A 56,380-nucleotide genomic window follows, 5' to 3' on the forward strand; every position below is an offset into this window, starting at 1 on the left:
CCGCGCCCCCCGGCGCCGCGGCGCGCAGCGCCTGCGTGTACGGGTGCGCCGGCCGCTCGAGCACGCGCGCCGCGTCCCCGCGCTCCACCACCGCGCCCGCGTACATGACCGCGATCTCGTCCGCGAAGCGCGCCGCGAGCGCGAGGTCGTGCGTGACGATCATGATCGCCATCCCGCGCCGGCGCTGGATGTCGCGGAGGAGGGCGAGGATCTGGCGCTGGATGGTGACGTCCAGCGCGCTGGTGGGCTCGTCCGCAAGCAGGAGTTGCGGGTTCTGCGCCAGCGCGATGGCGATCACGATTCGCTGCTTCATGCCGCCGGAGAACTGGTGCGGATACATGTCCAGGCGCCGCTCGGGATCGGCGATGCCGACGTCGGCCAGCAGATCCACGCAGCGGCTGCGGACCGAGGCGGCGTCGAGGTCGGTCCCCACGCGGACGGCCTCGGCCAGCTGGGCGCCGACGGTCAGCACCGGGTTGAGGGCGCCGGCGGGGTCCTGGAACACGACCCCGATCCTGCGCCGGCGCAGGTCCTGGAGCGCGGCGGGCGAGAGCCCAACCGCGGGTTCGCCGGCGACCGAGATGGTCCCGGCCGTGACCGCCACCTGCTCGGGGTTGGCGAGGGTGGCGATGGCGCGGAGCAGCGTCGTCTTGCCCGACCCCGACTCGCCCACCACCGCCAGGGTGCGGCCGGGCTGGATGTCCAGGTCCACGCCGCGGACCACCTCCAGCGGCCCCGCGCCGGTGCGGAAGGCCAGATGCAGGCCGCGCACCGACACGGCCGCGGAAAGGTCGGCCTGCTTGGGGTCCAGCCCGGCGCCCGCCTGGTCGCGGCCGCGCAGAAGGGCCAGCCAGGAGCGGCTTCGGGCGACACGCCGGCTGGCGGGGTCGTACACGCTGCGCAGCGCGTCACCGAGCAGGTTGAAGGCCAGGGCCGACCCCGCGAGGAACAGGCCGGGGAACGTCGCCATGTAGGGATGGCTGCGGATATAGGAGCGGCTCTCGCCCAGCATGGTTCCCCATTCCGGGAAGGGCGGCTGCGTGCCGAGCCCCAGGAAGCCCAGTCCCGAGGCGGACAGGAGCGTGGAGGCGAAGAGCAGGGTGGAGAGCGTCAGCAACGTGCCGGAGATGTTGGGCAGCACGTGGCGCAGGATGATGCGCCCGGGCCTGGCGCCGAGCGCGGCCATGCCTTCCACATAGGGCTCGGCCAGGATGCTCAGCGTCACGGCGCGGGCCGTGCGGGCGAAGATCGGGACCGAGACCACGCCGACCGCGATGACGACGTTCTGGGTGTTGGCCCCCAGGATGGCCACGATGGCCAGCGCGAACACAATGTCCGGGAAGCTGAGCATCACGTCGACCGCGCGCATGACGAGCGTGTCCACCCAGCCGCGCCGCCACGCGGCGAGGACTCCGAGCGGCACGCCGATCACGAAGGCGAAGGCGACCCCGCCAACCCCCACCCCAAGCGTGGCGCGGGCCCCGACCAGGATGCGGCTGAACACGTCGCGGCCGAGCTGGTCCGTGCCGAACCAGTGGGCGGCCGATGGCGGCTTCAGGGTGAGCGCGAAGTTCTGCCGGAAGGGGTCCAGCGGCGCGAGCATGGGCCCGAAAACGGCGAGCAGGAGGTAGGCCGTCACCAGCGTCAGGCCGACCACGCCCTTGGGCTGCGACAGCAGCAGCCGCAATGTCGCCCAGCGCCGGCGCGGGGCCGGGCTTCCGGCGCGATCCGGAACCCCGGTCGCCCCGATGTTGTCCGCCGCGGCCGTCATGCCGTCCTCCCGTGGTCGCGGGTGCGCGGGTCGAGCCACTGGGTGATGAGGTCGGTCGCGAGGTTGATGAGCACGAAGAAGATCGCGAACATCAGGATCGTGTACTGGACGACCGGGTAGTCGGCCCGGGTGACGGCGTCGACCAGGAGGCGCCCCACGCCGGGGATGCCGAACACCGTCTCGGTCACCACGGAGCCGCCGAGCATGCCGCCGAACTGGACGCCGGCGACGCTCACCGCCGCGACCAGCGAGTTGCGCAGGGCGTGTCCGATGATGACGCGGGTTTCGCTGAGCCCCTTGGCCCGGGCCGTGTCTAGGTAATCCTTGCTCAACGCCTCCAGCAGGTTGGCCGTGATCAGCCGACTGAACATGGCCGTGGGCCGCGTGGCGACCACCAGGATCGGGAGCACGAAGTGCATCGGGGTCGCCGCTCCCGCGGCGGGAAGCCAGCCGAGATGGACGGCGAAGAGCCAGATGCACAGCAGGCCCAGCCAGTAGATCGGCATGGAGATCCCGGCCAGGGTGAGGACGGTGATCGCCGCCTCCGCGAGGCCGCCCTGCCGCATGGCGCAGACCACGCCCGAGATCGTGCCCACGACGAGGCCGAGCGCGAGGCCGCCCACCGCCACGACCAGCGTGTTGGGAAGCCGCTCGGCCAACTCCACCGCCACCGGCCGGTGGGTCCGGAAGGAGGTGGCGACGGACGGGTCCCACAGGCCCTTGATGAACAGGCCATAGCGGGTCATCACGGGCTGGTTCAGGCCCAGGAACTCGCGGATGCTCGCGACTTCCTCATTGGTGGCTCCCGGCCCCGCCAGCATCTGGGCGGGGTCGCCGGGGATCATGTCCATGAAGAAGAAGACGAGCAGCGAGACGATGAACAGGGTCGGAATGGCCTGGGCCAGGCGTCGGGGGATAGACATGGCCGGTCACCGGAGTTTGGGGGCTACTTCAGGGTGACCTTGTCGAACACCAGCGTCTCGTTGGGCTGGACTTCCAGGCCCTGAACCTTGTTGGCCACGCCGAGGGCCTGGGTCTGGTACCAGAGGAACACGAACGGGGCGTCGTCCCAGATGATCTTCTGGATCTCGCCGTAGATCTCCTTCTGCTTCGCCAGATCGGTCGTGCTCCGGCCCTCCGCCAGAAGTTCGTCCACCTTGGGATTGCTGTAGCCGGTGCGGTTGGCCCCGACGCCGGTCTTGAACAGGCGATAGAGCGTGTAGTCCATGCCGGCCGTGGCGCGACCGACCATGCCCATGTTGTCCGTGCGGGCTGCGGGATCGAGCCCGACCACCTTGCTCCACGTCCCGCGGTCCACGACGTTGGCGGTCGCCTTGACGCCGATCGCCTCGAACGAGCCGGCGAGCGCCTGGCAGACCTGGGCGTCCTTGATGTAGCGGCCCATGGGGCAGGTCATCGTGAGGGTGAGGGAGCCAGGCTTGTAGCCGGCCTCGGCCAGGAGTTTCTTGGCGCCCTCGGGGTCGAAGGGGATGGGCGCAAAGGTCCGGCGCAGTTCGTCCTGGGTGCCGGGGCCGACCATGCCAACGGAGGGTGTGCCGAGTCCGCCCAGGATGCCCTTGGTCATTCCCTCGCGATCCAGCGCCATGTTGAGCGCCTTGCGGACGCGCACGTCCTGCAACGGGCCGCGCAGCACCAGTTCCATGTTGATCGAGAACATGCTGGGCGGGTTGATGACCTTGGCGTCCTTGAGCGCGTTGATGGCGTCCATGGACTCGGGCGGGACGCGCTCGACGACGTCGGCCTCTCCGGTCTCCAGCAGCGCCATGCGGGCGCCGTCCTCCGGCACGACCGTGTACTCGATGGCCTTCAGGGTCGCGGGGAAATCGCCCGCGTAGTTCGGGTTGGGCACGAGGCGGAAGCTCTCGCCGCCGACGAATTTCTCGACCATGTACGGGCCGCTGCCGACCGGCTTGCGGCCGTATTCGGCGCCCATGGAGGCGACCGCCTTCACGTTGACGATGCTGGCGGCCGTGTTGGCGAGCAGCATGAGGACGTGGCCGTTGGGCTCGGACAGGTGGAACTCCACCGTGTCGTCGCCCACGGCCTTGGCCTGCCCGAGCGAGGCGTAGAGCCCGCGGTAGATGGAGCCGACCTTCTCGTCGAGCAGGCGGTTGAAGCTCGCGGCCACGGCGGCGGCGTCCAGCGGGTCGCCATTGCTGAACTTGCGGCCGGTCTTGATCTTTACGGTGAAGACCTTGCCGTCCGGCGACCAGGCGTAATCGGTCGCGAGGTTCTTCTGGATGTTGTTCTTGGCGTCCAGGCGGAAGAGCCCGTCCATCACGGCGAGGTCGACTCCGTTGGCGACCGGGAGGTCGTTGAAAGCCGGATCGAAAGTCGCGGGATCGGCGCCGACGGCCACCCTCAGCACGCCCTTTGGCTCGGCCAGGGCGGTGGACGCCATCATCGCGGCGGCGATGACGGTGGCGCAACGAACAAGACGCAGCTTCTCCATAGCCGTGGTTCCCCAATGCTAGTCGGTCGTTGATGTCCGCGGGGGATCAGCACTGCGCGAACCCCGGAACGGCTCCGGCGGCGCGGTTTCAGCCTGATGGGGCGCTGGCGCTCCGCTGATCGATCAGGGGCGGAGGACAGCGACTAAAGTAGGAGATACGAAACCCGGCATTGCCTCAAATCACTAATCTTCCCATAGTCATCACCCGTGGTTATGGCGTTCGGGCATGAACTACCGACAGGTGGAAATTTTCAAAGCCATCATGGACAGCGGCTCCATAACCGGCGCCGCTGACATTCTCCGGATCTCCCAGCCGGCCGTGACCAAAGCCCTCAGGCTCCTCGAACTCGACCTCGGGCTGCAGCTGTTCGTGCGCACGACGAAGGGCATCGCGGCGACCGACGAGGCCCGCGCCCTCTACGCCGAGGTCGAGCGCACCTATTTCGGCATGCAGAACCTCAAGCGCTTCGCCGGCGGCCTGCGGGACAGCAAGCAGGGCAGGGTGGTGGTGACCGCGATCCCGACGCTGAGCGTCGACTGGCTGCCGACCATGGCGGCGCGCTTCGCCAAGGCGCACCCGGGCGTCACGCTGTCGCTTTACTCGGACAATTCGGCCGACGCCGTCCGCCTCGTGGGGTCCGGGGAGATCGACATCGGCATCGCCCAGATCCGCAGCGAGGAAACCAACCTGTCCCGCCGCAAGCTGTTCGACCTGGAAGGCCTGATCGCCCTGCCGGCCGGGCACCGTCTAGGGGAGAAGGACAGCATCACGGCGGACGATCTGGCGGGCGAGCCCATCATCGCTCTGGGTCCGGCGGACGAATTCCGTCGCAGGCTCGTGGCCGCCATGGAGGCGGCGGGCGCGCCGCTCCGGTCGGTGATCGACGTCAGCCTCGGACTGACCGTCTGCGCCATGGTGGAGAGAGGCCTCGGCGTGGGGGTGGTCGATTCCGAGACGGCCCGGGTGAAGCGGACGGCCGACCTGGTGTTCCGGCCCTTCGAGCCGAAGATCCTCGTGCCGATCTACATGTTCCGGCAGCGCCAAAGGCAGGCCAGCAGCATCGCCGAAGCCTTCAGCGCCAGCCTGCAGCCTCCGCCCCCGTTCCGGATCGACGCGTGAACGCAACTCGACCCTCCCGGTTCGCGTAAGCAAATCGCAACCGCTCGTAGCTAGGATCGGATTTCGTCCGCATCTTCACCTGGGATCCGATGAACCTTTCCGCCTTCCTGCCGGCCTCCGGGCAAGACGCCCGCGAGAGCTCGCCGCCGCGTCCTGCCGCGGCGGGGGTGGGCGCGGGCAAGGTCGTGGTCAACACGCGGGCCGCGGTCTTCGAGACGGGCGGCCAGCAGCGCATGACCCTGGAACTCATGCAGCGCCTGCCGCAGCTCGACCGGCTGTCGCCGGCGCGGCCGCTGCGGGGCGCCAAGGGCCACCTCTGGGAACAGGCCGTGCTGCCGTTCCGCGCCGGAGGGCGCCTGCTGTGGTCGCCGTCGGCGACCGGACCGGTGGCCTATGCGCGCCAGATCGTGACCCTGCACGACATCGCCTTCTTCGACATCCCGGAGTTCTTCGCGCCCTCTTTCGTGCGCGCCTACCAGGCGCTGATCCCGCTGCTGCTGCGCCGCGCGACGCACGTGGTCACGGTTTCCGAGTTCTCCCGCGGCCGCATCATCGACCGCCTGGGCCTGCCCGAGGACAAGGTGAGCCTGATCTACAACGGCGTCTCGCCCCGTTTCGGGCCGCGGCCTCCGGCGGAGGTCGATGCCGTGCGCGCCCGCTTCGGGATCGCCGGGCGCTACCTCCTGATGCAGGCCACGTCGGACCCCCGCAAGAACCTGTCCCGGACTCTCGAGGCCTGGAGCGCGGTGGCGCAGCGGACGCCTGGCGACCTGGAGCTCGTCGTGTTCGGGCTCACCGGCCGCGCCCACGTGTTCGGCCGCCAGCAGGACCTCGCCGCCATGCCGCGCGTGCGTCACCTTGGCTTCGTGCCGGACGACGACATGGCCGCGCTGATGAGCGGGGCGGAGGCCTTCCTGTTTCCCTCGCTCTACGAGGGTTTCGGCCTGCCGATCATCGAGGCCATGCGCTGCGGCACGGCGGTCCTGACAAGCGAGGCCAGCTCCACTGGCGAGGTGGCCGGCGGCGCGGCGCTGCTGGTCGATCCCGCGTCGGCCGAATCCATCGGCCGCGGAATCGTCGCGCTCACCGAGGGGCAGGACCTTCGGGCCAGCCTCGTCGCCAGGGGCCACGAGCGAGCCGCCTGCTTCGACTGGGACGAAGCCGCGCGGGCCTATTCCAGGCTTTTCGACCGCTTCGCCTGAAATCGGCTCCGGCGGGCGCGATCAAGCGCTGACGGCAGCCGGCGAGCGCGAGGCGGCCCGCTCCCGGCTCGCCACGATCGCGAGGCCCCACAGGATCCCCATCAGCATCCAGAAATGCCGCCAGTGGTCGGTGTCGATCTGGAAGCCCTGCAGGATCTGCGGGAACAGGCAGGACCAGACCGCGATGGCGTCGCTCTGGACCCGCGTCCGCTGGAACACCAGCCGCCAGCCGATGGCGCAGGTGACCAGGATGATCGCCAGGTAGGAGATCCCGCCCAGCCAGCCGTAGGAGCTGAAGGCGAAGATGAAGACGTTGTGCGGGTTCTCGCCGAAGCGCTTGTCGAACTGCAGCGGGCCGAAGCCGTTCGGCAGGTCGAGCAGCATCGGGATCGAGCGCCGCTGGTTGCCGAAGCGGCCCGTCTCGCCTTGGTCGTAGCTCTGCAGGAGGACGCTGCGCTCCTCCACCATCTTGCCGATGGTCGGCACGGAGAGCGCCCCCAGGCCCGCGGCGACGACGCCGGCCAATCCGACCGCCGCCACGATGGCGATGCGCCGCCGCTGCGCCCAGCTCCGGGAGGTCAGCAGGTTCAGGCCCACCACCAGGATCAGGCTCAGCGCGTAGACGCCCCAGGCACCGCGGGAGAAGGAGATCAGCACCGCGAAGCTCAGCAGCCCGAGCGTGAGCAGGCTCACCCAGAGGCGCCGGGCGCGCCCGCACACCACCGCGTGGAACAGGAAGGTGGCCGCAACCGTCAGGAACGGCCCGAACACGTTCGGATCCTTGAACGGCCCGGACGCGCGGCTCCCGCCGAACTGGGTGAACACCGCGGAGAGCCCGGCCACGTTGAAGTAGCCCAGGACGCCCGCGACCGCCGCGAGCACGGCCGCCACGATTTGCGCCCGCTGGATCACGCGCAGGCGCGCCTCCGTGTGGTCCAGCATCAGCATGACGAAGAACATCGTCACGAACAGCAGGTAGAACGAGATCGCCACGAAGGTGATCGCCTTCGGGTCGTGCGTGAACTCGACGAGCGAGATCGCGCCGCCCAGGTTGAAGGCGGTCATCAGGCCCAGATAGGGCAGGGATTCGCGCGGCAGCTTCAGCCCCGTCGCCAGGAAGGCGAGGGCGGCCAGCACGAAGACGATCTCGAAGGGCGACGGCTCGATGAAGACGATGCAGCCCGAGAACACGAGCAGCCAGAGGATGCCGTTCTGCAGCGCCCGGACGGGGATCCCCCGCGCGGTCTGCGGGCGGACCAGGTCCGACCCGCCGGCGGCGGTCGCGGCCCCCAGGCTCAATACGCGTTCTCCGTCTTGGCGAGCGCGAAGGGCGTCGCCAGCAGGATGTAGAGGTCGAAGAACACGGACCAGTTCTCGATGTAGTAGAGGTCGTGCTCGACGCGCTTCTGGATCTTCTCGAAGGTGTCGGTCTCGCCGCGCCAGCCCTTGATCTGGGCCCAGCCGGTGATGCCGGGCTTCACCCGGTGCCGGGCGAAGTAGCCGTCGATGATGGCGTCGTAGCGCTGGTTCTCGGCGCTGGCGTTCACCGCGTGGGGGCGGGGGCCGACCAGCGACAGGTCGCCCTTGAGCACCACGTTGATGAGCTGGGGCAGCTCGTCCAGCGAGGTCTTGCGGATGAAGCGGCCGACGCGGGTCACCCGCGGGTCGCCCTTTGTCACCAGCCTGGACGCGGTGGCGTCCGACTGCTCGACATACATCGAGCGGAACTTGAAGACCTCGATCAGCTCGTTGTTGAACCCGTACCGGCGCTGGCGGAAGAACACCGGCCCCGGCGAATCGAGCTTCACCGCCAACGCGGTGAGCAGCATCACGGGCGCGAGCGCCAGGAGCAGCAGGCCACCGACGATCCGGTCGAACAGCCACTTGAACACCACGTCCCAGTCGGCGATGGGCCGGTCGGTGACGGCCAGCACCGGGACGGAGCCGATATACGAGTACGAGCGCGGCCGCAGGCGCAGCTTGCTCTGATGGGCCGAGAGGCGGATGTCCACCGGCAGCACCCACAGCTTGCGCAGCATGCTCAGGATGCGGTCTTCCGCCGTGATCGGGAGGGTGAAGATGACGAGATCGAGCTTCGCGCGGCGCACGAAGTCGACGAGGTCGTCCGTGGAGCCGAGCTTGGGATAGCCGGCCACGCTCTCGGGCGAGCGCTGCTCGTCCCGGTCGTCGAACACGCCCAGCACGCGCACCTCGGAATCGGCCTGCGCGTCGAGGGTGCGCAGCAGGCTCTCGGCGGCGGGGCCGCCGCCCACGATGGCCGTGCGGCGGTCGAGCAACCCGTCGCGCAGCATGCGCTTGACGACCAGGCGCACGCCGAGCCGCGACAGCAGGAGCGCGAGGAGGCCGTAGAGATACCAGGCTCCGAACCAGAAGCGGGAGATCTGGTCCCCCAGCTTGAACGCGAAGGCGAGCGCCAGGCCCACGAGGCATACCCCGGACCAGGCCGCCAGCACGCTCATGACGCGCGAGACTGCGCCCCGCAGGCTGGCGAGGTCATAGGCGTGGAGGTATTGCAGGGCCACCACCAGGCCCAGGGCGGAGCCGATCACCAGGGCGGCGTAGGGCGCGTCCGGCGCCAGGCCCGTCCGCAGGTACGCGGAGCGGAGCAGCAGGCCGCCGCCCACGAGAAGGATGAACTCGGTCAGTCCCACCAGTCCGGACAGGATGGTGGCGGACATGGCGGACCGGCGGGGATGGGACGCGATCGACTCGGCGACCGCGCTCATGGGCCGGCGGGGGCCCGGTCGCGGCGCCGCGGCGAGCCCGGCGTCGTGCCGCAAGAGATCGTCGATCCCGAGTTTCGCCATGTCCCTGCCAGGGCCGTCCGGCCCGCGCTCCTGCCCAAAATGCAGGCTGGACCATACGCAGGATCGCTGACGGAACCGTTAAACCCGGGCCAGCGCCTTGCGGTACGCGGCCTCGACGCCCGTCGCCATGGCCTCGATGGAGAAAGACTGCTCCACATGCCGCGCCAGGGCGGCGGCTTCGGCCATCCGCTCGTCATCGGACTTGAGCAGCATGGCCTCGATGGCCGCGGCGAGCGCGCCGGGGTCGTCCGGCGCGATCAGGCGGTCGCGATGCGGCCCCAGGATCTCCGGAACGCCGCCGACCCGCGTCGCCACCAAGGGCCGGTGGGCGGCCGCAGCCTCGATGACCACATAGGGCAGGGACTCGGCGCGGGACGGAACGGCCATGAGGCGACCCAGCCGGAAGGCCTGCCGAGCCGGCATGGGCGGGCGGAAGGAGACGGCCCGCAATTCGAGCCGCTGGACCTGGGCCCGGTAGGAGGCCTCGTCCGGTCCGGCGCCGACGAGAAGGGCCGAGGGCTCCCAGGGCAGCCTCGCCCGCAGCAGGGAGAGCGCGTCGAGCAGGGTGTCCACGCCCTTGAGGCGCCTGAACTCTCCCAGGAAAAGCACGTCGGCCGCGTCCGGGTCCTCGCCGACGGGCTCGAATTCGAATTCGGCAAGGCCGTTGCGCACCACGGTCGCGGCGTGCGGAGCGTCGCCGAGCATGGCCTCGAAGCGCTCCGCGACGAACTCGCTTTCGAAGGTGAATACGGAGGTACGCTGGGCCAGGGCGCGTTCGATCAACGTGTAGGCCCTGCCGGCCAGGCTGTCGGGTCCATAATGCGCGCTGCCGCCGTGCGGCGTGTAGATGCGGCCGACGCGCCGCCATCCGGCCGGGGCGAGGCGGCCATAGAAGCCGCCCTTGGCGCCATGGCCGTGCACGATGTCCGGCCGGGCGCGGAGGACGATGCGGCCCACCCGGGCGAGGGCGACCGCGTCGCCTGGCCCCGGTTCTCGAGGCATCGCGACGCGATGCAGTCCCAGGGCGAGCAGCGGCGAAAGCCGCCCGAGCGCCTCGTCCGCCCGGGGCGAGCCGCCGCTGTCGCAGATGATCCCCACGGCGTGCCCCGTCCGGGCCTGCGCCTCGGACAGGTCGAGCACATGCCGGAACAGCCCGCCCATCGGGGCGCGGAACACATGGACGATCCGGAGCGGAGCCTGGGCCATCCGGGCGCTTAGAACCACCGCTCGCGCACCATGATGGTGTCGCCGGGGCGGACCGGGAATGTCACGGGCACCGTGCCGGTGACCAGCCGTCCGCCGATCTGGCGGGTGATGTCGGCCTGGGTGCGCAGGGCCCGGGGCGAGAACCCGCCGGCGATGGCCACTGCGGTTTGCACCGTCATGGCGTTCACGAAGGGGTACTGGCCGGCCGTGGTGACCTCGCCGAGGATGAAGAAGGGGCGGTACTGCTCGACTTCCACCGACACGCGGGGTTCCCGCAGGAAGCCGTTGCGAAGTTTCGCTTCGATGGCGCGTTCGAGCTGGGGGGTGGTGAGCCCGCCCGCCTGCACCGGCCCGATCAAGGGCAGCGAGACCCGTCCGGAGCCGTCCACGGCGTAGCTGTTGGACAGGTTGTCCTGGCCGAACACGATGATGCGCAGGCGATCGCCGCTCGCCAGGGTGTAGGGCGCGTCCAGACCCTCGGCGAAACCTGCCGGAGGCGCGGCCTGCGGGGCGCAGCCGGCGAGAGCGGCGGCTCCGAGAAGGACGAGGAACTGGCGACGCGACATCGGGGACTCGCTGGGCAGGGCGGTCGACGGGCGATGTTGTGCGTCCCTATGGTTAATAAAGCCTAAGGATTGGCGGTCGCGCGCTTAACCACATCGAAACTCAACGGTGACCATGATTTATCAATCGTTCAGTCGACGCGTGAGGTGGAGTGATGGCGTACGCCGGGCCCGGACAAGCCGCAGGCGGCGACCTGGACGCCGGACAGATCTGGCGGGCGCTGAAGCGTCGCAGCGCCTGGATCGTCCTGCCGGTGATGATCGCCTGTGGCGGCTCCGCCTTTTTCGTCACCACGGCGACGCCGCGCTATACGGCCGACGCCCGGGTGCTTCTCCAGCCGGGCGACAACTACTACACGCGGCCGGGCTCCACCCCGGAGCGTGACTCCCAGATCCAGATCGACGAGCGCGAGGCCGCCAGCCAGGTGCTGGTGATCTCCTCGCGCGACCTCGCCAAGCGCGCCGTCGATCGCCTGGGTCTCCAGGGCAATCCCGAGTTCGACAGGAGCGCCTCGCTGTTCGGCGCGGCGACCAACCTTCTGGCTTCCCTGGGGCTGGTGCGCGCGAACGACTCCGAGCGGCTGATCGACCGCTTCGTGGAGCGCGTCACTGCTTTCCCGGTGGGCCAGTCTCGCGTGATCGCCATCGAATTCACGTCGCAAGATCCGGACCTTGCCGCCCGCGGCGCCAACACGGTCGCGGACATCTACTTGGAGATGCAGGAAGAGGCCAAGCAGCGCATCGCGCGCTCCGCGAGCAGCTGGCTCAACGGCGCCATCGAGCCCCTGCGCCAGAAGGTGGCCGACGCCGAGGCCAAGGTGGAGGCGTTCCGCGCCCAGGCCGGCATCATCATCGCCACCAACAACGCCACCCTCCAGCAGCAGCAGCTGGCCGAGCTGAGCACGCAGCTCAATCAGGTGCGGGCCGCCCAGGCTGACGCCCAGGCCAAGGCCAAGCTCCTGCGCGAAGCGCTGGCCAGCGGGCGCACGCTCGATATCTCCGAGGTGGCCAACAACGAGCTCGTGCGCAAGCTCGTGGCGGATCGCACCACGGCCAAGGCGCAGCTCGCGCTCGAGTCGCGTTCGCTGCTGCCCGGACATCCGCGAATCAAGGAGCTGCAGGCGCAGCTCGCCGACATCGACGCCCAGATCACGGCGGCCGCCAGCAAGGCGGTGCGCACGCTGGAGAACGACGCCCGCATCGCAGCCGGGCGGGTCGACGCGCTGGCCGCCGCCCTGGAGGCGACCAAGCAGCAGAGCATCGCCGCCGGCGAGAAGGAAGTGGAGCTGCGGGCCCTGGAGCGCGAGGCCAAGTCCCAGCGCGAGCAGCTCGAGGCCATGATGACCCGCTACCGCGAGGCCAGCGCGCGGGAGTCGAAGGAGGCGACCCCGCCGGACGCGCGCATCGTGCAGCGCGCCGATCCGCCGGTCTTCCCGTCCTTCCCCAAGAAGCTGCCCACCATCATCATCGCCACGCTGGCGACCTTCCTGGTCACCACGGTGGGCGTGGTGACGGCCGAGTTGCTGTCCGGGCGCGCCTTCACGGCCCCGGCCGCGCCTGCTCCCGCAGCCGAGCCGCTTGGCCGCGCCGTGGCCCGCGCCGACGAGGACCTGGGCTGGCAGCCGAAGCCACGCCGGAACCGGGAAGCCAAGTGGGAGCCGGATCCGGAGCCCGTCCCCCCCTCGGCTGCCCCTGTCGAGTCGGCCTTCGCCCGGGCTGTGGCGGCCGCCGAAGCCGCAGACCGCGACGACCTGGTTGCGCCGAAGGCGGCGCTGGCCGGAGAGGCCTCGGCCTCTGCGGTCGCCTGCCAGCAGGTGCAGGTCAGCGACCTGGCCCGCGAGGTCGAACTTGCGGCCCACGCGGCCTCGCCGTTCCGGTGCGTCTTCGTCCCAACGGCGGGCGCCTCGGCGCGCGACGCCGCGCTGACCGTCGGACGCAGCCTCTCGCGCACGCGGCGCGTTGTCCTGGTGGACGGCGACGCCACGTCCCAGGCGCGGGCCGGCGCAGGTTTCGCCGAGCTGGTCGCCGGGCAGGCGTCCTTCGTCCAGGTGATCCACCGTGACCCCGCGTCCCGGCTCCACCTGGTTTCCGCCGGCGCCTTGGACGCTTCAGCGCTTGTGGATCAGGCGCAGGGCCTGGAGCTGGCGCTGGGGGCCCTGGGACAGACCTATGACGGCGTTCTGGTCGCCGGGCCCTATCCCCGTGACGGCGCCCCCAGTCGCGATGCGCTCGAGGCGATGCTGGGCAACGCCGAACTGGCCGTGATCGTCGCCGGGCCGGGTGGCGCGCCGGCCGAAGTCGACGAACTCGCTCGCCAGTTCAGCCATTCCGGCCTGCGGACCGCCTGGCTTTCCTGGTGGCAGGAGAAGGGCGTGGCGGCCTGAGGCCGCCCGCCGCCTTCATGGCGGTCAGAAGCTGCTCACGAGCCGGAACGCTCTCCGCACGGTGCGCAGGACGCGGTCGTCGCGCTTCACCAGCTGCTTCACGCGCCCGGCGCCGCGCAGCGCGAAGGCGACCGCGTGCCCGAGCGGGGTGACCGGCGTGATCACGTCCACCCGCCGCTCCTGCTCCGGGCATACGTGCCGCTTGTAGCCCTCGTCCCCCATGCCGAGGTCGAATTCCGCCAGACCGCGGCTCAGGGCCGCCTGCGCCAGCTCCATCGTCAGCAACTCGCCGGGGCTCGATCGCATCAGGGCCGGGTCGGGCTCGAACGAGATGAAGGTTCCGCTGAGCCGGCGCCCGTCGCTGCAGCCGCCGAAAGTGGCCGCGATCCGGTCCCCGCAGCGAAGAGCGTAGAGCTCCAGGGCCGGGCGGCCCTGCCCGAGGCCCGACAGGGCGGCACGCCGGAGGAAATCCTGGGTCGCCGGGCACGCGAACGGGTTGCCCATGCCCCGCTCGGCGAAGCGGGCGGCGCGCTGGCGGAAAAAGGCCTCGAGGATCTCTTTCGCCTCAGCCGCGGTTTGCGCCCTGTGCAGCGCGGTGGGGCCGATCTCCTGGAGCCAGCGCTTCTTTTTCGCCAGCTTCTTGCGACTGTCCTTGCCGAGAAGGCGTCGCGCGAGCGCGTCCGGGCTTTCTCCGGCCTGGAGCGTCAGCGCGAAGGCTTGCTCCGCCTCACGGGCCCCGCCCAGGCAGGCGAGCGGATTGGCGAAACCTGCCCAGGCGACGGGCTGGGACCGCAGGTCGAAAGCGTCGACGCCAGGCAGGCTCTCTCCCATCGCGAACAGGAGGGCTGCGGCCCGTGTCGAGTCGAGGCGCGGGGCGAAGTCGGCCGCGTACACGCCCATGTTGGCGTTGCAGTGCTTCCCACCAGCGAAACGCGCCACCCTGGCGGGGCCGCTCGAATCGATCACCAGCGGAAACAGGGCTGCCGGACTGTCGCCAGGTCCATGAATCGTGACGATGGCCGGCTGCAGTCGACGCGCCTGGCCCACGGTCTCGTACCAGGCCGCGAGCCAGTCGTAACGCTGGTACGGGGTGCAAAGGCCTGTGGCCTCGAGCGCGCGCCACTCCGCCTCCGCGCGTCGCGGAAGGCTGTGGACCGCGATGCGGGTCCAGTCTGGGGACATGGCCAGGGCGGCGGACATGAGGCTCCTGCGTCGGCTGCTGGCGGACATTCGCCGCAGCCATGCGGGATGGTCAACGAAAGCTTTAAGCCAAGCTTAACGCGGGACCGGTAAAGATTTTGACCAGCAGCGAACGCTAAGTCGCTCGTAACCGGATAATCTACTTGGGGTTGAAGCATCAGGTTTTCGCTCACGCGCTCACGGTGCTGGGGCGATTGGGCGTCGCGCGGCGGACAGGACCCCGCCTGCGCGGTCTGGGCGCCATCCTCATGCTTCACCATGTCCGCCCCTGGATGGAGCGGGCCTACGCGCCCAACCGGCTCCTGGAGGTGACGCCCGCATTCCTGGACCAGGCGCTGGCGCACGCCGCCGAACTCGGATTCCGCTTCGTCACGCTGGACGAGGCGGTCGACCGGGTCGAGCGGGGCGGGGAGGGCGCGCCGGTGCTGGCGATCACCTTCGACGACGGCTATCGGGACAACTTGGAGTATGCGCTGCCGGTGCTGCGCCGCCACGGCGCACCCGCGACGGTGTTCGTCACGCCGGGATTCGCCGAGCGGCAGGTCGGCCTGTGGTGGTGCGACCTGGAGGGCGCGATCGGCCGGGCCGACCGCGTGCGGCTGTCGATCGGTGAAGAGCGCTTCGATCTGCCGGCAGGCGCAGCGGTTGAGAAGAGCGCCGCATTCGAAACCCTGTACTGGCGTCTGCGGGGGCTTCCCGAAGGGGAGATGCTCGCCGTCATCGGCCGGCTCGCGGCCGAGCAGGGGATCGACAGCCTGGCCACGACCGAACGGCTGTGCCTGGACTGGGACGGCCTGCGCCGCCTGGCCGCCGATCCGCTAATCGCGGTGGGCGCGCACACGATGACGCATCCGATGCTCGCCAAGCACGACGCCGCGGTCGCGCGAGCCGAGATCGCAGAGTCCAGGGCCGCCATCGAGCGCGAGCTCGGCCAGGCTGTGCGGCATCTGGCCTACCCGGTGGGGGATCCGACCTCGGCAGGGCCGCGCGAATTCGCCATGGCCCGCGAGCTTGGCTTCCGCAGCGCGGTGACGACCCGTCCGGGCATGCTCTTTCCGGAGCATGCCGGCGCCCTGACGGCGCTGCCGCGCCTGTCCGTGAACGGCCTGTTCCAGAACGTCGGGCAGTTCGAGGCCCTGCTGAGCGGCGTCCCCTTCTGGCTCTGGAATCGCGGCCGACGCCTCAACGTGGCCTGACGTCGGCGCCTGGGGGCGGCTTCACACGTCCTCGGGATCGGGGCGCTCCATCCACTTGATCAGCGGCATCAGCGGCAGCACCCAGGCAAGGCCGCCGACCACGTAGAACAGCGCCTGGGCGAGCTTGCCGGCGTCCCGGATCGTGCCCTGGGCCAGCGCCATGACGGCGAGGGCGTAGACGATGACGAAGACGATCATCGCCACCGCGCCGATGAACTTGCGCTGACGTCGCCGCATGCGGGTCCTGTCCGGTTGGTCGCCCTGCGGCGACGGCGGCCATTGTGGCCTGGAGCGGCGCGGACTATGTGTCGGCCCCATCGAGCGATCAAGTCCGCCGGCCCGGCGTTTTTCGCCGCGGCCAAGGCCGCCCCTCTGGGATGGGACCATGACCTATTCGGCAGTCGACCAGGATTTCGAGGCCGCGCGCGCCGCCGCGCCCGCCGCCCGGAACGTGCGCGCGATGCGGGCCGTCAGGATCTGGCTGTTCACCGTGGCGGCGCTGGTCTTCGCCATGGTCGTGGTCGGCGGCGCGACTCGCCTGACGGGCTCGGGCCTGTCCATCACCGAGTGGAAGCCCGTCACCGGCGCCCTCCCGCCCCTGACCGAGCAGGCCTGGAACGTCGAGTTCGACAAGTACAAGCAGATCCCCCAGTACGAGCTCGTCAACAAAGGCATGACGCTCGGCGAGTTCAAGGAGATCTACTGGTGGGAGTGGTCCCACCGGCAGCTGGGCCGCTCCATCGGCCTCGTGTTCGGCCTGGGCTTCGTCGCCTTCCTCCTTTCCGGAGCCCTGCGCGGGCGCCTCGCCCTGACCGTTGCGGGGCTCGGCGTCCTCGGCGGCCTCCAGGGCGCCATCGGCTGGATCATGGTGGCGTCGGGGCTGAAGCCCGGCATGACGGCGGTGGCCCCCGTCAAGCTGATGCTGCATCTCACGACCGCCAGCCTCATCTTCGCCGGCCTCGTGGCCGTCGCCTCCGGCCTCGGGCGCCGCGAGCGCGAGGCCACCACGCCCGGCGTGCGCCGCTTCGCGAGCGCCATGCTGGCGCTGGTCCTCGTCCAGATCGCGCTGGGCGGCCTCGTCGCCGGCGCCAAGGCGGGCCTGACCTTCAACACCTGGCCGCTCATGGACGGCCACTTCGTCCCGCCGCTCTCGGCGCTCTTCCTGCAGGCGCCGTGGTTCGAGAACCTCGTCGACAACCCCATGACGGTGCAGTTCAACCACCGCGTGGTCGCCTACGCGGTCGTGGCGCTCGCGCTCGCACAGGCGTGGGCCGCGCGGCGGAGCCAGCCGGGCTCCCCCGTGTGCCGGCGCGCCAGCGCCATCGCCGGCCTCGGGCTGGCGCAGGCCGGGCTGGGCGTCCTGACGCTGCTGGAGATGGTGCCCCTGCCGCTGGGCCTCGCCCACCAGGCCTTCGCCATGCTGGTGCTCGGCATGTCGGCGGTGCACTGGCGCCTGACGCGCGCCTGATCGGCTCAGCGATACACCAGCACCGGGATCTTGGAGTGCGTGAGCACCTTGGTGGTCACGCTGCCGAGCACGACGGCCGCGATCCCGGAGCGCCCGTGCGACGCCATGGCGATGAGGTCGCAGCCATGCTGCCGGGCCGCGTCGATGATCGCCTTGTAGGGATCGTCGTCCTGGATGTGCGTGGCCTCCACCGCGACGCCGAACGGCTGGAGCGCGCCCAGCGCCTCCTCCAGGATGCGGCTCGCGCGGCCATAGAGCTCCTGGCTCTGTTCCGCCATGGCGGTGGCCGCGAAGGGCTCGACGGACAGCGCGGCCACCCGCGGCGTGACGGTCAGGACCGTGACGCCGGCGCCGAGCTGCCTGGCCAGGGTCCCGGCCTGCTCCAGGGCGCGCGCCGACAGCTCCGAGCCGTCGATCGGGACGAGGATTTTCTTGTACATGGGTCGATCCTGACGTGAAAACGCGCCCGGGAAGCCCGAGCGCGTCCTGTCTGGTCGATCTCGAAATCGGCCGCCATGACCCGGATCAAGGCGGCCGAGCTTGCGCTCAGCTCGCGGCGAGCGCCTCGTCCAGGTCGGCGATGATGTCCTCGACGTCCTCCAGGCCGATCGAGAGGCGCACGACTTCCGGACCCGCGCCCGCCTGGGTCTGCTGCTCCGCCGTGAGCTGGCGGTGCGTGGTGGAGGCCGGGTGGATCACCAGCGAGCGCGTGTCGCCGATATTGGCCAGGTGCGAGAACATCTTGAGGTTCGACACGAGCGCCACGCCGGCGTCATAGCCGCCCTTGAGGCCGAAGGTGAACACCGCGCCGGCTCCCTTGGGCGAGTAGCGCTTGGCGAGCCCGTTGTACTTGTCGCCCTCCAGGCCCGGATAGCTGACCCACGCCACCTTGGGATGCCGCTGCAGGTGCTGCGCCACCTTGAGCGCGTTGTCGCAGTGGCGCTGCATGCGCAGCGGCAGGGTCTCGATGCCGGTCAGGATCATGAAGGCGTTGAACGGCGACAGGGCCGGGCCCAGGTCGCGCAGGCCGAGCACGCGGCAGGCGATGGCGAAGCCGAAATTGCCGAAGGTCTCGCCCAGCACCATGCCGTTGTATTCGGGGCGCGGCTTCGACAGCATCGGGTAGCGGCCCGACTTGATCCAGTCGAACCTGCCGCCGTCCACGATCACGCCCGCGACCGAATTGCCGTGGCCGCCCAGGAACTTGGTCGCCGAGTGCACCACGATGTCGGCGCCGTGCTCGAAGGGCCGGATCAGGTAGGGGGTGGCCATGGTGTTGTCGACGATCAGCGGCACGCCCGCCCTGTGGGCGATGTCCGCGATGGCCTGGATGTCGACGATCACGCCGCCCGGGTTGGCGATGGACTCGATGAAGATCGCCTTGGTCTTCTCGGAGACGGCCGCCTCGAAGGTGGAGAGGTCATCCGGGTCGGCCCACTTCACCCGCCAGTCGAAGTTCTTGTACGAGTGATTGAACTGGTTGATCGAGCCGCCATAGAGCTTCTTGGAGGCGATGAACTCGTCTCCCGGCTGCAGCAGGGTGTGCATCACCAGGAACTCGGCCGCGTGGCCGGAGGCGACGCCCAGAGCCGCCGTGCCGCCCTCGAGCGCAGCGACGCGCTCCTCAAGCACCGCGCAGGTCGGGTTGCCAAGGCGCGAGTAGATGTTGCCGAAGGCCTGCAGGCCGAACAGCGAGGCCGCGTGGTCGACGTCGTCGAACACGAAGGACGTCGTCTGGTAGATCGGCGTCGCGCGCGCGCCAGTCGCCGGATCCGGGGCGGCGCCGGCATGAATCGCGAGAGTGCTGAAGCCGGGTGCTTTCGGCTCGGTCATGGCTGTGTCCTCGCTGTCGCGCGCGGGTCGAGCGCCCGCGTCATTCTTGGGAGAAAAAGTGGCGTTCGTTTTAAAGAACGCGATTTCGGGCGTCAACGCCGGCGGCCTCCCCAACCGTCATCGCGAGGAGCGCAGCTACGAACGAAACCCGCTAGCGCCGTGTGCCGAACGGATTCACGCCCGGCGGCCCGAGGGTGCGCTTCTGGAAGCCCTTCGCCGCCATGGTGGCGCGCTTGGACGAGATGATGCGGGAGTTGATGCCCTGCCAGCCGATCTCGCCGGACAGGCGGCCGTACTCGATCTTGGGGCAGCGGTTCATGATCACGGTGACGCCCTTGGCCTCGGCCCGGGCGGCGGCCTCGTCGTTGCGCACCGAAAGCTGCATCCAGATCACCTTGGGCAGCGGGTCCAGCGCCAGCGCCTCGTCCGTGATCGGCCCTGCGGCTTCCGAGTTGCGGAAGATCTCGACCATGTCGATCGGGAAGGGGATGTCCTTCAGGCTGCCGTAGACCGTCTGGCCCAACTGCTGCTGGCCCGCGAGTCCCGGGTTCACCGGGACGACCGTGTAGCCGCGCTCCAGCAGGTACTTGGTCACGATCCAGCTCGGCCGCGCCGAGTTGGCCGAATAGCCCACCAGCGCGATGGTCTTCACGTTGTGCAGGATGCCGCGGATGAGGTCGTCGGGGTAGGCGTCGTGGGTCATGCGGCTGTGGTACACCAAGCCGCGCCTGCGCGCCATGGCGGGCCCAGTCGCCGGGATGCGAATGCGGCTCTTCGAAACCTTGCGCGCCAGAACCAGTGATGCGCGTGCAATTTCGCTCCTGCGTCCTTGCGAGGAGCACAGCGACGAAGCAATCCACACGCCGGGGCAAGGCTCTGGATCTCGTTCCTTCGCTCGCTTTGGCGGAAACACACACCGTCATGGCCGGGCTCGTCCCGGCCATCCACGAATCCCAGCCGCGTGGATCCCCGGGACGAGCCCGGGGATGACGGAGTTGGGTTCCGTCATGGCGTGTTGAGCAATCCAGTGTGGCTGGGGTTGATCGCTGGGGCGCAATGACGACGAGCGCAAGCCCGCGGCCCCTGGATTGCTTCGTCGCTGCGCTCCTCGCAAGGACGATGAGGGACGGGGTCCAGCCCTTTCTCAGCGGGCAGGGCGCAGGGCGACCATGAGGTCCGTCGTGAAGCCCGGGACCGTGAACCGGCACACCCTGTCCCGGCTCTCCGCCACGAAGCGCGCTCGCCCGCCGCCCGCGGCCGTATCCCAGAGCGTGACCTCTCGCGCGCCGTCCGCCAGGCCGGGGACGGAAACCGCCACGTCCAGGGGCGCGGCGTTTGCGTCCACCATCCCGTCCGGCGTCACCGCATCGCCGCGCAGGAGATAGAGCAGCGCCTGGCGCTCGTCGCCGCACGCCATGGCGTGGACCTCGCCGGCGGCCTGCACGCCCACGTCCAGGCTCTCCCGCCGGAAGCTCAGCCAGTCGACCTCCGGCAGGAACGCCGCCAGCTTCGCCTGCTCGCGCCGCATGCCGGGCGTCAGGCGGTGCGGCCTCCGGTTGGGCCAGCGCATGCCGCCGCCGGCGCCGCCGGCCGCCAGGTGCGCCCACTGAATGTGCCGGAAATATTCGTCGTCGAAGGCTTCGGGCAGGGTGATCTTCTTGTCCTTGAAGGTGTGGATCGGCCCATGCTCGCTGTCGCAATAGGGGCGCCCGTCCGTGATCTCGGCGAGATGGGCCCGCACGTGCCGGGCCATGTCCAGCGCCGGGGCGATCGTGTCCCGCGGGTCGTCGATGGTGCCCATCTGGTAGACATGCACGGTCGCGAAATCGAGGTCCGGGTGGCGGAAGATCGGCTCCGTCAGCGGCATGTGGGCCCGCCATTCCAGCTCGGGCCCGAAGATGGAGACCGTCTGCGGGTGCGAACGGCCGTAGAGGCTGAGCTCGAGCCGGCGCACATGCCCCGACAGGTCGGCGATGAACTCCGGGAAGCATTCGGCCGTCTCGCCCGCCTGGGCCGGGTGGATCTCGTTCCACAGGTCCCAGGCGAACAGGGTCCCGGAGCCGCCCCAGCGCCGCACGGCGAATTCGAGCCGCGCCTTGATGGCGTTGCGGGTCTCCCGGCAAAGCAGGATCTCCGACGGGTGAGCGAGGGGGCCGCCGTTCGCCCGGTTGTAGGGGTGGTGGCGCCAGTGCAGCCACGTCCAGAACGTGTCGAAGGGCGTCAGCAGCAGCCTCAGCCCATGCTTCTGGCAAAGCGCGAACAGGTCGTCCCACAGCTGGACCATGGCGCGAGGGAAGCGCCCGGCGGGCCGCTCGAAGTAGCGGTGCCGAACCTGGGCGTATTCCAGCATGAGCCGCAGCGTGGTGACGCCGTTGGCCGCGAGGTCGGCCAGGTAGGCGTCGGCTGAGGCGAGGTCCCGCCGGCGGAAAAGCCCGGACAACTCGCGCCAGGAGATGGCCTCGTTGGCCCCGATGGGGTGCCAGGCCTCGCCATCCTCCGTCTGGAAATAGGGCGCGCCATGGGCTGCCTGAATCCAGGGAAGACCCTGGCGGACGGGGGCGGCGAGGGGCGATTGAAGGGCGAAGTCGTCCTTGAACATGCGCGGGCGAATATCTCAGCCGGGGCCCAGGGCGCCCCATCGCCCAACGCGCAAAGTCCCGGAGCGATCCAGAGTACCTGCCTCACTCCCAGCGCGGCTGGCGCTTTTCCAGAAAGGCTCCGATTCCTTCCTCGGCGTCGCGGGCCAGCATGTTCTCGGTCATGACGCGGGACGCGTGCGCGTAGGCGTCGGTCAGCCCCATCTCGAGCTGCTCGTAGAAGGCGCGCTTCCCGATGGCGAGCACGGGCGCGGCCTTGGAGGCGATGGTGGCCGCGAAGCGCTTCGCGCCGTCGAGGGCGTGGCCAGCCGGCACGACCCGGTTCACGAGGCCCATACGGAGCGCGTCGGCGGCCGGGATCGTCTCGCCGGTGAGCAACATCTCCATGGCGTGCTTGCGCGCCAAGTTGCGCGACAGCGCCACCATCGGGGTGGAGCAGAACAGGCCGATATGGACTCCCGGCGTGCAGAAACGCGCCTCCTCGCCTGCGACCGCGAGGTCGCAGGAGGCCACCAGCTGGCACCCCGCCGCGGTCGCCAGGCTTTCCACCGCCGCGATGACGGGCTGGGGCAGCCGCACGATCTGCTGCATCATGGCCGAGCAGCGGCCGAGCAGGTCCTCGAAATAGGCCCGCCCGCGGTCGGGGTCGGACCGGCGCGCCGTGATCTCCTTGAGGTCGTGGCCGGACGAGAAGCACGGCCCCGGCGCCCCGGTGACGATCACCGCCTTGACGGTCCGGTCGTCGGCGATGGCGTCGAGCTCGCGCGCGAGCGCGTCGATCAGCGCCTCCGACAGCGCGTTGCGCGCCTGCGGCCGGTTGAGGGTGAGGGTGGCGACCCCGCCCGCGTCGGAGCGCAGCAGGACCGCGCCCTCGGGCGCGCGCTGCGCGGTTTGGCTCACCTGCATCTGGTCGTCTCCACCCGTTGCGCGCCGTGCGCGTCGTTTCATAAGAAGAATAGGACGAAGCGGCCGGCCGAGGAACGCCGGCGAGCATGGGGCTGGGACGCATGCCGAGTGGGGACAAGCGCGCCGCAATGACGGTGGCGGAGCTGGACGACTTCCTGGAGCGCGAGTTCCCGCAGATGTACGTCCATGGCCGCATCTGGCACGTGCTGGAGCTGCCGCCGCATGGCGCGAAGCTGCGGATGGACTACCACCCCAGCCAGTTGCGCCCGGGCGGCACCATCTCGGGCCCGTCCATGATGGCGCTGGCGGACTTCGCCCTTTACGCGGCCGTGCTGGGCGCCATCGGCCCGGTCGGGCTCGCCGTCACCACGAATCTCTCCATCAACTTCCTGCGCAAGCCGGAGCCCCGCGCGCTCCTGGCCGATTGCCGCCTGCTGAAGCTCGGCAAGCGACTCGCCGTGGGAGAGGTCTGCATTTCATCCGAGGGCTCGGACGAGCCTGTCGCGCACGTGACCGGGACCTACTCGATCCCGCCGCGCTGAAAGGCGTGGGGTAAAATAATACCGCGACAGCTAACCAGCTGAATTTTCGATGGTTTCGCGCGAAAGCTGCGCAAAGCATGCGTTGACGAACCCCGGCGCCTCGCGTATACGCACCGTCATCGCACGGGCGGCCCTGGTCGCCCGCGTTTTCATTCCTGCGCCAGCGCGTCGCGTCGGCGCTCCACGATCGGAACGTCTCTCATGAAGACCTATTCGGCCAAGCCCGCCGAGGTCGAGAAGAAGTGGGTGCTGATCGACGCGAAGGGTCTCGTGGTGGGCCGTCTCGCGTCTCTCGTGGCCATGCGGCTGCGTGGCAAGCACAAGGCGAGCTACACGCCCCACGTCGACTGCGGCGACAACATCATCGTCATCAACGCCGACAAGGTGGTCCTGACCGGCCGCAAGCGCGACCAGAAGGTCTATTACCACCACACCGGCTACCCGGGCGGCATCAAGGAGCGGACTGCGAAGTTCATCCTGGAAGGCCGTTTCCCCGAGCGCATCGTCGAGAAGGCCGTGGAGCGCATGCTTCCCCGTGGCCCGCTCGGCCGCAAGCAGCTCGGCAACCTGCGCGTCTACAAGGGCGCTGAGCATCCCCATGTCGCCCAGGAGCCCGTGACGCTCGACGTCGCCGCCCTGAACCGCAAGAATGCGAGGAACGCCTGATCATGGCCGAGACCCTCCAGTCCCTGCAGGACCTCAAGGGCGCGGTCGAGACCGCTTCCCCCGAGTCTCCCAAGCACGTCCAGAAGCTCGACGCCCAGGGCCGCGCCTACGCGACCGGCAAGCGCAAGGACGCCGTCGCCCGCGTGTGGATCAAGCCGGGCGCCGGCAAGGTCACCGTGAACGGTCGTGACATCGGCGTGTACTTCGCCCGTCCGGTGCTGCGCATGATCCTGCAGCAGCCGCTGCTCGTCGCCAACCGCGTCGACCAGTACGACATCATGGTGTCCGTCAGCGGCGGCGGCCTCTCCGGCCAGGCCGGCGCGGTGCGCCATGGCCTGTCGAAGGCCCTGACCTACTACGAGCCCGAGCTGCGCGGGATTCTCAAGAAGGTCGGCTTCCTGACCCGCGACCCCCGCGTGGTCGAGCGCAAGAAGTACGGCCGCAAGAAGGCTCGCCGGAGCTTCCAGTTCTCGAAGCGCTGATCGGCGCTTGCACCAAAGTGTTCGCGTTTCGCGCGAACGGAGAGGGCGGCTTCGGCCGCCCTTTTTTGTGCTCGGGCTCCCGGAAGCTCCTGCGTGGCCCGTGGCGCCGGCGGGCCGAGACGATCTATGATCCCGCGGGAGGATCGTCCAGCATGCAACGCCCCTACGCCACGCTCGCCGGCTACAACGCCTGGGCCAACCGCCGGCTCTATGACGCCGTCGCCAGGCTGCCGGATGCAGACTACCGCGCCGACCGGGGCGCGTTCTTCAAGTCGCTGCACGGCACGCTGAATCACCTGCTGGTCGCGGACCGCATCTGGATGCGGCGTTTCACCGGCGAAGGCGAAAGCTACAAGCAGCTGAACCTGATCCTGTTCGACAGCCTCGCCGACCTGCGGGCGGCGCGAGAGGCCGAGGACGCGCGAATCCTGCGCTACGCGCAAGGCCTCACCGACGAGGCGCTGTCAGGCGCGATCCGCTATTCCCGGGTCAGCAGCCCGGAGGTGTTCGAGCAGCCGCTGGCGCCCGCGCTGGACCACTTCTTCAACCACCAGGCCCACCACCGCGGCCAGGCCCACGCCATCCTGACAGGGCTCGGCGCGGAGGCGCCTGAACTCGACCTGCTCTTCTACCACCGCGAGAGCGGCGAGGGCGCGGCGCGGAAGGTGGAGGACGCGACCTCCTGAACCAGGTCAGGCCAATCGGCGGCCGTGACCAGGATGGCGCGGGCAGGGCGCTCGCGCGCGTACAGGGCGGCGCTCGCCACCAGCGCCATCCCGACGACGAGGGCGGCGACCACAAAGGCCATCACAACGGCGGACCACTGCTTGTGCTGCATGCTGCAACCCGAATCAGCTCACGATTCCAGTGAGTTGACGTCATGGACGCGCGCGATCGGGGCAGGATCGTGGCGGAGCGTGGGCTGAATTGCGCAAGGACGGGCCGATCAGCCCAGAAACGGGCTGATCAGGGCCGGTTGGGGGCGGGCACCCTCGAGATGGACGCGGTTTCCCACCCGTTTGGCGTGTCCGGCGGCCACCAGCGCCAACCCGAGCGGGTAGAGCCGGTGCTCCACCCCCAGCACCCGCGCCCCGAGCGAATCCGGCGTGTCGTCGTCCAGCACCGGCACGGCGCCCTGGGCGATGATCGGGCCGGCGTCGAGCTCTGGCACGACGTAGTGCACCGTGCAGCCATGCAGCCGCACGCCCTCCTGCAGGGCGCGCTCGTGGGTGTGCAGCCCCCGGAAAGACGGCAGCAGGGAGGGGTGGATGTTGATCAGCCGGTCTTCCCAGCGGGCGATGAACCCGGGCGTGAGGATTCGCATGAAGCCGGCGAGGCAGACGAGCTCGATGCCGCGCGCCTCCAGTTCGGCCTGCATGGCGTCCTCGAAGGCTTCGCGGCCGGGATGCGCCTTGTGGTCCACCACGCAGGTCGGGATGCCCGCCGCGGCCGCTCGGTCGAGCGCCCCGGCGCCCGGGCGATTGGACAGAACCAGCGCAATTTCAGCCGGATAGGACGGGTCCTTCGCAGCCTCGATGAGGGCCACCATGTTGGAGCCGCGCCCGGACACGAGCACGGCGGTGCGCCGGCGGCTCACGGGGCTTCGATCTCGAGGTCGAGCTTGCCCTTGTACACCACGGCCGCGCCGTCCTTGCGCGGAGCGAGCTTGCCGAGCTGCACGGGCTTCTCGCCTACGGCCCGGAAGGCGGCGAGCGCGGGCTCGAGCTGGTCCGGCGCCACGACCACCACCATGCCGATCCCGCAGTTGAAGGTGCGCAGCATCTCGGACGGGCTCACGTCGCCGACGGCGGCGAGCCACTTGAACACCGGCAGCACCGGAATGGCGTCCATGTCGACCACGGCGGACAGGGTGTCGGGCAGCACGCGCGGGATGTTGTCCGTGAAGCCGCCTCCCGTGATGTGGGCCAGCGCCTTCACGCCCGAGGTGGCCTGCAGCACGGCCAGCACCGGCTTCACGTAGAGCCGGGTCGGCTCCAGCAGGGCCACGCCGATCGGGCACTCGGGCTCGAACGGGGCGGGGGCCTCCCAAGGCAGGCCGCTGAGGTCCACGATGCGGCGCACCAGTGAGAAGCCGTTGGAGTGCAGGCCGGAGGAGCGCAGGCCGAGCAGGATGTCGCCCTCGGCGATGTCGCCGCGCGGCAGCAGCGCGCCGCGCTCCGCCGCGCCCACCGCGAAGCCGGCGAGGTCGTAGTCGTTCTCGTTGTAGAGGCCCGGCATCTCGGCCGTCTCGCCGCCGATCAGCGCGCAACCAGCCTCCATGCAGGCCCGGGCGACTCCGGCGATCACCTCTGCGCCCACATGCGGCGCGAGCTTGCCGGTGGCGAAATAGTCCAGGAAGAACAGCGGCTCGGCGCCCTGGACGATGAGGTCGTTGACGCTCATCGCCACGAGGTCCACGCCGATCGTGTCGTGCTTGTTGGTCTCTATCGCGATCTTGACCTTCGTGCCGACGCCGTCGTTGGCCGCGACCAGCACGGGATCCTTGAACCCGGCCGCCTTGAGGTCGAACAGGCCGCCGAAGCCGCCGATCACCGCGTCCGCGCCGGGCCGGGCCGTGGCGCGCACCAGCGGCTTGATCGCCTCCACCATCGCGTTGCCGGCGTCCACGTCGACGCCCGCCTGCGCGTAGGTGAGGCCCTTCTTCTCGTTGGTCGGCATGTCAGGTCCTCTGTCTGGCGCGGGGTTACCGCGCTGCGCTGCGGGATGCAAGCGGCGCGGGTTTGGCGTAGGCTAAGGCGCATCGGCGCCGCACGGCGCTGGACGAGAAGGGGCGGGCTCGCATGGCGGTTGTACCTCGAGCGGAACAGGCGGGCGCAGCGTCGCCGCCTTCCGCTGTCGAGCCGGCCAGGCTCGCCGCCCTGGCACCGCCCCGTGAGAGCGACCTTTGAACTACCTTCCCAACCTTCCGAACCTGATCACCATCGGACGGTTCCTGCTCGTGCCCTTCGTGGTGGCGATGATCGGACAATCGAGCTGGGGCCTGGCCTTCGCAGGCTTCGTGATCGCCGGCGTGTCGGACGGACTCGACGGCTGGATCGCGCGGCGTTTCGACATGCGCTCCGAACTCGGCGCCTACATGGACCCGCTCGCCGACAAGGCGCTGCTCATCTGCATCTACGTGTCGCTGGCGGTCGTCGGGCAATTGCCGGCCTGGCTCGCCATCGTGGTCGTGTCGCGCGACGTGATGATCATGGGCGCGGTGGTGCTTTCCTGGCTGCTCAGCAAGCCGATCGCCATCAACCCGTCCTACATCTCGAAGGCGAACACGCTTGCGCAGATCGCCTTCGCGGCGCTCATCCTGTGGTCCCTCACCTACGGGGTGGACGACTCCCTCTGGCTGCGCGCGGGCATGCTCTTGGTGGCCAGCTTGACGATCATCTCGGCCGGCGCCTATCTCGCGAGATGGCTGAAACACATGGCGTCGTGACCGAGATCCAGGTGCGCCGGGAGCCCGTCGTCCCCGAGGCGGCCTATGACCAGCCGCTCCCCTGGCAGAAGCCGCTCGTGTTCTGGCTGGGCGCGCTGGCGCTGTTCGGCCTCGGGCTCTACGTGTTCAGCGGCATCCTGCTGCCCTTCGTGGCCGGGCTGGCGCTCGCCTATTTCCTCGACCCCGTGGCCGACCGCCTGGAGAGGATCGGATTCAGCCGGCTCTGGGCGACCGTCGTCATCCTGGGCGTCTTCATTCTGGTCTTCGTGCTGGCGCTGCTGCTCCTGGCCCCGCTGCTGGCGAGCAGCCTGGCCGACTTCGCCGCCAAGGTGCCGGGCTACGCCCAGCGCCTGCAGCAGCTCCTGGTCGAGCGCGGGACGCCGTACCTCCAGCGGCTGGGGCCCAACTTCCAGCCGCCCGATCTCCAGGGCTCACTCGGCGACTTCATCGGGAAGGGGGTCGCATGGCTGGGTGACGTGCTGCGGTCGCTCTGGAGCGGCAGCCAGACGCTGATCGGCATCGTCTCCCTGGTTGTGGTGACCCCGGTGGTCGCCTTCTATCTCCTGGTCGACTGGGACCGCATGATCGCCCAGGTCGACACCTGGACCCCGCCACGCTACCGCCCGACGGTTCGCGAGCTCGCCCGCGACATCAACGAGGCGATCGGCGGCTTCATCCGCGGCCAGTCGCTGGTCTGCCTGCTGCTGGGGGCCTGGTACGCCATTGGCCTGCTGCTGTGCGGCCTGAACTTCGGCTTCCTGATCGGCATGCTGGCCGGGCTGATCTCGTTCATCCCCTATGTGGGCTCGCTCACCGGCCTCGTGCTGGCGACCTCCGTCGCCATCGTCCAGTTCTGGCCGGATTGGGTGATGGTGGGGGCCGTGCTGGCCGTGTTCTTCTCGGGCCAGTTCCTGGAAGGGAACATCCTGTCGCCCAAGCTCGTCGGCGAGGCCATCGGCCTTCATCCAGTCTGGCTCATGTTCGCCCTGTTCGCCTTCGGCGCGCTGTTCGGATTTGTCGGACTTCTCCTCGCTGTCCCCATGGCGGCCACGGTCGGGGTGCTGGCCCGCTTCGCCTTGAAGCGCTATCTGGCGAGCCCGATCTACACCGGGCGGCCCCACGCGCCGCCGCTGTTGCCCCCGGACGCCTGACCCGTGCCCGACAAGCCCAAGCAACTCGCCCTCGACCTGCCGGTCGAGGCGCGCCAGGACGCCGAGGATTTCCTCGTCAGCGCCTCCAACGAGGCCGCCTTCGACACCCTCGAACGCTGGCCGGAATGGCCCGATCCCGTCCTGCTGCTGATCGGCCCGCCAGGGTCCGGCAAGTCGCATCTCGCGGCCATCTGGGCCTCGCGCAGCCACGCCTGGACCGTCCCGCGCGCGCGCCTGCGGCTCGCGGACGTGCCGCACCTCGCCTCGGCGGGCGCGCTGGTGATCGAGGATTGCGACCAGGCCACGGGCCACGAGGAGGCGCTGTTCCACCTGCTCAACATGGCCCGGGAGCGACGCTGCTTCCTGCTGCTCACGGCCCGGACGCCGCCGGGCGACTGGGGCCTGCGCACGGCGGACATCGTCTCGCGCCTGAGGCTCGCGCCGGCGGTCGAGATTGGCGAACCCGACGACGCCCTGGTGCGCGCCGTGCTGGTGAAAATGTTCATCGAGCGGCAGATCGTGGTCGACACGGCGGTGATCGAGTTCATCGCCATGCGCATCGAGCGCTCCATCGCGGCCGCCCAGGCCGTGGTCGAGGCGCTCGACCGCGAGGGCCTCGCCCGCGGCCGGCGCATCACGCGCCCGCTCGCCGCCGAGATTTTGCGCGGGCTGGAGGAGCGATCCGGCTCCTGAACGACCTGGGTCAAGGTTGCCTGTCGTCGAATTGTCGTAGAGCCTTGGGACAAGCAGCACGGATCGCGAACAGGGGAGACGGCGCGTGGACCTGAAGGACGAACAAACCATCGCTCGCGCCAAGGCGCCGGCGGAGGCCAAGCCGTCCGAAGTGAAGGTGCGTCCGCCGGCCAAACCCAAGGCCGCGCCGAAGGCGGCCAAAGCTCCTCCCGAGCCCATCGACCCGCAGGCGCTCATGGTCTCGCCGGAGCGCTTCATCAACCGTGAGCTCTCCTGGCTGCACTTCAATCGGCGCGTGCTGGAGGAGGCCTCCAACACCAATCACCCGCTGCTGGAGCAACTGCGGTTCCTGTCGATCTCGGCCAACAACCTGGACGAGTTCTTCATGGTCCGCGTCGCCGGCCTGCGTGGGCAGCTCAAGTCCGGGATCGTGCAGCTCTCGCAGGACGGCCTGACCCCGGCGGAGCAGCTGGCCCGCATCGGCGAGGCCGTGACGGCGCTGGCCAGCGACCAGCAGCGCCGCTGGCGCGAGCTGCGGGACGCGCTGTTCGACGTCGGCATCGTCCTCGTGGACGGGCCGGAGGTCACCCGCAACGAGCGCGCCTGGCTGGAGGACTTCTTCCTCCATCACGTCTTCCCCGTGCTGACGCCGCTCGCGGTCGATCCCGCGCATCCGTTCCCGTTCATCCCGAACCTGGGCTTCTCGCTGGCGCTGGAGCTGTTCCGCACCACCGACGGGCGTCTTCTGAACGCGCTTATCCGCGTGCCGAACAAGGTGGACCGCTTCATCCGCCTGCCGGACCTCGCCGAGACCGGGGCGGTGCGCTTCATCGCCCTGGAGCAGGCGATCTCCCTGTTCATCGGCCGGCTCTTCCCCGGCTACACGGTGCGGGGCCTCGGCGGTTTCCGCGTCATCCGCGACAGCGACATCGAGGTGGAGGAGGAGGCCGAGGACCTCGTCCGGGTGTTCGAGACGGCGCTGAAGCAGCGCCGGCGCGGGTCCGTGATCCGCCTGGAGGTCGAGGCCTCCATGCCGGAGAACCTCCGCCACTTCGTGGCCGAGGAGTTCGGGGTCCAGAGCGAGGAGCTGTTCCTCACCGAGGGCATGCTGGCGCTCAACGACCTTTCGCAGCTGGTGGCGCTCGACCGCCCGGACCTGAAGTTCACGCCCTACAACCCGCGCTTCCCCGAGCGCATCCGCGACCATGGCGGCGACTGCTACGCCGCCATCCGCCAGAAGGACCTCATCGTCCACCATCCCTACGAGTCCTTCGACGTGGTGGTGCAGTTCCTTGCCCAGGCGGCGCGCGACCCGAACGTGGTCGCCATCAAGCAGACGCTCTACCGCACCTCCTCGGACAGCCCCATCATCAAGGCCCTGGCCGAGGCCGCGGAAGCCGGCAAGAGCGTGACTGCGCTCGTCGAGCTGAAGGCCCGCTTCGACGAAGAGGCCAACATCCGCTGGGCCCGCGACCTGGAGCGCGCCGGCGTGCAGGTGGTGTTCGGCTTCATCGAGCTGAAGACCCACGCCAAGCTCAGCATGGTGGTGCGCCGCGAGGCGGGGCAGCTGGTGACCTACTGCCACGTCGGCACGGGCAACTACCACCCGATCACGGCGCGCGTGTACACCGACCTCAGCTTCTTCACCGCCGACCCGGTGATCGCCCGCGACGTGGCGCGCATCTTCAACTTCATCACCGGCTACGCCGAGCCTGCGGAGCTCGAGCGCATGGCGGTGTCGCCGCTGACCCTGAAAAAGAAGCTTCTCGCCCACATTGAGGACGAGATCGCGCATGCGAGGGCAGGGCGCCCGGCCGCGATCTGGGGAAAGTGCAACGCCCTCGTGGACGCCCAGATCATCGACGCGCTCTACGAGGCCAGCCAGGCCGGCGTGCAGGTGGACCTCATCGTGCGCGGCATCTGCTGCCTGCGCCCGGGGGTGCCGGGGCTCTCCGAGAACATCCGGGTGAAGTCCATCGTCGGGCGGTTCCTGGAGCACTCGCGTATCTACGCCTTCGGCGGCGGCCATGGCTTGCCGCACCCCAAGGCGCACCTGTACATCTCCTCCGCCGACCTGATGCAGCGCAACCTCGACCGGCGGGTCGAGGCCATGTGTCCCATCCTCAACCCGACCGTGCATCAGCAGGTGCTCGACCAGATCATGCTCGCCAACTTCCTCGACAACGAGCAGAGCTGGGCCGTCCTGCCGGACGGCTCGAGCCGGCGCATCCACCCGGCGGACGGGGAGACCCCGTTCAACGCCCACCGCTACTTCATGACGAACCCCAGCCTGTCAGGCCGCGGGAAGTCCCTGAAGAGCTCCAGCCCCAAGAGCCTGGCGGCGCAGCGCATGCGCCTCGAATCCGTGCTCGCCAGCGCCTCAGACGTTTGATTTCAAAGGTTTCCAGATGCCGGAAAACGCGCAAGGGCGCCTGAAGGTCGGCGCGCCCGTCGCCATCATCGACATCGGCTCCAACTCGGTGCGCCTCGTCGCCTACGAGGGGCAGACGCGCTCGCCCACGCCCATCTTCAACGAGAAGGTGCTCTGCGGCCTCGGCCGCAACGTCCTGACCACGGGCAAGCTCGCCCAGGACGCCATGGACAAGGCGCTCGCGGCGCTCGCCCGCTTCCGCGTGCTGTGCGACACCATGCGGATTTCCGAAGTGCGGGTGCTCGCCACCGCGGCGGCCCGCGACGCCGGCAACGGGGCCGAGTTCCTGGCCCGCTGCGAGCAGGTCACCGGCCAGCCGGTGGAGCTGATCTCGGGCAAGCGCGAGGCGAAGCTCTCCGCCATGGGAGTCGTCTCCGGGATCTGGAAGCCGGACGGCGTGGTCGGCGACCTCGGCGGCGGCTCGCTGGAGCTCATCGAGGTCAAGGGCCACAAGCTCGGCTCCGGGGTCACGCTTCCGCTCGGCGGCCTCGCCCTGCAGGACCGCTCGGGCGGCAGCATCAAGAAGGCGCTCAAGCTGGTGCGCGACGCCTTCGAGGGGCTGCCGCAGATCGAGGCCTGCAAGGGTCGGGCCTTCTATGCCGTCGGCGGCACCTGGCGCGCGCTCGCCCGCCTCCACATGAGCCAGCGGGGCTATCCGCTGCACGTCATGCACAACTACGTCATCCCCGCCCGGGACGCCGTGGACTTCGCCCGGCTGGTCGAGCGGGTGGACGCCGACATGCTGGATTCGATCGAGTCGGTTTCCGCAGCACGCCGGCCCCTGCTGGCCTATGGCGCGCTGGTGCTGGAGCAGATCATCCGCCTGGCCAAGCCCAGCGAGGTCGTGATCAGCGCCATGGGCGTGCGCGAGGGACTGCTGTTCGAGCAGCTCGACGACGAATCCAAGGCGCAGGACCCGCTGCTGGCGATGGCCCGAGAGCTCAATGTCCTGCGCTCGCGCTCGCCGCAGCACGGCGAGGAGCTTTGCGCCTGGACCGACCGCTTCTTGGCCTCCACCAGCCTGGACGAGACGGCGGAGGACAAGCGTCTCCGGCACGCCGCCTGCCTCCTGGCGGATATCGGCTGGCGCGCCCATCCGGACTACCGGGGCGAGCAGTCCTTCAACATCATCGCCCATGCCGGCTTCGCGGGCGTCGACCACCCCGGCCGCGCCTATCTCGCCCTGGCGGTGGCCTACCGCCACATGGGGCTTTCGGACGAAAAGGTCAGTCCGCGCCTGCGCGAACTGGCCACCGCCCGCATGCTCGACCGCGCCCGCATCCTGGGCGCCGCCATGCGCGTGGCCTACATCATCTCGGCCGCCATGCCGGGCGTCCTGCCCCGCACGCCGCTCCACTGCGCCCATGGGCTGCTGGAGTTGAACCTGCCGGAAGAGTTTGCGGCGCTCGCCAGCGACCGACTGTTCAACCGGCTCAAGTCGCTCGCCCGCATCATCGGCCGCACCCCGCATATCCAGGTGGGGTAAGGCGCTGCTTCAGAGCCACGCTCGCCTGGGCACGAGCCGCAGGGGCGCCAGCGGCAGGCAGATCCGCTCAGGCTCGAAAGAGCCCTTGGAGTCCTCCCTTGCGGGCGCCGACAACGCGACGAGGTCGATCTGCGTATCCTGAAAGCAATGGCCGCACATGAATACTCGGTTTTGGGCGATCCATGCGCCCTTGCGCACGCACGCCGCGCCGCAGTGGCCGCAGGCGAGCCTGAAGGTCGTGGTGCGTTCCTGATTGATCAAGCCGACGAAGCGCGCCTCGCGCGAGCGCGTAAATTCGCTGCCAACAACACTCATGTTTCATCGATCCCGCGCTACTGGGACAGAATTGCGCGTCACGGTGAATGATTGATAAATGCCGTATGAAAATTGATGAATTACGGCGCGGCGTTGAAAGGGGCGCCTAGCGAGGCACGCCCACGACCTTGCCGTCGTTCATCGCCAGCGCAAGCCGCCCGTGCTTGAGCGCCAGCGCGCGATCCCCGAACAGCTCGCGCCGCCAGCCGTTCAGCGCCGGCACCTTGGCCTCGTCGTCCGCGGCGATCGCCTCCAGGTCGTCCACCGTGGCGACGATCTTGGCGGCCACGCCCTCCTGCTCGCAGGTCATCTTGAGGAGCACCTTAAGGAGTTCCACCGTCGCCTGGTTGAAGTTGCGGCGATGGCCGCGCTCCAGCGGCGGCAGGGTCTTGGGGTCCCGGTCGAGCCCGCGCTGCACGGCGGCCACGATGTCCTGGCCGGAACGCGAGCGCTCGAACCCCGACGGGATGGAGCGCAGGTGGCCCAGCGCCTCCGTCGAGCGGGGCGCGGAGGTCACCACGTCCATCACGGCGTCATCCTTGAGGATGCGGCTGCGCGGCACGTCGCGGCTCTGGGCCTCCCGTTCCCGCCAGGCGGCGAGCTCGATGAGCACCGCCAACTCCTTCGCCTTGCGGACGCGCCCGCGCAGGCGCTGCCAGGCGTCCTCCGGATGGGCCTGGTAGGTGGACGGAGACGTCAGGATCTCCATCTCGTTCTCGAGCCAATGGGTCCTGCCCGACTCCTCGAGCTTCTTCACGAGCTCCAGGTAGACCTGCCGCAGGTGCGTGACGTCCGAGCGGGCGTAGACCAGCTGCGCCTCCGAGAGGGGCCGCTTCGACCAGTCCGTGAACCGTGACGACTTGTCGATCCGCGCCTTGGCGAGGTCATGCGCCAGCTGCTCATAGCTCACGCTGTCGCCATAGCCGCACACCATGGCGGCCACCTGGGTGTCGAACAGGGGCGTTGGGATGCACTGGTCCATGTTCCAGAGGATCTCGAGATCCTGCCGGCCGGAGTGGACCACCTTCACGACAGCCTTGTTCCGCATCAGCTCCAGGAAGGGGCTGAGATCCAGCTCCGGCGCGAGCGGGTCCACGAGCACCACGTCCTCCTCGCTCGCCAGCTGGATCAGGCATAGCTTGGGGTAGTAGGTGGTCTCTCGCATGAACTCCGTGTCGAAGGTGACGAACGGGTGCTTGGCGAGGCGGGAGCAGGCAGCTTCGAGAGCGGCGGTCGTCGTGATCAAAGGCATGGTGCGCCTGATATCGCACGAAGGCCGGAAAGGCCAGTGCAGGACTGGGGATTGGCGCGCTTGCTCCCGCTCGGAAGCCTGGGCCGTCATGGCCTGGCTTGTCCCGGCGATCCACGCTGGCGGCCGACGCGTGGATGGCCGGGACAAGCCCGGGGATGACGGCGGAGAGCGACCCTCCGCTCGCCTTGACAAAGCGGGGAGCCTATGGGTTTTTCCGCCGCACGTTTCCGGGCCTTGGGCCCGTCTTCAAAACCAAGGCGCAGGCTTCGCCGCGCGGATCAGGACGACCCCATGCACCGCTATCGCACCCACACCTGCGGCGCGCTCCGGGAGAGCGACGTCGGCCAGGAGGTCCGCCTCTCCGGATGGTGCCATCGCATCCGCGACCATGGCGGCCTGCTCTTCATCGACCTGCGCGACCACTACGGCATGACCCAGTGCGTGGTGGATCCCGATTCCCCGGCCTTCAAGGACGCCGAGCGCCTGCGCGCCGAGTGGGTGGTGCGCATCGACGGCAAGTGCCGCAAGCGCCCGGCCGGCACGGAGAATCTCGACCTGCCCACGGGCGCCGTCGAGGTGTTCGTCACGGAGATCGAGGTTCTCGGCGCGGCCGCCGAGCTGCCGTTGCAGGTCTTCGGCGACCAGCCCTACCCGGAAGAGACGCGGCTGCGCTACCGCTTCCTCGACCTGCGCCGTCAGAGCCTGCACGACAACATCATGAAGCGTATCGCGGTGATCGATTCGCTGCGCCGGCGCATGAAGGGCCAGGGCTTCAACGAGTTCCAGACGCCGATCCTGACGGCCTCCTCGCCGGAAGGCGCGCGCGACTTCCTGGTGCCCTCGCGCCTGCATCCCGGCAAGTTCTACGCCCTGCCGCAGGCCCCGCAGCAGTACAAGCAGCTGATCATGATGGCGGGCTTCGACCGCTACTTCCAGATCGCGCCCTGCTTCCGCGACGAGGACCCACGCGCCGACCGCCTGCCCGGCGAGTTCTACCAGCTCGACCTGGAGATGAGCTTCGTCACCCAGGAGGACGTCTTCGCCGCCATGGAGCCGGTGATCGGCGGCGTGTTCGAGGAGTTCGGCGACGGCAAGCCCGTGACCCCGAGCCCCTGGCCGCGCATCCCCTACGCCGAGGCCATGCGCAAGTACGGCTCCGACAAGCCGGACCTGCGCAACCCGCTGGTGATGCAGGACGTGTCCGAGCACTTCCGCGGCTCGAACTTCAAGGTCTTCGCGCGCATGCTCGAGGATCCCAAGAACCAGGTGTGGGCCATCCCCGCGCCGGGCGGCGGCAGCCGCGCCTTCTGCGACCGCATGAACTCGTGGGCGCAGGGTGAGGGCCAGCCCGGCCTGGGCTACGTGATGTGGCGCGAGGGCGCGGGCGCGGGCCCGATCGCCAACAACATCGGTCCTGAGCGCACGGCCGCCATCGGCCAGCAGCTCGGCCTGAAGGACGGCGACGCCGCCTTCTTCGTGGCGGGGGACCCCGACAAGTTCGTGAAGTTCGCCGGCTCGGCCCGCAACAAGGTCGGTTTTGACCTCAACCTCGTGGACGAGAACCGCTACGAGCTGGCCTGGGTCGTCGACTTCCCCATGTTCGAGTGGAACGAGGACGACAAGAAGGTCGACTTCTCGCACAACCCCTTCTCGATGCCGCAGGGCGGCCTGGAGGCTCTCCAGACGCAGGACCCGCTCACCATCAAGGCGTTCCAGTACGACATCGCCTGCAACGGCTACGAGATCGCCTCCGGCGGCATCCGCAACCACCGCCCCGAGGCGATGGTGAAGGCCTTCGAAATCGCCGGCTACGGCGAGGAAACGGTCGTCGAGCGCTTCGGCGCCATGTACCGCGCGTTCCAGTACGGCGCGCCGCCCCACGGCGGCATGGCGGCCGGCGTGGACCGCATCATCATGCTGCTGGTCGGCGCCCAGAACCTGCGCGAGGTGGCGCTGTTCCCCATGAACCAGCAGGCTCTCGACCTGCTCATGGGGGCCCCCAGCGAGGCCACGCCCAAGCAGCTGCGCGAACTGCACATTCGCCTGAACGTGCAGGAGAAGTGAGGCTGGCCCCACCCTCAGGCATCCTGCCCCAATCTCTCCGTCATCCCCGGCCGGAGCCGCGGAGCGGCGGAGGGGAGGGGGATGCAGGGGCGCTGGCGCGCCTTGCCCCTGGATCCCTCTCCCGGCGCTCCGCGCCGCCGGGGATGACGGCTGAGAGGCGGCGCCGCGTCGCCCGGGATCTCGGCCCATGTGGGGGAGGGCGCCCGTGAGCCCGCAGTCCTCCGACGTCACCGCCGTCGTCGTCACCTACGACAGCGCCCACGTGCTGCCGTCCTGCCTCGCCGCGCTGAAGCGGGAGGGCGTGGGCGTGCTGGTGGTCGATAACGCCAGCACGGACGGCACGCTGGAGCTCGCCGAGCGCTCTGGGGCGCGCGTGATCCGCAATGCGCGCAACGAGGGCTTTGGCCGCGCCATGAACATCGGCGTGCGCGCCGCCGGCACGCCCTTCTGCCTGCTCACCAACCCGGACCTCGTCTACGACGAAGGGGCGGTCGCCGCGCTGCTGGCCGCTGCCGACCGCTGGCCGGATGCGGGCCTCCTGGCGCCGCGCATCATCGAGCCGGACGGCCGCTTCTTTTATCAGGCGACCTCGCTGCTCGCGCCCTATCTCCAGAACACCGGCGGCAAGCTGGCGCTCCCGGAGGGCGATTGCTGCGCGCCCTTCCTGTCCGGCGCCTCCCTGCTGGTCCGCACCGAGCTCTTTCTCCAGCTCGGGGGCTTCGACGAGGCCATCTTCCTCTTCTACGAAGACGATGACCTCTGCCGCCGCATGGCGGACGCCGGCCTCGCCTTGGTGCACGTGCACGATGCGCTCGCCCGCCACGCCCGCGGCGCGTCCACCGCCCGGAAGCGCGGTCGCGTTTTCAAGGCCCGCTGGCACATGGCCTGGTCGCGCGCCTATGTGAGCCGCAAATACGGGCTTCGGGACCCCGCCCGCGGCACGCTCGCCGTGAACCTGCCCAAGACGTTGCTGGGCGCCCTTGTGCTGCGCCGGTCCCTCGTGGAGCGTTACGGCGGTTCCGCCGCCGGCGCGCTCGCCTGGATGCGCGGCGAAACGGCGCTGAAACGGGAGGGGCTGGAGTGAGGGGTCGGTATCCAAGTTGTCGTCGTTGCGAGGAGCGCAGCGACGAAGCAATCCAGGATTTTGGGCATCCGGTCCCCCTGGATTGCTTCGCTTCGCTCGCAATGACGGCTGAGCGATCCACATGCGCAAGCTGATCGCCCGCTGGTCCAACCCGCATAACCTCACGCGCGTCCACCTGCAGGCGCAGGCCGCCAAGCGCGGGTGGGAGATCGCCGACTACAGCTACGGACGCATCCGCGTCCGCGACTGGGGCGACGGCGCGCGCCTCAAGATCGGGCCGTTCTGCTCCTTCGCCGACAGCATCCAGGTCTTCCTCGGCGGCAACCACCGCACGGACTGGGTCACGACCTATCCCTTTTCCGGCATGCGCAGCCTGTTTCCCGAGGCTCCCGCCGACGCGCCCTACCATGGCAGCCGGGGCGACGTGGTCATCGGCGCGGATGTCTGGATCGGCTCGGGCGCGACCATCATGTCCGGCGTCACGATCGGCCCCGGCGCCATCGTGGCGGCCCGCGCGGTGGTGGCGAAGGACGTGCCGCCCTACGCCATCGTGGGCGGCAACCCCGCCAAGCTGATCCGCATGCGCTTCGACGAGGCGACCGTGGCGGAATTGATGCGCACGCGCTGGTGGGAACTCGACCGCCAGTCCATCGCCAAGCTCATCCCCGCCTTGCAGAGTTCAGATGTGGCAAAATTGATCGCGGCGTGCGATGCGCTGCGGGCAGGACGCTCCGCGGAAAGCTGAATCGCGCCCGCGGAACAAGTGTTGGAACTTCATGGCGCCGTGACCGCCTCGCGCAGGCGCGCTACGGTCGGCGCAATGAGGGCTCGCTCCCGCGCAGCCGGGAGTCGCAAGAGGGGAAGAGGGCGACAATGGCCTCGAACATGTCGAACATGTCGGACGATCTGCGCTCGGGCGCGCTCGTCTATCACCGGCAGCCCAAGCCCGGGAAGCTGGAGATCCAGGCCACCAAGCCGCTCGGCAACCAGCGCGACCTGGCGCTGGCCTATTCGCCCGGCGTCGCCGCCCCCTGCGAGGCCATCGCCGCCGATCCCTCCCAGGCCGCCGAGCTGACCGCCCGTCAGAATCTCGTGGCCGTGGTTTCCAATGGCACCGCGGTCCTCGGCCTGGGCGACATCGGCGCGCTGGCGTCGAAGCCGGTGATGGAGGGCAAGGCCGTCCTCTTCAAGAAGTTCGCCGGCATCGACGTGTTCGACATCGAGGTGGGCGAGAAGGAGGTCTCCCGGCTCGTCGACGTCGTGGCGGCGCTGGAGCCGACCTTCGGCGGCATCAACCTCGAGGACATCAAGGCGCCCGAGTGCTTCGAAGTCGAGGCGCAGCTGCGCGAGCGCATGTCGATCCCGGTCTTTCACGACGACCAGCACGGCACGGCGATCATCGTCGCCGCAGCCGTGGTGAACGCGCTGGAGATCGCCGGCAAGACGCTCCCGCAGGTGAAGATCGTCACCTCCGGCGCCGGCGCCGCCGCGCTCGCCTGCCTCAACCTGCTCGTTTCCATGGGCGCCAAGCGGGAGAACATCTTCGTCACGGACATCGAGGGCGTCGTCTACGAGGGCCGCACCTCCCTGATGGACCGCTGGAAGTCTGTCTTCGCCCAGAAGACCGACGCCCGGAAGCTGGCCGAGGTGATCCCCGGCGCGGACGTGTTCCTGGGCCTCTCGGCCGGCGGCGTGCTGAAGGCCGACATGGTGGCCAAGATGGCCGCCAACCCGCTCATCCTGGCGCTGGCCAACCCGAACCCCGAGATCATGCCGGACGAGGCGAAGGCCGTGCGGCCGGACGCCATGATCTGCACGGGCCGCTCGGACTACCCGAACCAGGTCAACAACGTCCTCTGCTTTCCCTACATTTTCCGCGGCGCGCTCGACGTGGGCGCGACCACCATCAACGAGGCCATGAAGCAGGCGGCGGTCGAGGCCATCGCAAAGCTTGCCCGGGAGGCGCCCTCGGACGTGGTGGCCCGCGCCTATGGGGGCGAGGTCACCACCTTCGGCGCCGAGTCGCTGATTCCGAGCCCGTTCGATCCGCGCCTGATCCTGCGCATCGCTCCCGCCGTGGCCCGCGCCGCCATGGAGTCGGGCGTGGCCACGCGCCCGATCGAGGACTTCCGGGGCTACGAGGATCGCCTGTCGCGATTCGTGTTCCGCTCCGGCTTCGTGATGAAGCCGATCTTCACGGCCGCCAAGGAGGCGCCGAAGCGCGTCATCTACGCGGACGGCGAGGACGAGCGCGTGCTGCGGGCCGCCCAGGTGGCGATCGAGGAGGGCATCGCGACGCCGATCCTGGTCGGACGCCCCGCGGTGATCGAGACGCGCTGCAAGCGCTACGGCCTGTCCATCCGCCCGGGCACGGACATCCAGGTGGTCAATCCCGAGGACGATCCGCGCTATCGCGACTACGTCGCCACGCTATGCGAGGTGGCCGGCCGGCGCGGCATCACGCCCGATGCGGCCCGGACCCTGGTGCGGACCTCGACCACGGTGATCGCCAGCGTGGCCGTGATCCGCGGCGACGCCGACGCCATGATCTGCGGCCTGGAGGGGCGCTTCCAGTCCAAGCTGCGCCTCATCCGCGACATCATCGGGGTCGATCCGGCGGTCAAGGGCCTCGCGGCCATGACGCTGATGATCACCTCCAAGGGCCACTACTTCCTGACCGACACCCATGTGCGTCCGGACCCGACGGCCGAGGAGATCGCCGAAACGGCGGTGCTCTGCGCCCAGCACGTGACGCGCTTCGGCATCACACCGAAGATCGCGCTCGTCTGCCACGCCGACTTCGGCGAGGCGGATACGCCCTCCGCCCGCAAGATGCGCCAGGCGCTGGACCTCATCCAGCAGCGCGCGCCGGAGCTTGAGGTGGATGGCGAGATGCAGGGCGACACCGCGCTTTCCCAGATGGTGCGCGAGCGCAAGCTGCCCCAGTCCCGGCTGAAGGGCGAGGCCAACATCCTGGTGTTCCCCAACCTGGACGCGGCCAATGCCGCCTACCAGTTCACGAAGATCCTGGCCGACGCGCTGCCCGTGGGGCCGATCATGATCGGCCCGGCCCGCCCCGCCCACATCCTCACGTCCTCCGTGACGGCCCGCGGCGTGGTCAACATGACAGCTTTGGCCGTGGTAGAGGCCCAGGCGCAGGCTGAGGCGGCCGCGGCAGGGTAGGAGACTCGCCGCTAGATACCCGCGAGAGCCGCGATTTTCTCCCGTCCTTGCGAGGAGCGCAGCGACGAAGCAACCCAGGACCGCCGGGCGCAAACTCATGTCGTCGGCGCCCGGCCCCCCTGGATTGCTTCGCTTCGCTCGCAATGACGGACCTGCCGGCAGAAACTTCGCGCTCCTGCACTTGCCAATCATTCGCAACTGACCCAGATTGATCGTGCGGCCTTCTCCGGCCGCGCGGAGACGGTCGCATGGATCAGCGGGTCGCGGAGCTGCAACCGCTGGAAGGGGAGTGGCGGCGCGCCCGAGGGGACGCGTCGCTCGCGGACGTGCACGGCACGGTGGCCGTGCGCCGCGCGGGGCCTGCGTGGCGGCGCCTGCTCGCCTTCCTGGGCCCGGGTTACCTCGTCGCCGTCGGCTACATGGACCCGGGCAACTGGGCGACGTCGCTGGCGGGCGGGTCCAAATTCGGCTACGCGCTGCTGTTCGTCGCGCTGCTGTCCAACATCATGGCCATCGTGCTGCAGGCCCTCGCGGCCCGGCTCGCCATCGGCTCGGGCCGTGATCTCGCCCAAGCCTGTCGCGACGCCTATCCGGGGCCGGTGGCCTGGGCGCTCTGGCTCCTGGCCGAGCTCGCCATCGTGGCGACCGACCTCGCCGAGGTCATCGGCACGGCGATCGGCCTCAACCTGCTCTTCGGCATTCCCCTCGAGCTCGGAGTGCTGCTGACGTCGCTCGACGTCTTCCTGGTGCTCTACCTGCAGCGGCTCGGATTCCGCTACGTGGAGGCGTTCATCATCGCCGTGCTCGGCGTGATCGCCTCCTGCTTCGCCGTCCAGATCGCGATGGCGAGCCCGGACTGGGGCGCCGTCATTCGCGGCTTCGCGCCCACCACCGACCTCGTCTCAAACCCCGACATGCTCTACCTGGCGCTGGGCATCATCGGGGCCACGGTCATGCCCCATAACCTCTACCTGCACTCGGGAATCGTGCAGACGCGCGATTATGGCCGCAGCCTGCCGGAGCGGCGCGAGGCGCTCCGGTTCGCCACGATCGATTCGACGCTGGCGCTGATGTTCGCCCTGACCATCAACGCGTCCATCCTGATATTGGCAGGCGCCGCGTTCCACGGGGCGGGACGGCACGAGGTGGTGGAGCTCGGGGACGCGCACACCCTGCTGCATCCGCTGCTGGGCAGCGCCCTTGCGCCCACCCTTTTCGCTATCGCGCTGATCGGCTGCGGCCTGAACTCGACGGTGACGGCCACCATGGCCGGCCAGATCGTGATGGAGGGCTTCCTCTCCATCCGCCTCGCGCCTTGGCTCCGCCGGCTGGTCACCCGCCTGATCGCAATCGTGCCCGCGGCGGTGGTGACCATCTGGTACGGGGAGAGCGGGACGAGCAAGCTGCTCATCCTGTCCCAGGTGGCGCTGAGCCTGCAGCTGCCGTTCGCGGTGGTCCCGCTGGTGATCTTCACGGCCTCCCGCCGGAAGCTCGGCGCCCTCGTGGCCCCCCGCTGGCTCACCGCGACAGCCGCCGCCATCGCGGCCGTGCTCGTGGCGCTGAACGTGAAGATGATCGCGGACTACGTGGTCGGGTAGCGCTCCCCGCCGTCATCGCGAGCGCATCGAAGCAAAGCAATCCAGGCGGCGGGAGCCCGCTTCTGGATCGCTTCGTCGCTGCGCTCCTCGCAAGGACGGTTGCTGCAAGCCGGGTGCGACTGCGCAGGCCCGCTTACATGGGCCGCTTCAGCTTGCAGGCGTCGAGGTTGCGGAAGCCCTTTTCGCGGCTCGAGTCGTCGAAGTAGCTCTTCTCACGGAAGAAATCGAACTCGGCCTTGGTCATCTGGTCGATGGTCTTGGTCGCGTAGCAGCTGCAGGGCGAGTGCACCGCCTCGCGCGTCGTGCCCTGCAGGCGCGACTGGCTGATGAGGCAGCCGTCGAACACCCACAACTTCGCCTCGTAGCGGGTCATGTTCCGCGTCTTGGGATCAGGCTGCGGCTCGCCGAAGTTGGACGAAGACGCGCCCGCGAAGGCGGCGCTGGAACAGGCGAGCGACAGGGCGGCGGCGAGAACGGCGAGGCGCATGCGGAGAATCCCCTAGGGCAGGTTTATACCTCACCCTTCGCAGGTGCGAGCCCGCCGTCAAGCCTTCAACACGCGCACGTGATTGTCGTGGAACGCGGCTCCGCCGAAAGGAGCAGGCGCATCCGCCCCAGTCAGGTGGTTGATGCCCTTGCCGTCCGGGTAGGCCGAATCCGGGAAGATCGATTCGGCGATCAGCACCCCGCGGCGCACGCCGTCGAAATGCCGGGCCGCGATTAGCACCGAGCCGCGCTCGTTCTCGAGCCGCACCTGCTCGCCATCTGCGATGCTGAGCGCCGCGGCGTCGTCGGGGTGGATCATCACCGTCGGCCGGGGCTCGTTGGCCCGCGAGGTGGGGGTCTCGTTGAAGCTCGTGTTCAGGAAGTTGCGCGCCGGGCTGGTCGCGAGCCGGAAGGGGTAGAGCGGCGTCGCGTCCTCGATCACTGCCCAATGATCGGGCAGCTTCGGCATGGTGTCCATCGGCCCCATCGGGCCGTCATTGGCGAAGGGCACGTTGGGCCAGTCGGGCTTGAAGCGGAACTTCCGGTCCGGCCAGGCGAAGCCGTTGAGGTAGTGGGACTGCTCGAATGAGGGCTGGGCATCGATCCACTTGCCCGCCTCGAGCTCGGCCAGCGTCCCCCAGCCGGAGTTCTGGAGGGTCCAGTCGATGATGTCGCGCGGAGTCATGTCGAAACCGCGGTGCTTGGCTCCGACCCGGGCGGCGATGCCGCTGATCACCTCGTGGTTGGAGCGGCATTCGCCGGGCGGGTCGACCAGCTTCGGCCCGAGCATGATGTATTGGTGCCCGCCGCCCTGGTAGAGGTCATCGTGCTCGGTAAACATGGTCGACGGCAGCACGATGTCGGCGTGCCTGGCCGTCTCCGTCATCACCTGCTCGTGCACGCAGACGAACAGGTCCTCGCGGGCGAAGCCCTTCTTCACCAGCCCCTGCTCGGGCGCCACGGCGGCCGGGTTGGTGCTCTGCACCAGCAGCGCCTTCACGGGCGGGCCGCCGCGCAGCGCGACCGGATCGCCCGTCAGAACGCGGCCGATCTGCGACTGGTCGAGCCTGCGGACCTTGGGGTCCTGGGCGTCCAGGCCCTCGATCAGCGCCTTGCGCCAGTGGTAGATCGCGCCGTTGTTGTGGAAGGCGCCGCCGCCCTCGTATTTCCACGCGCCGGTCACGGCCGCGATGCAGGACGCCGCGTGCATGTTCACCGCGCCGTTGCGCTGGCGCGAGAAGCCGTAGCCCAGGCGGAAATAGGTCCGCGGCGTGCGCCCCACCAGATGGGCGAACTGCTCGATCTCGTCGACGGAAAGCCCGGTGATCGCGGAGGCCCAGTGCGGCGTGCGGCCCGCCAGGTGATCGCGCAGCTCCTCCGGCGCGTCGGTGAATTCGCGGAGGTAGTCCCAGTCCGCCATCCCATCCCGGAAGAGCACGTGCATCACCGCACAGGCCAGCGCGCCGTCCGTGCCCGGCTTGAGGCAGAGGCCGAGGTCGGCCTGTTTCATGGTGGCGTTGCGGTAGACGTCGATCACCACGATCTTCGCCCCGCGCTCCTTTCGGGCGCGGATGGCGTGGGTCATCACGTTCACCTGCGTGGCGACGGCGTTGGTGCCCCAGATCACGACGCAGTCGGCGAGCCCCATCTCGCGCGGGTCCGGGCCTGCGAGCTTGCCGGTTCCGGCGATGTAACCCGGCCAGGCCAGATTGACGCAGATCGTCGAGTAGAAGCCCGAATAGCGCTTCACGTTGGTGAGCCGCTTGATGCCGTCGCGCATCACGAGGCCCATGGTGCCGGCGTAGTGGTAGGGCCAGACTGACTCCGGGCCGAACTCCCGTTCCGCCTTGAGGAAGTTTTGCGCCACGATGTCCAGGGCGTCGTCCCAGGAAATCCGCTCGAACTGCCCGGAGCCCTTGGGTCCGACCCGCCGCAGCGGATGGGTCAGCCGGTCCGGATGATGCGCCCGCTCGGCGTAGCGCGCCACCTTGGCGCAGACCACGCCCGCCGTGTAGCGCTGCTCGGCCGAGCCATAGACGCGCCCGATACGGGAGCCGTCGATGACCTCCACTTCCAGCGCGCAGGCGGAGGGGCAGTCATGGGGACAAACGGAATTCTTGCGGACGATGGAGGCTGGTGCGTTCATGTCGGGGGCCATTCAAGCGACCCCGCAAGACATCACGCGGCCCGGCGAATGTCCATCAGCATCCGCCACGCCTCCTGGCGGCACAGGTCCCGCAGGCTCTGCCGGGACTCGTCCCCCGCATCGGCCCCGAAGGCCTCGTCCAGCCGCCCTTCGGTCGCGGCCATCACCTGTTCGAGCACAACCATGCTGGGCTGGTTCGTCCAGGCGGCGGCCTGCGCCCATTCTCGAACCTGGGCCAGGATGGGAGATACCTCGCCGCCATGAGCCGGCGCGCGGCGGCGCGCGGCGGGCATAGCCGCCGCCATCGCATCGGCCGGGGCGTGGTCCTGCCCATCGCTCCGCAATGGGAGCCGCACGAACAAGCGGCGAAGCAGGCTCTCGATCTCTGGTCGAATAAGCACAGCGTGGGCCTTGGTGAAAAGGTCCACGCCATTCGGCGAAGCGCCGTTGATTCGTTCAACGAACCCTCAGTTGCGCCGCGGCTGCGGTTCAGCCGACGATTTCATTGCCCGAAAAGAACTGCGCGATCTCGACCGCGGCCGTCTCGGCGGCGTCCGAGCCGTGCACCGAGTTCTCGCCCACCGACTTGGCGAACTGCTTGCGGATTGTGCCCTCGGCGGCGTTGGCCGGGTTGGTGGCGCCCATGACCTCACGGTACTTGGCGATGGCGTTCTCGCCCTCGAGCACCTGCACGACCACTGGGGCGGAGATCATGAAGTCGACCAGCTCGCCGAAGAAGGGACGCTCCTTGTGGACCGCGTAGAAGGTCTCGGCCTGCTGGCGGGTCATGCGGATGCGCTTCTGCGCCACGATGCGCAGGCCGGCGGCCTCGATCACGGCGTTGACCGCGCCGGTCAGGTTGCGCTCGGTGGCGTCGGGCTTGATGATCGAGAAGGTGCGCTCGAGGGCCATGGGTCTCTCCGATTGGCGATGGGCCGCCTGCTTCCGGGCGGCGGAATGGCGTGCGGTGGCGGGCTTATAGCCGCGGCTCCCGCGACCCACAAGGCGGGGGAGGGCGCCCTGTCAGGTCACCTCGATCCAGGTCGAGAGGCCCGTGTCCAGCCGCTCCAGGACCGTGGAGCCCAGCAGCCACCGGCCCTTGTTGTCGGCCACGAAGGCGATGCGGGACGTTTGGCCCTCCGGCACGATCACGGTGTCGAGCCAATACGGCTCCCAGCCGTCATCGAGCGGGTGCAGCAGCCGGAAGCTGTGCCCATGGAGGTGCATCACCTGCGGGAAGCTTGTCCGGTTGGCGAGCGCCAGCACCACGGTGGAGCCGCGCTTGACAGATACGAGCGGCTTGGATGCGACTTTCTCGGCCGAGGTCGCCCCGCTGACGCCGTTGATGGTCCAGATCCGGGCCGGGTCGCCCGTGTAGGACGGCTTGCCGTCCGGCCCGAGCTTGGCGCCGCCCTCGATCGCGACGTCCGCGCGTTGCGCCTTCTGAAGCGGGATGGCGGGCGGCAGCCGGCCGTTCTCGCCGAGCGGCGCCAGCGGCGGCAGGGCCGGGCGTCGCCGCGACATGGGCTCGCCCTCGACCTTGACCTCCACAAGCGGCAGGCCCGAGCCGAGCATGGCGGTGACGGCCCCGCCCGAGCCCGCCTCGCCGGCCTCGAAGATCACGTCGTAGCGCGTGCCCGGGGCGAAGGGCAGGGTCGAGCGCAGCGGCTCGAAGGTGTCGGTGGGTTGACCGTCGATGGCCGACACATAGGCCTTCAGCCCGTCGAAGCGGATGCGCATCAGCCGCGCGTTGCACAGGTTGGCGAGCCGGATCCGCACCCGGGCGCCGGGCGGGACGGTGAGCTTCTGAGGAGCCCGCAGGCCGTTGACGGTGAGCACGTTGCCCAGCCGCCCGAAGCCGGAACGCTCCTCCACGCTCGTGAAGGAGTCCAGCTGATGCTCGTCGGTCAGGCGCCAGTCGTCGACGGCGCACACGCGATCGATGTCGACGGGCTGCGCCCCGGATGCGTCTTCCACCACCACCACGCCCGCGAGCCCGCGCTCGGTCTGCTCGGCGGTCAGCCCCGGCGTCAGCGGGCGGTAGATGAAGGTGCCGGCGTCCGGCGGCGTGAAGGTGATCTCCGCGCTCGCGCCAGGCGCCACGGCCTCCTGGGTCAGTCCGGCCACCCCGTCCATGTCGTTGGCGATCCGCATGCCGTGCCAGTGCACGGAAAGCGGCTGGGTGGCGCTGTTCACAAGCTTGGCCCGGAACGGCTCGTCCTTGCGGATGCGCAGCTCTGGCCCTGGGGTGCGGCCGCCGAAGCCCCAGATGTCCGTGGGCGCGCCGGGCTCAAGCTCGGCCACGGCCGGCTTGGCCTCGAGCAGGGCCGTGGGCAGGCCGTCCGCCTTGGTCGCGGCGCCCGCGGCCGGCGCGGCGGCCTGGGCCAGGAGGCGTGTCGAGGAGGCAGGCAGCACGAGCGCCGCCCCGGCGGCCTGCAGCAGGCCGCGGCGCGAAACGTGCAGCGAAGGAGGCGCTCCAATCATGAGCGAATACGGATCCCAGCCGAGGCGAAGCGCCCCAGCGCTCTTGTGCCATGCGTCGCGGCGAAGCGCGAGTGACCGTTTTGCGAAGGCTCGCTGGCGCACGGCGCCTTGCGGAGGATACGCCATCTTTTCGCTGGCGTCCGGGCGTTTGCATGGTATAGAGCCGCACCCGTCGGGGCATCTGCTCCGCGGTGGGGCGCGGTCGCCCTCATGCGGGCGTGGCGGAACTGGTAGACGCGCTGGATTTAGGTTCCAGTGACGCAAGTCGTGTGGGTTCAAGTCCCTCCGCCCGCACCAGGTCGCCGCCAAACGCGCTTCGCAGCGCGGCTTGAGGAGGCGCCGTGGGCTCCGGCCCATGCTCCCGCGTACCCTTGCTCCAATTCACGCTCGAAGGCACGTCACGCTATGCAGGTCACGGAAACACTCTCGGAGGGGTTGAAGCGCGAGTTCACCGTCGTTCTCCCGGCGAAGGATCTCGAGGAGCGCCTCACCAACGAGCTCGTCGGTCTCAAGGACAAGGTGCGCATCAACGGCTTCCGCCCCGGCAAGGTGCCGGTCGGCCACCTGCGCCGCGTCTACGGCCGCTCGGTGATGGCCGACGTGCTGCAGAACTTGGTCAACGAGACCAACCGCAAGATCGTCGAGGACCAGGGCCTGAAGCTCGCCCTCGAGCCGCAGATCGTCTTCCCCGAGAGCAAGGAAGAGGTCGAGGCGGCCATGGAGGCCAAGGGCGACCTGTCCTACAAGGTCTCGCTCGAGGTGCTGCCCAAGTTCGAGATCCAGGACTTCGCCGGCCTGTCTGTCACCCGCGAGACCTACGAGGTCCCGGAGAGCGAGCTGCAGGAGGCGCTTGAGCGCCTGGCCCAGCAGAATCGCCAGTTCTCTTCGAAGGAGGAGGGCGCCAAGGCCGAGAAGGGCGACCGCGTGATCGTCGACTTCGTCGGCTCCATCGACGGCACGCCGTTCGAGGGCGGCGCCGGCACGGACGTCCCGGTCGACATCGGCTCCAACGGCTTCATCCCCGGATTCGAGGAGCAGCTGATCGGCGCCGCCAAGGGCCAGGAGCTGACGATCACCGCCACGTTCCCGGCCGAGTACGGCGCGGCCCACCTCGCCGGCAAGGAGGCGCAGTTCGCCACCACGGTGAAGGACGTGCAGGCGCCCCAGGCTGTCGAGATCAACGACGAGTTCGCCAAGCAGTTCGGCATGGAGAACCTCGACGCGCTCAAGACCGCGCTGACCGAGGCCATTTCCCGCGACTACACGGCCGTGTCCCGCCGCAAGCTGAAGCGCCAGCTGCTGGACGCGCTGGACGCCCAGTACGCGTTCGACCTGCCGCCGAGCCTGATGTCCCAGGAGTTCGACAATATCTGGCGCCAGGTCCAGGCCGACATGCAGCAGTCGGGCAAGACCTTCGCGGACGAGGACACCACGGAGGAGGAGGCTCGCGCCGAGTACGAGAAGATCGCGGCCCGCCGCGTCCGCCTCGGCCTCGTGCTCGCCGAGATCGGCGAGAAGGCGCAGGTGCAGGTGTCCGACGAGGAGGTCTCGCAGGCTCTCGTCGAGCGCGCCCGCCAGTTCCCCGGCCAGGAGCGCATGGTGTGGGACTTCTATCGGAAGAACCCGCAGGCGCTCGCCGAGATCCGCGCCCCGATCTTCGAGGAGAAGGTCGTCGACCACATCCTGGGCTCCGCCAACGTGACCGAGAAGAAGGTCTCGAAGGAAGAGCTGATGGCTGAGGACGAGGACGAGAAGCCGGCCGCTGCGGCGTCCGCGGAGGACAAGCCCAAGAAGGCCCGCGCCTCCAAGAAGAAGGCCGAGGCCGCCGAGCCGGCCTCCGACACGCCCCAGACCAACGCGTCGGAGTGAGGGTCCTCGACCCACCGTCATTGCGAGCGCAGCGAAGCAATCCAGTCTGGCCCCAGGTCGCCCCTGGATTGCTTCGTCGCTTCGCTCCTCGCAAGGACGGCTACTGAAACGACAGGCGGCCACACGGCCGCCTGTTTTGCTGGTGAGGCTTCGTTCACTCCGTCCGCCGGCGCCCCTTTGCGCAGGCGGTTCGGGTCACTATGTTGGGATGCGTCGCCGGGTCCCCGGCGCGCCTTCCTTTACCCCTTTCCTTGAAGAGCACGGCCATGCGCGATCCGATCGAAGTCTACAACAACATGCTCGTGCCCATGGTCGTGGAGCAGTCCAACCGCGGCGAGCGCGCGTTCGACATCTATTCCCGCCTGCTGCGCGAGCGCGTGATCTTCCTGACCGGGCCGGTCGAGGACAACATGGCCTCCCTGGTGGTAGCCCAGCTGCTGTTCCTTGAATCCGAGAACCCGAAGAAGGAGATCTCGATCTACATCAACTCGCCCGGGGGCATCGTCACCTCGGGCCTGGCCATCTACGACACGATGCAGTTCATCCGCCCCGCGGTGTCGACGCTCTGCATTGGCCAGGCGGCCTCCATGGGCTCGCTCCTGCTGGCGGCCGGTGAGAAGGACATGCGCTTCGCGCTGCCGAACGCCCGCATCATGGTTCACCAGCCGTCCGGCGGCTACCAGGGCCAGGTGACGGACATCCTCATCCACGCCCGCGAGGTCGAGGGCCTGAAGCGCCGTCTCAACGAGATCTACGAGAAGCACACCGGCAAGGACTATAAGGCGATCGAGGAGGCCCTCGAGCGCGACAACTTCATGACCGCGGAGGGCGCAAAGGCCTTTGGCATCGTCGACCAGGTCATGGAGAAGCGGCCGGTGGACACCACGGCGGCCTGAGGCCCTTCAGGCGCGCCTGTTCTGTGCCGGAATGAGGCGGGCCGGGCGCCCGCCGAGAACCGCCGTGCAAGGACATAACAGTCACATGCGCGACACAAGGGCGCGATTTCGCCTTTCGGGCGCATTGCGCGCTTGGCGCGCGCCCTCAAACTAACCGATGGAACAGACGGGCTTTTACGCTGGTTTGTGTCCTGTGGTCGGCGTCCCGCATCCGGGATGCACGCTATTGATCCCCGGCGGGCGCCATGTTTGCATCGGCAGGCATGGTCCCGAATCCGACATGGTTCGGCGCCAGACGGGGATATGTCCCTGGGGTCACGGGGTGGCGGAACTACCGTTTCTTCACCTTGCGCCCCATAACCTGATCGAACGAGCCGCGCGGCTGCCGTCCGGCTCTCGATCGAGTGGAGGTTCGCCATGAGCAAAGTCGGCAGCGGTGATTCCAAGAGCACGCTGTACTGCTCGTTCTGCGGCAAGAGCCAGCACGAGGTCCGCAAACTCATCGCGGGTCCGACGGTGTTCATCTGCGACGAGTGCGTCGAGTTGTGCATGGACATCATCCGCGAGGAGAACAAGTCCTCGCTGGTGAAGTCCCGCGACGGGGTTCCGACCCCGAAGGAGATCCGCAAGGTTCTGGACGATTACGTCATCGGCCAGGATCACGCCAAGAAGGTGCTCTCCGTCGCCGTGCACAACCACTACAAGCGGTTGAACCACGCCACGAAGCACAATGACGTCGAGCTGGCCAAGTCCAACATCCTGCTCGTGGGCCCCACCGGCTCCGGCAAGACGCTGCTGGCCCAGACGCTGGCCCGCATCCTGGACGTGCCGTTCACGATGGCCGACGCCACGACCCTGACCGAAGCCGGTTACGTGGGCGAGGACGTCGAGAACATCATCCTCAAGCTGCTCCAGGCGTCCGACTACAACGTCGAGCGCGCCCAGCGCGGCATCGTTTATATCGACGAGATCGACAAGATCTCCCGCAAGTCGGACAACCCGTCCATCACGCGCGACGTGTCGGGCGAGGGCGTGCAGCAGGCCCTGCTGAAGATCATGGAAGGCACCGTCGCCTCCGTGCCTCCGCAGGGCGGCCGCAAGCATCCGCAGCAGGAGTTCCTGCAGGTCGACACCACGAACATCCTGTTCATCTGCGGCGGCGCCTTCGCCGGCCTCGAGCGGATCATCTCCGCCCGCGGCAAGGGCACGTCGATCGGTTTCGGCGCCAAGGTCGAGGCCCCGGACGACCGCCGCACCGGCGCGATCTTCCGCGAGGTCGAGCCTGAGGACCTGCTGAAGTTCGGCCTCATCCCCGAGTTCGTCGGCCGCCTGCCGGTGATCGCGACGCTCGAGGACCTCGACGAGCCCGCGCTGAAGAAGATCCTCACCGAGCCGAAGAACGCGCTTGTGAAGCAGTACGCCCGCCTCTTCGAGATGGAGGACGTGGAGCTCACCTTCGCGGACGAGGCGGTGTCGCTGATCGCCAAGAAGGCGATCGAGCGCAAGACGGGCGCCCGCGGCCTGCGCTCCATCATGGAGGGCATCCTGCTCGAGACGATGTACGACCTGCCCAGCCTCGAGGGCTGCGAACAGGTGGTGATCGGCCCCGAGGTCATCGAAGGCAAGGCTCGTCCGCTCTATATCTACTCGGACAAGGCCAACGAGCAGGCCGCCTCCAGCGCCTGACGCCCAACCAGTCCTGGCGCTCCCCGCGGGCGCCAGGGCTCCCTTCCGGCTTGAAGATGGGCCGTTGCACAACCATCTGATGGCTAACGACAACAGCCGGTTCGCTCATGCCAAACAGGCCGTTTCCCGAGTGGGAAGCGGTTCTGGAGGAGCCGGGTGCGCCAGCGGCGATCGCAATCCCTCGCGCCGTCGCTTTCTCGTTCGCCGGGCTGCCCGTCGGGAGCCCTCGCGAGCGCACCAGAAAGGATGACCCCTTCTATGACGACTCCCAGACAGCGTCCGCAGATCGAGCCCGGTGCGGTTGATGTGTTTCCGGTGCTGCCGCTGCGTGACATCGTCGTCTTCCCGCACATGATCGTGCCGCTCTTCGTCGGCCGCGAGAAGTCCATCAAGGCTCTCGAGGAGGTGGTGAAGAGCGAGAAGCTGATCCTGCTCGCCACCCAGAAGAACGCCGCCGACGACGATCCGGCGACGGATGCGATCCACGCCATCGGCACCCTCGCCAGCGTGCTGCAGCTGCTCAAGCTGCCCGATGGCACCGTGAAGGTGCTGGTCGAGGGCGTGGGCCGCGCCAAGGTGCGCCAGTACGTCCGGTCCGAGGACTACTACGAGGCCGAGGCCGAGGCGCTCGCCGACCAGATCCCGAACAAGATCGAGGCCGAGGCGCTCGCGCGCTCCGTGGTCTCCGAGTTCGAGAGCTACGTGAAGCTCAACAAGAAGGTCTCGCCCGAGGTCGTCGCGGCCGTCGGACAGATCGACGATTATTCCAAGCTCGCCGACACGATCGCGTCCCACCTGGCGGTGAAGATCACCGACAAGCAGGACGTGCTCGAGATCACCGAGGTCTCCAAGCGGCTCGAGAAGGTTCTGGGCTTCATGGAGAGCGAGATCTCCGTGCTGCAGGTGGAGAAGCGCATCCGCTCGCGCGTCAAGCGCCAGATGGAGAAGACCCAGCGCGAGTACTACCTCAACGAGCAGATGAAGGCGATCCAGAAGGAGCTGGGCGACGAGGACGGCAAGGACGAACTCGCCGAGCTCGAGGAGCGCATCGAGAAGACCAAGCTGACGAAGGAAGCCCGCGACAAGGCGCAGGCGGAGATGAAGAAGCTCCGCCAGATGTCGCCCATGTCGGCTGAGGCGACCGTCGTCCGCAACTATCTCGACTGGATGTTGTCGCTGCCCTGGGGCAAGCGCTCGAAGGTCAAGAAGGACCTCGCCAGCGCCGAGGAGCTTCTGGACGCCGAGCACTACGGCCTGGAGAAGGTGAAGGAGCGGATCATCGAGTACCTGGCCGTCCAGGGACGCTCGAACAAGCTCACCGGCCCGATCCTGTGCCTCGTCGGCCCTCCGGGCGTCGGTAAGACCTCGCTCGGCAAGTCGATCGCCAAGGCGACGGGTCGCGAGTTCGTGCGCATGTCGCTCGGCGGCGTGCGTGACGAGGCCGAGATCCGCGGCCACCGGCGCACCTATATCGGCTCCATGCCGGGCAAGATCATCCAGAGCCTGCGCAAGGCGAAGACGCAGAATCCGCTCTTCCTGCTCGACGAGATCGACAAGATGGGCATGGATTTCCGCGGCGATCCGTCCTCGGCGCTGCTGGAGGTGCTGGATCCCGAGCAGAACAGCTCGTTCAACGACCATTACCTCGAGGTCGACTACGACCTGTCGAACGTGATGTTCGTGACGACGGCGAACACGCTCAACATCCCGCCGCCCCTGCTGGACCGCATGGAGGTCATCCGCATCGCCGGCTACACCGAAGAGGAGAAGCTGGAGATCGCCAAGCGCCACCTGATCCCCGAGGCCGTCAAGAAGCACGGCCTGGAGGAGAAGGAGTGGGCGATCGAGGACGACGCGCTGCTGATGCTCATCCGCCGCTACACGCGGGAGGCGGGCGTCCGCAACCTGACCCGTGAGCTCCAGAACCTCGCCCGCAAGGCGGTCAAGGAGATCATGCTGTCGAAGAAGAAGAAGGTGGTCGTCACCACGGCCAATCTTCCCGACTTCCTCGGCGTGCCGAAGTTCCGCTACGGCGAGACGGAGGAGGAGGACCAGGTGGGCGTGGTCACCGGGCTGGCCTGGACCGAGGTGGGCGGCGAGTTGCTGACCATCGAGGGCGTCATGATGCCCGGCCGCGGCAAGATGACCGTGACCGGCAACCTCAAGGACGTGATGAAGGAGTCGATCTCGGCGGCGGCGTCCTATGTCCGCTCGCGGGCGGTGGACTTCGGCATCGAGCCGCCGCTCTTCGACCGGCGCGACATCCACGTCCACGTCCCGGAGGGGGCGACCCCGAAGGACGGCCCGTCGGCCGGCATCGGCATGGCGACCGCCATCGTGTCCGTGCTCACCGGCATCCCGGTGCGCCACGACATCGCGATGACGGGCGAGGTGACGCTGCGCGGGCGGGTGCTGCCCATCGGCGGCCTCAAGGAGAAGCTCCTTGCGGCGTTGCGCGGCGGCGTCAAGAAGGTGCTGATCCCGGAGGAGAACGCCAAGGACCTGGCGGATATCCCGGCCAGCGTGAAGAACGGTCTCGAGATCGTGCCCGTCTCGCGCATGGACGAGGTCATCCGGCATGCCCTGGTGCGCCAGCCGCAGCGGATCGAGTGGGAAGAAGACCTCACCGCCGTGCGGGCCAAGCCCGCGGGCGAGGAGGACACCTCCGGAATGGTCGCGCACTAAGTCACGACCTTTTCCGCTGCAGGAACTGACATTTGAGGGCTCGCGAGCTTGCTCGCGGGCCCTTCTCTTATAGAAAACCTAGAGAATCCCTCAGATTTTCGGCGAACGGCGCTTGCGCCGGGGCGCCCGACCTGAAAAAACCCATCGGCGTCGTTCGAATCGACGCGAGAGATTTCAGAGGAGAAACCGATGAACAAGGGCGATCTCGTCGCCGCCGTCGCGGAGCAGGCGGACCTCAACAAGAACCAGGCCGCTGCGGCTGTCGACGCTGTTCTCGATGCGATCACGAACACGCTGAAGAGCGGGACGGAAGTTCGCCTCGTCGGCTTCGGCACCTTCCTCGTCACCGACCGTCCCGCCGGCGAGGCGCGCAACCCGCGCACGGGCGAGACCATCAAGACCAAGGCCTCCAAGGCTCCGAAGTTCAAGGCCGGCGCCGGCCTCAAGGCCGCCCTCAACGGCTGAGGCGCGACGCGGCGCACGCGCGCCGCGCGTTCAGGGCCGGCCCTCTGCGGCCGGCCCGTTCCGTCTCGGCCGGCGCTTGCGCCCGCCGGGCGGGGTTGTCATAAGGGGCCGCCCACGCGGCGGCGCCTCCGGCGCGCCTGCGGCCGGTTCGGGGGCGGTTAGCTCAGTTGGTAGAGCGCCTCGTTTACACCGAGGATGTCGGGGGTTCGAGTCCCTCACCGCCCACCATCGCCCGTCGTGATCAGCGCCTCCGCCAAGGCCGCGCCAAGCTGCGCGGCGGCCCTGGCGCATGCGCGCCATGGGCCCGGTTGAGCCAGAGCATGGCGCTTTCCTCGCGCACCCTCCATGCTGGCCCTCGGGAGGCCGCATGCAGTCCGTCCACGTCACCCGCGCCCTGTTCGCCGTCGCCGTGCTCGGCTTGGCCACAGGGTTGGTCCTGACCCTGGTCGGGCGTCCGGAGCAGGCGAGCCTCGCCTGGGCGGCGGGAGCCGCAGTGGTGCTGGCGGGCCTCGTCGTCTCCA

The 56,380-nt window shown here is 69.0% G+C and carries 49 protein-coding genes and 2 tRNA genes (1 of these 51 cut by a window edge); 27 read left to right on the forward strand and 24 right to left on the reverse strand.

Annotated features, from left to right (window positions below; all coding sequences use genetic code 11):
* From SLNSH_RS08605 to SLNSH_RS08615, 3 genes are all read right to left on the reverse strand, one after another.
* The coding region (locus SLNSH_RS08605) for a dipeptide/oligopeptide/nickel ABC transporter permease/ATP-binding protein (RefSeq protein WP_146140225.1) at positions 1–1,771 on the reverse strand (1,771 nt) is incomplete at its 3' end.
* Positions 1,768–2,694, reverse strand: coding sequence for an ABC transporter permease (locus SLNSH_RS08610; protein ID WP_106336276.1), 927 nt, complete (start codon positions 2,692–2,694; stop codon positions 1,768–1,770). The genes SLNSH_RS08605 and SLNSH_RS08610, both read right to left, overlap by 4 nt.
* 23 nt (positions 2,695–2,717) lie before the next feature.
* Positions 2,718–4,244, reverse strand: coding sequence for an ABC transporter substrate-binding protein (locus SLNSH_RS08615; protein WP_106336277.1), 1,527 nt, complete (start codon positions 4,242–4,244; stop codon positions 2,718–2,720).
* A 226-nt stretch (positions 4,245–4,470) separates the two neighbouring features.
* Here SLNSH_RS08615 and SLNSH_RS08620 point away from each other — a divergent pair, with 226 nt between their 5' ends.
* Together SLNSH_RS08620 and SLNSH_RS08625 are read left to right on the forward strand one after the other, a co-directional pair.
* Complete coding sequence (locus SLNSH_RS08620) at positions 4,471–5,364, forward strand: LysR substrate-binding domain-containing protein (protein WP_106336278.1); 894 nt, start codon at positions 4,471–4,473, stop codon at positions 5,362–5,364.
* A gap of 89 nt (positions 5,365–5,453) precedes the next feature.
* Positions 5,454–6,566 (forward strand): glycosyltransferase family 4 protein, encoded by a 1,113-nt coding sequence (locus SLNSH_RS08625; protein WP_106336279.1) that lies wholly within the window; start codon positions 5,454–5,456, stop codon positions 6,564–6,566.
* Between the two features lie 21 nt (positions 6,567–6,587).
* On the opposite strand, the gene SLNSH_RS08630 is transcribed toward SLNSH_RS08625, so the two are convergent.
* The 4 genes from SLNSH_RS08630 to SLNSH_RS08645 all read right to left on the reverse strand — a co-directional run bounded on the left by SLNSH_RS08630 (position 6,588) and on the right by SLNSH_RS08645 (position 11,166).
* Positions 6,588–7,865: an O-antigen ligase family protein gene (locus SLNSH_RS08630; protein WP_106336280.1), complete on the reverse strand. Its 1,278-nt coding sequence runs from the start codon at positions 7,863–7,865 to the stop codon at positions 6,588–6,590.
* The gene (locus SLNSH_RS08635; RefSeq protein WP_106336281.1) at positions 7,862–9,394 is read right to left on the reverse strand and encodes an undecaprenyl-phosphate glucose phosphotransferase; all 1,533 of its coding nucleotides are present in this window, start codon (positions 9,392–9,394) and stop codon (positions 7,862–7,864) included. Before SLNSH_RS08635 ends, SLNSH_RS08630 begins: the two co-directional genes overlap by 4 nt.
* 78 nt (positions 9,395–9,472) lie before the next feature.
* Entirely contained in the window at positions 9,473–10,600 is a 1,128-nt protein-coding gene (locus tag SLNSH_RS08640; protein ID WP_106336282.1) for a glycosyltransferase family 4 protein, read from the reverse strand.
* Positions 10,601–10,608: 8 nt separating this feature from the next.
* A complete protein-coding gene (locus SLNSH_RS08645) occupies positions 10,609–11,166 on the reverse strand; it encodes a polysaccharide biosynthesis/export family protein (RefSeq protein WP_106336283.1) in 558 nt (185 codons plus the stop codon).
* Between the two features lie 152 nt (positions 11,167–11,318).
* Between SLNSH_RS08645 and SLNSH_RS08650 the strand changes: the two genes are divergently transcribed.
* Positions 11,319–13,547 carry a GumC family protein gene (locus SLNSH_RS08650; RefSeq protein ID WP_106336284.1) on the forward strand — a complete coding sequence of 743 codons (2,229 nt, stop codon included), beginning with the start codon at positions 11,319–11,321 and terminating at the stop codon, positions 13,545–13,547.
* A 24-nt stretch (positions 13,548–13,571) separates the two neighbouring features.
* Here the strand turns inward: SLNSH_RS08650 and SLNSH_RS08655 are convergent, their stop codons facing one another.
* Entirely contained in the window at positions 13,572–14,747 is a 1,176-nt protein-coding gene (locus SLNSH_RS08655; RefSeq protein ID WP_158266724.1) for a GNAT family N-acetyltransferase, read from the reverse strand.
* 248 nt (positions 14,748–14,995) lie between these two features.
* On the opposite strand from SLNSH_RS08655, the gene SLNSH_RS08660 reads away from it, so the two are divergent.
* The gene (locus tag SLNSH_RS08660; RefSeq protein ID WP_106336457.1) at positions 14,996–15,943 is read left to right on the forward strand and encodes a polysaccharide deacetylase family protein; all 948 of its coding nucleotides are present in this window, start codon (positions 14,996–14,998) and stop codon (positions 15,941–15,943) included.
* 21 nt (positions 15,944–15,964) lie between these two features.
* Here SLNSH_RS08660 and SLNSH_RS08665 read toward each other — a convergent pair whose 3' ends face one another.
* Complete coding sequence (locus tag SLNSH_RS08665; RefSeq protein WP_106336286.1) at positions 15,965–16,180, reverse strand: DUF2842 domain-containing protein; 216 nt, start codon at positions 16,178–16,180, stop codon at positions 15,965–15,967.
* Between the two features lie 148 nt (positions 16,181–16,328).
* On the opposite strand from SLNSH_RS08665, the gene SLNSH_RS08670 reads away from it, so the two are divergent.
* Positions 16,329–17,411, forward strand: a complete 1,083-nt coding sequence (locus SLNSH_RS08670) for a COX15/CtaA family protein (protein ID WP_106336287.1) — start codon at positions 16,329–16,331, stop codon at positions 17,409–17,411.
* A gap of 5 nt (positions 17,412–17,416) precedes the next feature.
* On the opposite strand, the gene SLNSH_RS08675 is transcribed toward SLNSH_RS08670, so the two are convergent.
* The 5 genes from SLNSH_RS08675 to SLNSH_RS08695 form a co-directional block, all read right to left on the reverse strand.
* A complete protein-coding gene (locus tag SLNSH_RS08675; RefSeq protein WP_106336288.1) occupies positions 17,417–17,851 on the reverse strand; it encodes a universal stress protein in 435 nt (144 codons plus the stop codon).
* Between the two features lie 106 nt (positions 17,852–17,957).
* Positions 17,958–19,244 (reverse strand): O-acetylhomoserine aminocarboxypropyltransferase, encoded by a 1,287-nt coding sequence (locus SLNSH_RS08680; protein ID WP_106336289.1) that lies wholly within the window; start codon positions 19,242–19,244, stop codon positions 17,958–17,960.
* A 151-nt stretch (positions 19,245–19,395) separates the two neighbouring features.
* Positions 19,396–19,983 (reverse strand): CoA-binding protein, encoded by a 588-nt coding sequence (locus SLNSH_RS08685; RefSeq protein ID WP_106336290.1) that lies wholly within the window; start codon positions 19,981–19,983, stop codon positions 19,396–19,398.
* A gap of 405 nt (positions 19,984–20,388) precedes the next feature.
* Positions 20,389–21,843, reverse strand: coding sequence for a glycoside hydrolase 5 family protein (locus SLNSH_RS08690; RefSeq protein WP_106336291.1), 1,455 nt, complete (start codon positions 21,841–21,843; stop codon positions 20,389–20,391).
* An 82-nt stretch (positions 21,844–21,925) separates the two neighbouring features.
* Positions 21,926–22,747 (reverse strand): enoyl-CoA hydratase, encoded by an 822-nt coding sequence (locus SLNSH_RS08695; RefSeq protein ID WP_106336292.1) that lies wholly within the window; start codon positions 22,745–22,747, stop codon positions 21,926–21,928.
* Positions 22,748–22,833: 86 nt separating this feature from the next.
* Here SLNSH_RS08695 and SLNSH_RS08700 point away from each other — a divergent pair, with 86 nt between their 5' ends.
* The 4 genes from SLNSH_RS08700 to SLNSH_RS08715 all read left to right on the forward strand — a co-directional run bounded on the left by SLNSH_RS08700 (position 22,834) and on the right by SLNSH_RS08715 (position 25,123).
* Complete coding sequence (locus tag SLNSH_RS08700; RefSeq protein ID WP_245422161.1) at positions 22,834–23,289, forward strand: PaaI family thioesterase; 456 nt, start codon at positions 22,834–22,836, stop codon at positions 23,287–23,289.
* A 201-nt stretch (positions 23,290–23,490) separates the two neighbouring features.
* Entirely contained in the window at positions 23,491–23,955 is a 465-nt protein-coding gene (gene rplM / locus SLNSH_RS08705; RefSeq protein WP_106336293.1) for a 50S ribosomal protein L13, read from the forward strand.
* Positions 23,956–23,957: 2 nt separating this feature from the next.
* Positions 23,958–24,437, forward strand: coding sequence for a 30S ribosomal protein S9 (gene rpsI / locus SLNSH_RS08710; RefSeq protein ID WP_106336294.1), 480 nt, complete (start codon positions 23,958–23,960; stop codon positions 24,435–24,437).
* A gap of 152 nt (positions 24,438–24,589) precedes the next feature.
* Positions 24,590–25,123 carry a DinB family protein gene (locus SLNSH_RS08715; RefSeq protein WP_106336295.1) on the forward strand — a complete coding sequence of 178 codons (534 nt, stop codon included), beginning with the start codon at positions 24,590–24,592 and terminating at the stop codon, positions 25,121–25,123.
* Here the strand turns inward: SLNSH_RS08715 and SLNSH_RS08720 are convergent.
* The 3 genes from SLNSH_RS08720 to purM all read right to left on the reverse strand — a co-directional run bounded on the left by SLNSH_RS08720 (position 25,066) and on the right by purM (position 27,116).
* A complete protein-coding gene (locus SLNSH_RS08720) occupies positions 25,066–25,275 on the reverse strand; it encodes a hypothetical protein (protein ID WP_106336296.1) in 210 nt (69 codons plus the stop codon). The genes SLNSH_RS08715 and SLNSH_RS08720 overlap by 58 nt on opposite strands.
* A 108-nt stretch (positions 25,276–25,383) precedes the next feature.
* On the reverse strand, positions 25,384–26,034 hold the full coding sequence (gene purN / locus SLNSH_RS08725; RefSeq protein ID WP_106336297.1) for a phosphoribosylglycinamide formyltransferase: 651 nt from the start codon (positions 26,032–26,034) through the stop codon (positions 25,384–25,386).
* Entirely contained in the window at positions 26,031–27,116 is a 1,086-nt protein-coding gene (gene purM, locus SLNSH_RS08730) for a phosphoribosylformylglycinamidine cyclo-ligase (protein WP_106336298.1), read from the reverse strand. The genes purN and purM overlap by 4 nt, the downstream gene beginning before the upstream one ends.
* Positions 27,117–27,342: 226 nt before the next feature.
* On the opposite strand from purM, the gene SLNSH_RS08735 reads away from it, so the two are divergent.
* The 5 genes from SLNSH_RS08735 (at position 27,343) to ppx (ending at position 33,646) form a co-directional block, all read left to right on the forward strand.
* Entirely contained in the window at positions 27,343–27,885 is a 543-nt protein-coding gene (locus SLNSH_RS08735) for a CDP-alcohol phosphatidyltransferase family protein (protein ID WP_106336299.1), read from the forward strand.
* Positions 27,861–29,036: an AI-2E family transporter gene (locus SLNSH_RS08740; RefSeq protein WP_106336300.1), complete on the forward strand. Its 1,176-nt coding sequence runs from the start codon at positions 27,861–27,863 to the stop codon at positions 29,034–29,036. Before SLNSH_RS08735 ends, SLNSH_RS08740 begins: the two co-directional genes overlap by 25 nt.
* A 3-nt stretch (positions 29,037–29,039) precedes the next feature.
* Positions 29,040–29,729, forward strand: a complete 690-nt coding sequence (locus SLNSH_RS08745) for an HdaA/DnaA family protein (protein ID WP_106336301.1) — start codon at positions 29,040–29,042, stop codon at positions 29,727–29,729.
* Between the two features lie 91 nt (positions 29,730–29,820).
* Positions 29,821–32,121 (forward strand): RNA degradosome polyphosphate kinase, encoded by a 2,301-nt coding sequence (locus SLNSH_RS08750; protein ID WP_425352988.1) that lies wholly within the window; start codon positions 29,821–29,823, stop codon positions 32,119–32,121.
* Between the two features lie 16 nt (positions 32,122–32,137).
* Positions 32,138–33,646, forward strand: coding sequence for an exopolyphosphatase (gene ppx, locus SLNSH_RS08755; RefSeq protein WP_106336303.1), 1,509 nt, complete (start codon positions 32,138–32,140; stop codon positions 33,644–33,646).
* Between the two features lie 9 nt (positions 33,647–33,655).
* Here ppx and SLNSH_RS08760 read toward each other — a convergent pair whose 3' ends face one another.
* Both SLNSH_RS08760 and rnd read right to left on the reverse strand, forming a co-directional pair.
* Positions 33,656–33,961, reverse strand: coding sequence for a hypothetical protein (locus SLNSH_RS08760; RefSeq protein ID WP_106336304.1), 306 nt, complete (start codon positions 33,959–33,961; stop codon positions 33,656–33,658).
* Between the two features lie 106 nt (positions 33,962–34,067).
* Entirely contained in the window at positions 34,068–35,213 is a 1,146-nt protein-coding gene (rnd, locus tag SLNSH_RS08765; RefSeq protein WP_106336305.1) for a ribonuclease D, read from the reverse strand.
* Between the two features lie 291 nt (positions 35,214–35,504).
* Here rnd and aspS point away from each other — a divergent pair, with 291 nt between their 5' ends.
* The 5 genes from aspS to SLNSH_RS08790 all read left to right on the forward strand — a co-directional run bounded on the left by aspS (position 35,505) and on the right by SLNSH_RS08790 (position 43,142).
* Entirely contained in the window at positions 35,505–37,277 is a 1,773-nt protein-coding gene (gene aspS, locus SLNSH_RS08770) for an aspartate--tRNA ligase (RefSeq protein WP_106336306.1), read from the forward strand.
* Between the two features lie 187 nt (positions 37,278–37,464).
* The gene (locus SLNSH_RS08775; protein ID WP_196240225.1) at positions 37,465–38,361 is read left to right on the forward strand and encodes a glycosyltransferase family 2 protein; all 897 of its coding nucleotides are present in this window, start codon (positions 37,465–37,467) and stop codon (positions 38,359–38,361) included.
* Between the two features lie 121 nt (positions 38,362–38,482).
* Positions 38,483–39,106 (forward strand): CatB-related O-acetyltransferase, encoded by a 624-nt coding sequence (locus SLNSH_RS08780; protein ID WP_106336308.1) that lies wholly within the window; start codon positions 38,483–38,485, stop codon positions 39,104–39,106.
* Between the two features lie 128 nt (positions 39,107–39,234).
* The gene (locus SLNSH_RS08785) at positions 39,235–41,544 is read left to right on the forward strand and encodes an NADP-dependent malic enzyme (RefSeq protein ID WP_280954463.1); all 2,310 of its coding nucleotides are present in this window, start codon (positions 39,235–39,237) and stop codon (positions 41,542–41,544) included.
* Between the two features lie 248 nt (positions 41,545–41,792).
* Positions 41,793–43,142 (forward strand): Nramp family divalent metal transporter, encoded by a 1,350-nt coding sequence (locus SLNSH_RS08790; RefSeq protein WP_106336309.1) that lies wholly within the window; start codon positions 41,793–41,795, stop codon positions 43,140–43,142.
* A 133-nt stretch (positions 43,143–43,275) separates the two neighbouring features.
* Here SLNSH_RS08790 and SLNSH_RS08795 read toward each other — a convergent pair whose 3' ends face one another.
* From SLNSH_RS08795 to SLNSH_RS08815, 5 genes are all read right to left on the reverse strand, one after another.
* Positions 43,276–43,629 (reverse strand): hypothetical protein, encoded by a 354-nt coding sequence (locus SLNSH_RS08795; protein WP_106336310.1) that lies wholly within the window; start codon positions 43,627–43,629, stop codon positions 43,276–43,278.
* A gap of 57 nt (positions 43,630–43,686) precedes the next feature.
* Positions 43,687–45,774, reverse strand: a complete 2,088-nt coding sequence (locus SLNSH_RS08800) for a molybdopterin-containing oxidoreductase family protein (RefSeq protein WP_106336463.1) — start codon at positions 45,772–45,774, stop codon at positions 43,687–43,689.
* Between the two features lie 32 nt (positions 45,775–45,806).
* Complete coding sequence (locus SLNSH_RS08805) at positions 45,807–46,067, reverse strand: hypothetical protein (RefSeq protein WP_146140226.1); 261 nt, start codon at positions 46,065–46,067, stop codon at positions 45,807–45,809.
* Between the two features lie 196 nt (positions 46,068–46,263).
* A complete protein-coding gene (ndk, locus tag SLNSH_RS08810) occupies positions 46,264–46,686 on the reverse strand; it encodes a nucleoside-diphosphate kinase (protein WP_106336312.1) in 423 nt (140 codons plus the stop codon).
* 111 nt (positions 46,687–46,797) lie between these two features.
* A complete protein-coding gene (locus SLNSH_RS08815) occupies positions 46,798–48,258 on the reverse strand; it encodes a multicopper oxidase family protein (RefSeq protein ID WP_106336465.1) in 1,461 nt (486 codons plus the stop codon).
* Positions 48,259–48,470: 212 nt separating this feature from the next.
* On the opposite strand from SLNSH_RS08815, the gene SLNSH_RS08820 reads away from it, so the two are divergent.
* From SLNSH_RS08820 to SLNSH_RS08855, 8 genes are all read left to right on the forward strand, one after another.
* A tRNA-Leu gene (locus tag SLNSH_RS08820) sits at positions 48,471–48,555 on the forward strand.
* Between the two features lie 108 nt (positions 48,556–48,663).
* Entirely contained in the window at positions 48,664–50,127 is a 1,464-nt protein-coding gene (tig, locus tag SLNSH_RS08825; protein ID WP_106336313.1) for a trigger factor, read from the forward strand.
* A gap of 266 nt (positions 50,128–50,393) precedes the next feature.
* Positions 50,394–51,023: an ATP-dependent Clp protease proteolytic subunit gene (locus tag SLNSH_RS08830; RefSeq protein ID WP_106336314.1), complete on the forward strand. Its 630-nt coding sequence runs from the start codon at positions 50,394–50,396 to the stop codon at positions 51,021–51,023.
* A 417-nt stretch (positions 51,024–51,440) separates the two neighbouring features.
* Positions 51,441–52,709, forward strand: a complete 1,269-nt coding sequence (gene clpX / locus SLNSH_RS08835; RefSeq protein WP_106336315.1) for an ATP-dependent Clp protease ATP-binding subunit ClpX — start codon at positions 51,441–51,443, stop codon at positions 52,707–52,709.
* Positions 52,710–52,967: 258 nt separating this feature from the next.
* The gene (lon, locus tag SLNSH_RS08840) at positions 52,968–55,394 is read left to right on the forward strand and encodes an endopeptidase La (protein WP_106336316.1); all 2,427 of its coding nucleotides are present in this window, start codon (positions 52,968–52,970) and stop codon (positions 55,392–55,394) included.
* A 189-nt stretch (positions 55,395–55,583) separates the two neighbouring features.
* Positions 55,584–55,859 (forward strand): HU family DNA-binding protein, encoded by a 276-nt coding sequence (locus SLNSH_RS08845; protein WP_106336317.1) that lies wholly within the window; start codon positions 55,584–55,586, stop codon positions 55,857–55,859.
* Between the two features lie 152 nt (positions 55,860–56,011).
* Positions 56,012–56,087, forward strand: a tRNA-Val gene (locus SLNSH_RS08850).
* Positions 56,088–56,226: 139 nt separating this feature from the next.
* Positions 56,227–56,380 carry the 5' portion of a heavy metal translocating P-type ATPase gene (locus SLNSH_RS08855; protein ID WP_106336318.1) on the forward strand. The gene runs 1,754 nt beyond the window's last position, so 154 of the gene's 1,908 nt are visible here — the first part of the coding sequence; the start codon lies at positions 56,227–56,229; its stop codon lies beyond the right edge, outside the window.

It is taken from the genome of Alsobacter soli (genome assembly GCF_003004785.1).
In the GTDB taxonomy this organism is placed as follows: domain Bacteria; phylum Pseudomonadota; class Alphaproteobacteria; order Rhizobiales; family Beijerinckiaceae; genus Alsobacter; species Alsobacter soli.

Excerpts from the sequence above, each read along its gene's own strand:
- SLNSH_RS08610 (WP_106336276.1), bottom strand. The coding sequence starts at position 2,694 with ATGTCTATCCCCCGACGCCTGGCCCAGGCCATTCCGACCCTGTTCATC.
- SLNSH_RS08615 (WP_106336277.1), bottom strand. The coding sequence starts at position 4,244 with ATGGAGAAGCTGCGTCTTGTTCGTTGCGCCACCGTCATCGCCGCCGCG.
- SLNSH_RS08620 (WP_106336278.1), top strand. The coding sequence starts at position 4,471 with ATGAACTACCGACAGGTGGAAATTTTCAAAGCCATCATGGACAGCGGC.
- SLNSH_RS08625 (WP_106336279.1), top strand. The coding sequence starts at position 5,454 with ATGAACCTTTCCGCCTTCCTGCCGGCCTCCGGGCAAGACGCCCGCGAG.
- SLNSH_RS08635 (WP_106336281.1), bottom strand. The coding sequence starts at position 9,394 with ATGGCGAAACTCGGGATCGACGATCTCTTGCGGCACGACGCCGGGCTC.
- SLNSH_RS08640 (WP_106336282.1), bottom strand. The coding sequence starts at position 10,600 with ATGGCCCAGGCTCCGCTCCGGATCGTCCATGTGTTCCGCGCCCCGATG.
- SLNSH_RS08645 (WP_106336283.1), bottom strand. The coding sequence starts at position 11,166 with ATGTCGCGTCGCCAGTTCCTCGTCCTTCTCGGAGCCGCCGCTCTCGCC.
- SLNSH_RS08650 (WP_106336284.1), top strand. The coding sequence starts at position 11,319 with ATGGCGTACGCCGGGCCCGGACAAGCCGCAGGCGGCGACCTGGACGCC.
- SLNSH_RS08655 (WP_158266724.1), bottom strand. The coding sequence starts at position 14,747 with ATGTCCGCCGCCCTGGCCATGTCCCCAGACTGGACCCGCATCGCGGTC.
- SLNSH_RS08660 (WP_106336457.1), top strand. The coding sequence starts at position 14,996 with ATGCTTCACCATGTCCGCCCCTGGATGGAGCGGGCCTACGCGCCCAAC.
- SLNSH_RS08665 (WP_106336286.1), bottom strand. The coding sequence starts at position 16,180 with ATGCGGCGACGTCAGCGCAAGTTCATCGGCGCGGTGGCGATGATCGTC.
- SLNSH_RS08670 (WP_106336287.1), top strand. The coding sequence starts at position 16,329 with ATGACCTATTCGGCAGTCGACCAGGATTTCGAGGCCGCGCGCGCCGCC.
- SLNSH_RS08675 (WP_106336288.1), bottom strand. The coding sequence starts at position 17,851 with ATGTACAAGAAAATCCTCGTCCCGATCGACGGCTCGGAGCTGTCGGCG.
- SLNSH_RS08680 (WP_106336289.1), bottom strand. The coding sequence starts at position 19,244 with ATGACCGAGCCGAAAGCACCCGGCTTCAGCACTCTCGCGATTCATGCC.
- SLNSH_RS08685 (WP_106336290.1), bottom strand. The coding sequence starts at position 19,983 with ATGGCGCGCAGGCGCGGCTTGGTGTACCACAGCCGCATGACCCACGAC.
- SLNSH_RS08690 (WP_106336291.1), bottom strand. The coding sequence starts at position 21,843 with ATGTTCAAGGACGACTTCGCCCTTCAATCGCCCCTCGCCGCCCCCGTC.
- SLNSH_RS08695 (WP_106336292.1), bottom strand. The coding sequence starts at position 22,747 with ATGCAGGTGAGCCAAACCGCGCAGCGCGCGCCCGAGGGCGCGGTCCTG.
- SLNSH_RS08700 (WP_245422161.1), top strand. The coding sequence starts at position 22,834 with ATGGGGCTGGGACGCATGCCGAGTGGGGACAAGCGCGCCGCAATGACG.
- rplM (WP_106336293.1), top strand. The coding sequence starts at position 23,491 with ATGAAGACCTATTCGGCCAAGCCCGCCGAGGTCGAGAAGAAGTGGGTG.
- rpsI (WP_106336294.1), top strand. The coding sequence starts at position 23,958 with ATGGCCGAGACCCTCCAGTCCCTGCAGGACCTCAAGGGCGCGGTCGAG.
- SLNSH_RS08715 (WP_106336295.1), top strand. The coding sequence starts at position 24,590 with ATGCAACGCCCCTACGCCACGCTCGCCGGCTACAACGCCTGGGCCAAC.
- SLNSH_RS08720 (WP_106336296.1), bottom strand. The coding sequence starts at position 25,275 with ATGCAGCACAAGCAGTGGTCCGCCGTTGTGATGGCCTTTGTGGTCGCC.
- purM (WP_106336298.1), bottom strand. The coding sequence starts at position 27,116 with ATGCCGACCAACGAGAAGAAGGGCCTCACCTACGCGCAGGCGGGCGTC.
- SLNSH_RS08740 (WP_106336300.1), top strand. The coding sequence starts at position 27,861 with ATGGCTGAAACACATGGCGTCGTGACCGAGATCCAGGTGCGCCGGGAG.
- ppx (WP_106336303.1), top strand. The coding sequence starts at position 32,138 with ATGCCGGAAAACGCGCAAGGGCGCCTGAAGGTCGGCGCGCCCGTCGCC.
- SLNSH_RS08760 (WP_106336304.1), bottom strand. The coding sequence starts at position 33,961 with ATGAGTGTTGTTGGCAGCGAATTTACGCGCTCGCGCGAGGCGCGCTTC.
- rnd (WP_106336305.1), bottom strand. The coding sequence starts at position 35,213 with ATGCCTTTGATCACGACGACCGCCGCTCTCGAAGCTGCCTGCTCCCGC.
- aspS (WP_106336306.1), top strand. The coding sequence starts at position 35,505 with ATGCACCGCTATCGCACCCACACCTGCGGCGCGCTCCGGGAGAGCGAC.
- SLNSH_RS08775 (WP_196240225.1), top strand. The coding sequence starts at position 37,465 with ATGTGGGGGAGGGCGCCCGTGAGCCCGCAGTCCTCCGACGTCACCGCC.
- SLNSH_RS08780 (WP_106336308.1), top strand. The coding sequence starts at position 38,483 with ATGCGCAAGCTGATCGCCCGCTGGTCCAACCCGCATAACCTCACGCGC.
- SLNSH_RS08785 (WP_280954463.1), top strand. The coding sequence starts at position 39,235 with ATGGCCTCGAACATGTCGAACATGTCGGACGATCTGCGCTCGGGCGCG.
- SLNSH_RS08790 (WP_106336309.1), top strand. The coding sequence starts at position 41,793 with ATGGATCAGCGGGTCGCGGAGCTGCAACCGCTGGAAGGGGAGTGGCGG.
- SLNSH_RS08795 (WP_106336310.1), bottom strand. The coding sequence starts at position 43,629 with ATGCGCCTCGCCGTTCTCGCCGCCGCCCTGTCGCTCGCCTGTTCCAGC.
- SLNSH_RS08800 (WP_106336463.1), bottom strand. The coding sequence starts at position 45,774 with ATGAACGCACCAGCCTCCATCGTCCGCAAGAATTCCGTTTGTCCCCAT.
- SLNSH_RS08805 (WP_146140226.1), bottom strand. The coding sequence starts at position 46,067 with ATGCCCGCCGCGCGCCGCCGCGCGCCGGCTCATGGCGGCGAGGTATCT.
- ndk (WP_106336312.1), bottom strand. The coding sequence starts at position 46,686 with ATGGCCCTCGAGCGCACCTTCTCGATCATCAAGCCCGACGCCACCGAG.
- SLNSH_RS08815 (WP_106336465.1), bottom strand. The coding sequence starts at position 48,258 with ATGATTGGAGCGCCTCCTTCGCTGCACGTTTCGCGCCGCGGCCTGCTG.
- tig (WP_106336313.1), top strand. The coding sequence starts at position 48,664 with ATGCAGGTCACGGAAACACTCTCGGAGGGGTTGAAGCGCGAGTTCACC.
- SLNSH_RS08830 (WP_106336314.1), top strand. The coding sequence starts at position 50,394 with ATGCGCGATCCGATCGAAGTCTACAACAACATGCTCGTGCCCATGGTC.
- clpX (WP_106336315.1), top strand. The coding sequence starts at position 51,441 with ATGAGCAAAGTCGGCAGCGGTGATTCCAAGAGCACGCTGTACTGCTCG.
- lon (WP_106336316.1), top strand. The coding sequence starts at position 52,968 with ATGACGACTCCCAGACAGCGTCCGCAGATCGAGCCCGGTGCGGTTGAT.
- SLNSH_RS08845 (WP_106336317.1), top strand. The coding sequence starts at position 55,584 with ATGAACAAGGGCGATCTCGTCGCCGCCGTCGCGGAGCAGGCGGACCTC.